Raw genomic sequence first — 57,671 nt, forward strand, 5'->3', positions numbered from 1 at the left:
GTTTTCGGAACTTCGAAAACTTCAAAAAACGGATTTTTATTGCTCTGAATATCAAAAAAGAAAGGACTAAATCTGTCCTTTCTCGAGCTTAGCTTTTCTTCAACCCACTACAGTTGACAAAGAGCCTCTTTTTACAAATTATTTTCCAAGGTAGTATTCAGAAACTACATTCAATTTTTCGTCGAATTCGAATACCAATGGTGGGAAGTTAGGGATTTCCACGTCCATGATTTCGTCATCTGACAAACCTTTGATGTGTTTTACAAGGGCACGGATTGAGTTACCGTGAGCTCCTACGAATACGTTTTTACCATCTTTAAGAGCTGGAGCGATTTTATCTTCCCAGAATGGAAGGGCACGTTCCAAAGTCACTTTCAAGTTTTCAGCATCTGGAATAACTGAATCGTCAAGTGAAGCGTAACGACGGTCAGTGTGAGCTGAGTGCTCATCATCACGGTCCATGTTTGGAGGCAATACATCGTATGAACGACGCCAGATGTGAACTTGCTCATCACCAAATTGTTCAGCAGCTTCAGCTTTGTTTTTACCAGTCAAACCACCGTAGTGACGTTCGTTCAAACGCCATGATTTTTCAACTGGAACCCACAATTGGTCAGAAGCTTCAAGAGCCAAGTTAGTTGTTTTGATCGCACGTTTCAATACTGAAGTGTAAGCTTGGTCAAATTCGATACCAGCTTCTTTGATCAATTTACCAGCGTCAATCGCTTGTTGTGTACCTTTTTCAGACAAATCAACATCAGCCCAACCAGTGAAAAGGTTAGCTTTGTTCCATTCAGACTCACCGTGGCGAGCAAAAACCAATTTTACCATTAGATGGATTCTCCTTTAAATTTTCCGAGGTTTCCCCTCGTTTATCTATTCTATTTTACACAATTTTTCACAAAAAAGCTAGTTAAAATCGACAAGTTCTGACAGTCAGGAAGTAAAGTCCTCTCATCCTGATTAGGAACTTCTATAATTCATTACTTTTTATTTGCAAAAATAGAGGTTCTAAAATCATTTGTTTGGTCTAGGTAGGCTTTAAAGACTGCTCTCTTAAGTTTATGGACGGCACTGTCAGTCTCTGGATTATAAATAGTCCAACGAGGACCTGTAGCATCCTGTAAAACAGCTTGGTCCATGAGTTCTTGCAACTCTTTTACTCTTTGAATGGTTTTCGTGGCATTGCTCATCCATGATTGCGTCGGATCTTTAAAAGTAATTTTATTCAAATGATCAAACTGAGCAACGCGCTCTTGATACATAGCTTTTTTAAAGGCTGCCCAAGATGAATATTGACCACCAAATAGCTTTTCTAAAACAAGCTTATCTGTCACTAATCCTTGCTTTTTACCGTAGAGGTTGATTGTCTGACCATTTTGTTTAGCAATTTCTTCATATTGGTTGGAAATATATGGGACCATACCATCTTTAAATCCTTTAGCAGCTAAGAGTTCATAAGCTATCCTACGTCCCATAAGATCTCCAGGAGTACCTTTCTCACTGCTCAATGCTGAAAAGATTGGTGCAAAGAGTTTAATCGTAAAATAGCCATTTCTCTCATAAGTACCAGCCTGATACTCACGAGCCGAAAGAATATTATTGTCAATCAAACTCTCAAAGCTCGTCAATTTTTTAGCTTCATCTTCAGTCAAATTTTTCACAACATTAGTAGCATAGACATCATTGCCATCAGCAGGATCTGTTAGATAGTGGTTCTCGATTTTTCTGAGAGCTTCCATTTTCTGAGATACGTTCAGTTTCTTAACGATCGATTTCCCTTCAAGATATTCCAACAGATAGATGAGGTCAAACATATTATGAGCGTATTTCTGGAGATCGGATGCATCTTTGAATCGTTCCGTCGGATCTAAGACTTGTAGACGGGATCCTTCCATGCTATCTGATTTTGAATGTTTCAAGATTGAGTTAATGGTAATGGTTGCATCATTTGGATGATCTGGCGCTTGTAATAAGCCTTTAGCAAAGAATTCAGGACCAAGACCACTTCTTCTACCATAGCCACCAAGATAGATATCCTGATCTGAATCATGGGTCATCTCATGGGTATACGTAATAGCGCCATCCTTATCCAACATACGGTAAGACATATAATAGACACCATCTCCTGTTGCGTATGCACCGTGATGATTATGAACCACCTTGTTACCAACTGGTCCAAAGAAATGTTGCATTGCAGGATTTGAATTCTCAAAGTCTGCGATTGTTGCAGCCTTTCCTTCAGTATGATCATCACCAAACTTATAGGCATCATAAAGCAGGATCGTACGATAGAGTTTTTCACGTCCCTGATTATCTAAAATACGATACCAATAATCGTAGTGATCTCGCTGACGCTTGGCTGTTTCACGCGCATTATCTTCAACAAACTTATTGAGTTCATCTCCAGCTTTATAGTCACTGTTGCGGTAGCGATCGTAAGCGCCAAATCCTATACTAGACAAGGTTGAGATGACAAATACAGATCTTTCTGGCAAAGTAAGGAGAGGCAAGACCATATTGCGGTATTTCCAAGTACTACTAGTAATTCGGTCATAAACACCGATAGAGTACTTAGTTCCTGCTTGCTCTTGCTTGGTTTTGACCTCTGCAATAGTGGATTTTTCTTCGACAATGAAAGCTTTGGTCTGTTTTTTAAACCAGTCATTGTTGCTAGTGTTTGGTAAAAAGACTTTTCGGTAATTTTCTAGCGTGCTAAACAAATCTGTCGTTCCATGATGGCTGGCAAGACTGATACCATAAGTATCAACGTTGTTCTTAGCAAGCAGATTATTAAATCCTGATTTCCCTAACTCAATCAAAGTATCTAACGGAGATGCATTTCCTTTGCCAAAGAAATCAAGGTGATACAAGACCAAGTCTTTAATATTAACCTGACCATAGCTAAAGTTATACCAACGCTCTAAGTAGCTCATACCAAGAAGCAAGGCTTCCTTGTTGCGCTTGATTTTATCTACGATGTAACCTGTCATTACTTGATTATTTTCCACTAGACCAGCATCCGCTGACAAGAGTTTTCGCAGACTGTCCTCTAGATGCTCCTTCGTTTTAGCAAACTGCTCTTCTAAATAGAGCTCGGTTTGCTTCACTTTTGGTGAAATATCAAGTATGTTTCTAATAGCGTCTGAATGATAATTTACCTTCTTCAATTCTGGTAAGACTTGCTGGATAATCGTTTCTTGATTATACAAGAATTGGTTTGGCGTATAGAGAAGCCCCGTATCTCCTAGACTATATTCTGCTAACTTAGCAAAATCAGTCTGGTACTTGAGCTGGAATGTTTCAGAGGAATGATCCTGGTAATGGAGCAAGAGTTTGTTTGCAGTCTGTTTGTTGGAAACAATATCTGTGATGACTTGGTCATCCTTCATCATGACTGCTGACAAGAGTTCTTTTTGATATAAAAGACTGTTCTCATTAACTAGGTTTCCGTATTTGACGATGGTTGCCTTATTGTAGAAAGGTAGCAATTTTTCAATATTTTTATAAGCCAAGGCGCGCTGAGATTGATAATGTTTCACCTTAGAAAAATCACTTTCTTTACTACCACTTGTTGAAAGGGGCTCCACTGTTGGAGGGGTGAGAGGATTGATTTCTGCTTTTTTATTAGTCACTTCAAAAGCATCTAAAATTGTTCCTCTTTCTACAAAGGATTCCTTGCTGACGACTTCTTCCCTGACCAAGGTGACATTGTAGACTCTATTAGCTTTGTTGCTGAATGTATTAGCCACCTTCATTTCATTATAGTGGTAACCGGTAATAGCATTTCCGTTGGTTACATTGACATCACTTAGTACATTGGTTAATCTTCCTGCATGCTGTTCCTCATTCGTCTTTCGATCCCACAAATATCCAGCCACACCCGCAACTCTACCAAAGTGCTTGACATTGTTGATATCACCTTCAGCATAGCTATCCTGTATATGCGCATCTTGGTCTACTAAACCTGCTAGCCCACCAACAGTCTGATCTGAACTATTGGTGTTGGATGAAATGGCTACTGTCGCTTTTGACTTAGTCAATGAAGCTCTGCCTCCTGTCAAATGACCGACCAGACCACCAATATTGTATGCCGCAGTCGTTTCGTAAGTATTAACAATTCTTCCCTTAAAACTGCTCTCTGTGATGCTTGATTGGTCTGCCTTAGCCAACAAACCACCGATACCACGTTCCCCAGCCAGAACACCATCGACATGAACTTGCTTAATCTTTGTGTTATCCGTAGCTTCATTGGCCAGTGAACCGATATCATCTTTACCTGAAATAGAGACATTTTTTAGGCTCAACTTTTCTACTGTGGCCCCTCTCAAGCTTTCAAAAAGAGGCTTTTTCAAGTTGTAAATAGCATACCGCTTACCATCTTTTTCACCAATCAACTGACCAGTAAAGGTGCCCTTGATGTAAGATCTGTCATCAGGTCCCAACTCCACTTCGTTGGCATTCAAGCTAGCCGCTAAATGATAGGTTCCAGAGAGATTCTTGTTGATAGCTTTAACCAGGTTGCTAAAGGAAGTGAAGGTTGTTGTTTCTTCTGTGGCCTTTTTTGCGAGATAGAAGGTGAAATTATCGACATATTTATTTTCTAGCTCTTGCTGGAGTTTCTCAGCTTTGGCTATGATTTTATAAACTGATTGTCCATTTTTTATTTCTGCAGTTATTGAAGCGACAGGTAGATAGACATCTTTGAATGACGACGATTTGATCTTAACAAAGTAAGTGTCTGGATTACTTGGAACACTGTCTAAAGAAACATGTTGTTTGTAAGTACCATTGGTCTGACTATATAACTCCAGATCAGAAACATTTCTTAATTCGAGTGTTTTTTCTGGATCTTTTTCTTTTGGTTTTTCAGCCGGATTTTCTGGTTTTTCTTGCTCAATATTGCCAGTATATTCTGGAAGAGGGGCAATTTGTTCGGGTTCAACTATTGCTCCGGATTGGGTACCTGTATAAGATGGTTGCGATGGTACCTGTTCTGGTTCGACTATTGCTCCAGATTGGATGCCAGTATATTCTGGTTTTTTATTTGTCTCAGGGGCTACAACAGCTCCTGATTGCTCACCTTTATATTCTGGTAAGGAAGCATGGGTCTCTGGTTCGACGATGGTACCAGCTTGAGTTCCCTTGTACTCTGGTTGTGGAGTTACTTGCTCTGGTTCAATAACCGCTCCGGATTGGGTGCCTGCATAAGATGGTTTCGATGGTATCTGTTCTGGTTCGACGATGGCTCCAGATTGGGTGCCTGTATATTCTGGTTTGTCGGCCGTCTCAGGAGCTACAACAGCTCCTGATTGCTCACCTTTATATTCTGGTTTGTCGGCTGTCTCTGGGGTTACAATCGCTCCCGCTTGAGTTCCTGTATACTCTGGTGTTGGTAGCACCTGTTCAGGATCTACGATTGCTCCAGACTGCTCGCCTGTATAGGCTGGTTTGTCAGTCGTTTCTGGTTCCACCAAAGCCCCTGACTGGACACCCCCAACCTCTGGATCAACTTTTTCCGGTTCGACGATAGCACCAGCTTGGGTTCCCTGATACTCAGGTGATGGAGCGACTTGCTCGGGTTCAACGACTGCTCCTGCTTGGGTGCCTGTATAGGCTAGTTTTTCAGCTGTCTCTGGGGCTACAACAGCTCCTGATTGCTCATCTTTATATTCTGGTAAGGAAGCATGGGTCTCTGGTTCAACAATCGCACCTGATTGAGTTCCCTTGTACTCTGGTTGTGGAGCTACTTGTTCTGGTTCAACAATCGCTCCGGATTGGGTGCCTGTATAAGATGGTTTCGATGGTATCTGTTCTGGTTCGACGATGGCACCAGCTTGAGTTCCCTTGTACTCTGGTTGTGGAGTTACTTGCTCTGGTTCAACAATCGCTCCGGACTGGGCACCTCCAACCTCTGGTTCCTGCTTTTCAGGTTCAACAATGGCACCAGATTGAATTCCCTTGTACTCTGGTTGTGGAATTACTTGCTCAGGTTCGACAATAGCACCTGATTGAGTTCCTCTATATTCTGATTTTTCAGCTGTCTCTGGAGCTACAATAGCTCCCGATTGCTCACCTCTATATTCTGGCAAGGAAGCCTGAGACTCTGGCTCTCCTTTTCTTGCAGAGAATGGTGTTTCACTCGGAGCGACTGCCTTCTTTGTTCCCTTTTCTACTACACGTGGCAAGGCTTCTTCTACTTTAGTTGAGAGAACTTCTCGGGAAATTTCTTGGTTATCAACAGTGAAAATACGAACAAGTTCAATCTTCTTCCCAGCACGACCTTCTTGTTTGACATGGATGGTTCCCTCTGCTAGTTCTGGATTTTCTTGAACCACTTCAGCAAAGTCTAGTTTGGTTACAATCTCTTGGTCTTTGTATAGGAGCTCTGGTTTGTTCACTCGACCAGTCAAGAGTTCATCCTGAGGAGCCACACTAGCAATACCAGACGGTTTTGGATTGGATGAATCTTGAGAAGGGATTGGCTTCTCAGCAGGGCTTGTTGGAGACTGAGCTTTCTGCTCATTTCCTGACTTTTGTCCATCATTATTGGTCTGGACATGAGGGTGAACCGTATCCTCTAGTTTCTGATCCCTAGTAGCAGTTTCTTGCTGATTAAGCTCTTTGTCTTGCTTAATATAGCCTAGGTAGGTATAACCCGATAAGGCGCGTGGCAAAGGCAAACTATCTCCTTGGGATAATTGGTATTCTTGATTATATTGGAGTAAGAGTTGATTTTCAATAGCCTGAACCGAAGAAACCAAACCGCTCCCCATGCCTGTTATCAAAACAACCTTCAACAGTGCTTTCTTCTTGCCTTTCTTTCTCGAAACAGCAAAAATAAGGAATCCAATCGAAGCGAGGGCTCCACCCGAAAGGACGGTAACCAGATTACTGTGCTCACCGGTATTAGGCAACTGACCTAGTTGGGCTTTCTCATCCATACGGTAGACTAGATAATAAGTACTCTCACTATCTTTAACCACTTTAGGAATATCCTTTACAATCAAGTCCTTCTCTTGCTTACTTAACTCTGTATCTGTCACATATTTGTAGTGAATAGATACATTTTCTTGAGCAAATACAGTCCCACTACTAGCAATGGAGACAAAAAATAAGCTCGAAATTGAAGCAGACACAAGACCAATCGCCAACTTTCGTAAGGAAAAACGATGCTGCTTCTCTCCAAAAAATTTTTTCATTCTATATCCTCTCTATTATTTTATCCATTTCAAAATAGAAGAAGCATTTTGCTTCCTCACTATGATAAACTTACAAGAAACAAAAATACTTCTATATATATTTTGATATATTTAATCTACAACCATCATTATACTATAAATTCTCTAACTTGTCCCAAAATAGTACCAGCATTCTTCAATTCATTTGAACCATTTTTCTTCTCATTTATGAATATACAAAAACCACAAGGAAATCCTTGTGGTTACACAACTTATTTCTCTTCAAATCCTTCTGCGACTGCTTCCGCAAAATTTTCTTCTACGATGCTTGCACAGTGGTCACAGATGACTGCGTGGTAGCTACGTTCTGCTGTTGTTGGGTCGATACGACGGCAACGGTCACATACATCACCTGCAGCGCGTTCAACAGTGAAGGCTACATCTTCGAAGCTAACGGCAGCTTCTGGAGCTGATCCTTCTGCGATGGTCAAGTCTGACACGATCAAAAGTTGAGCCACATTGCTGTTTACTGCTTCGAGTAGAGTTTTCACCACTTCATTTGGGTAAACTGTCAAGTGGGCTTCAAGTGATTTACCGATAACTTTGGCATTACGAGCCTCTTCCAAGGCTTTTTGAGCTTGTCCACGGAAGTCCATAAAGGCAGCCCATGTATCCAAGATTTCTTCTTGATTAGCAAAAGTTTCAGCTTCTGGCAATTCTGACAATTGAACGAAGTCTTCTGCTTCAAACTCAAGGTATGACCAGATTTCTTCCGCAGTGTGAGGAAGGATTGGTGTCAAGAGTTTGGTGATTTTCACAAGAATGTCATAGAAGACAGTTTGCATTTGACGGCGTTCCAATGATTTGGCACCTTCAATGTAAACAACATCTTTGGCAAAATCAAGGTAGAAGGCTGACAAGTCAACGTTGATAAAGTTCACCAAGGCCTTATAGATTGTCAAGAATTCAAAGTTTGCGTAAGCATCACGAATGGTCTTGACAAGCTGGTTAAAGCGAATCGTCATGTACTTATCAACTGAACGAAGCTCATCGTAAGCTACTGCATCTTGAGCTGGGTTAAAGTCAGATGTATTAGCAATCAAGAAACGAAGGGTGTTACGGATTTTACGGTAAGTTTCAGAGACTTGGCTCAAGATATCCATAGAGATACGTACGTCATTGCTTGAGTCAACACTTGTTACCCAGAGACGCAAGATTTCAGCACCAAATTGTTTTTCAACATCACTTGGAGCAATGGTATTTCCAAGAGATTTAGACATCTTCTCACCTTTACCATCAAGGGCAAAGCCTTGTGACAAGATTTGTTTGTAAGGTGCTACGCCATGGTTGGCAACAGATGTAATAAGTGATGAGTTAAACCAACCACGGTATTGGTCAGAACCTTCAAGATAAAGGTCTGCTGGGTAAGTCAACTCAGGACGGTTTACTACAACCCCATTCCATGATGAACCTGAGTCAAACCAAACGTCCATGATATCTGTTTCTTTCTTGAACTCGCCATTTGGTGAACCTGGATGAGTAAATCCTTCTGGCAAGAGGTCCTTAGCATCACGTTCCCACCAGATAATAGAACCGTGTTCTTCAAAAAGTTGAGCCACGTGTTCAATAGTCTCAGCTGTCATGATCGCTGTACCGTCTTCAGCGTAGAAGATTGGAAGTGGAACACCCCAAGCACGTTGACGAGAGATAACCCAGTCGCCACGGTCACGAATCATATTGTAAAGACGGACTTTACCCCATTCTGAGTGGAATTTCACTTTTTCAATTTCGTCCAAGATTTCTTGGCGGAATTTAGAAACTGAGGCAAACCATTGTGGTACTGCACGCCAGATGATTGGTTTCTTCGTACGCCAGTCAAATGGGTATGAGTGAGAGATTTCTTCTTGGGCAAGAAGGAGGTTACCAAGTTTTTCAATAACAGTTGGAACTACCTTTTCATAGAATTGACCTTCAAACTCAGGACCAGCATTCTTCATCATGATACCACGTTCGTCAACAGTCACTGCGACTTCAAGACCATTAGCAATACCAACATTGTAGTCGTCCTCACCGAAACCTGGGGCTGTATGGACAATACCTGTACCAGAGTCAGTCGTAACGTGGTCACCAAGGATAACCAATTCATCTACAGCTGTATCCCATGGATGTTCTGTTACGATATGGTTCAATTCTTGACCACGGTAAGTTGCTAAAACTTGAACATCAGCCCAGCCAAATTTCTCAGACAAGCTAGTCAACAATTCTGCAGCAACCACAAACTTACGAGCTTCACCAGCAGGTTGAACCAAAACGTAATCAATATCTGCACCGACAGTCAAACCACGAGAAGCTGTGATAGTAAATGGAGTAGTTGTCCAGACAACGATGTAAGTATTTGTATCTAGAACATCTTTACCATCTTTTACCTTATTGGCATAGTAAAGGGAAGTTGAAACCAAATCATGGTATTCAATCTCTGCTTCAGCAAGGGCAGACTCAGATGACCAAGACCAGTAAACTGGTTTGGCACCACGGTAGATATAACCTTTATTAGCCATCTCACCAAATACACGGATTTGGGCTGCTTCATAGTCAGGAGTCAACGTCACATATGGATTTTCCCAATCACCAGAAACACCCAAACGCTTAAAGTCTTCACGTTGTTTATCTACTTGAGAAAGAGCGTATTCACGGCAAAGTTTCAAGTACTCAACCAAGTCCATTTCTTTACGTTTGACACCTTGTTTTGCCAAAACTTGCTCGATTGGCAGACCATGAGTGTCCCAACCAGGGATAAATGGTGCGTAAAAACCTGACATGGATTTTGAACGAACAATGATATCTTTTGAAATCTTGTTCATAGCATGTCCAACGTGGATATTTCCGTTCGCGTATGGAGGGCCATCATGCAAGGTGAAATGAGGTTTTCCTTGGTTCAATTCTTGACGACGTTGGTAAAGTTTTGCATCTTCCCATTCCTTTTGCCAAACTGGCTCTTTGGTAGGAAGTCCTGCACGCATTGGGAAAGCTGTTTTCCCAAGGTTAAGGGTATCTTTGAGTTTCATGGTATCTCCTTTATAAATAATAACAAATTAAAAACCACGACTGCCAAAAAGGACGAAAATCGTGGTACCACCTTTATTCGGAAAAAGATCTAGTCTTTCTCCCTCTTTTCCCGTAACGTGGGGAACGTCAAATCTTACTAGCTTCAGACTTGAGTTTTTGAGAGGATAATCTTATCAATAGGGATTACAGGACTCACACCATCTCCTGCTCGCTGGAAATATAAGGATAAGATATTGTTCTCACATATCACTATTCATTATAAGATAAGGACAGATTCTTTATTTGTATCTTCCTCATTCGATGAAGGACCTTCGACTTCAACTGGCTCTAAATGTTCTTCCACATAATGATGTTGTTGAGCTTCAAATTCAGCTAATTCTCTATTACCAGCCTCAATTCGAGCTTGTAACTCAGCCATTTCTTCAGGTGTAAATTGACGAGTCATATCGATTGGTTCTTCTTCTGGCTGTGAATATACTGACTCACCAAGAACTTCACCAACAACTTCTTTAAATGCTTCATCACTTGTCTGAAGATAAGTTGCTGTTGGGCGAAGAATATCTTCCCAATCTGATGATTCAACAATTGCTAACTGGCTCTCAATTGTAGATTTGAGACGTTGGTGGAAGACACGGCTCTTGTTCTTCAATTCTTCAGTCTCAACAGCAACTTTTTTAGCATTATCAGTAGCTTGACGCAAAATCTCATTAGCCTTATATTTTGCTTCTTCAAGCAAACGCTGTGAATCTTGTTCTGCCTGTTGGATAATATTATTTGAACGATCTTTAGCAGCTTGTTTTACACGCTCTGCCGTATCTTGAGCAATCAATACTGATTGACTCAAAGAATCTTTCATCTCATCAAAGTAAGACAAACGTTCTTCCAAACTCTTGATATGCAACTCTTTATCATGATTGCTTCGAACTAAATCTTCATAATCACGAACAACAATTTCAAGAAATTCTTCAACTTCTTCTGGATCAAAACCTCTAAATCTTGTACCAAAGGTTTTATCTTTAATTTCTAATGATGTAATTGGCATATTATTCCTCACTTACTTAATAATAATTGAATGCTTAATTTTATCTTATCCTTCTTAGTCTGACCATTGTCTCTAACAACTTTCAGACGTCCAAACTTTCTCACACTAATCAAATCTCCAACTGAAATCTGGTAGTCACTTTTTTCAACCAGATGATAGTTTACTTGGACAGATTTTTTATCTATCAGTTGACAAGCTTGATTTCTAGATAATTTCAAGGCACTTGATAAGAGGGCATCCAATCGAAAACTCGAAACTAAAATTTCTTGTTCTCTATAGTCAATTTTAGATATAATCCTATCGGTAAAAGGACGTTCCTCCAGCGATACAGGAAGTTTGCCAATCTTTTTTATCCCGTCTATAAAGAGGGGAATGAAATGACGATTAACAAAAATCTGTGCTCTCTTTTCATCTACCAAGATATCACCAAATAATTTACGGTCAATTCCTAACTGATTGATGATTGTTCCTAATATTTTACCATGACTTAGTTTCTCAAACTTACTCGGATAATCAATTTCCAATAAGGCTATCTCAAAATCTGCTAGTTCTGGTTTAAAGTAGTCTGGATACAGAATAAGACGAATGGACTCTGTTTGAAGTATGTCACCACTACTTTGACACCCTAACCCATGAGTTCTAGCTAAAACCTTTAGTATCTGTTCCTGATGAGGATTGATAAATGGGGTGAGAATAGGAGCATAAGTGTCCTCCACCCTCTTAATCCATTCCAATCCTTTATCAATAAACGGAATATCAGCATGCGAAAAATGTTGATAGATTTCCTGATCTACTTTCATAGAAACAACAAGATCCGAATTAGAAAACTTCCAATAAATTGGATTAGAATAATGGCTACCCAGACAGTAAAATCGAGACCACCAAATTGTAAATTCAGTTTACGAAGAGGTTCTATAACTGGACGAACAAGGCTGATGATGAGACGACCTAACGAACTATCATAGGCGTTTGGAAACCATGAAAGAAGAGCAAATGCTATTAGAATGAATGAGTAAATTCTCACTCCATTTTGGATTAAGTGGATTAAAAAAATCATTATCTTGCTCTATTTCGTTTAATATCAAAACCAAACTCAGCACTTTGTGAATCATCAGAAAGTTTGATGTCTTCAATATTCACAACGACATTGACAGGAGTCAATAGATACATTGTGCTAGCAACTTTCTTCATATTACCTGCTAAAACATGACGAGCACCATCTAAGTAATCTAGACAACGTCGAGCTTGAACTTCTGTCATGTATTGGAAATCAATCAAAATACTTTCATTTCCAGCTAGTAAATCAACAATTTCAGTTGCATCCTCATATTTTCTAGGATAGCGAACATCAATTGTCACCTTCTCTTCTGTACGTTGACTCTGCATAGCTAACTCCTGCTGACGTGCATGTAAACGAGTAATATTAGTGTCTTTCACTGGTGTTGACTGAGTAGGGGTTGGTATTTCTTTTGAAGCTGAAATTGATGGGCTAGCCATCTCTTTTTGTTGAGGTTGATAACTAGTCGTTTCTTCTCCATCTTCTGTAAAATAATCTATAAATCTATCAAATCTATCTTTTAAAGACATAGCTCTCTCCTATTTAAAAAATGCTGTACCAATTCGAACAAAAGTAGAGCCAAACTGAATCGCTTCTTTAAAATCACGACTCATTCCCATACTCATCTCTGTCATCGGCATATTAGAGATTTGTTTTTCTCTAATTTCTGCTTGCAAAGTCTGTGTTTCCTTGAAAATCCGTTTCAACTCATCACTATCTGCATCAAAAGGAGCCATGGTCATTAAACCAACATACTCAATCTGATCTAACTCAGCCAAAGTAGGCAAAAGTTCTAGTAATTCATCTTTTGAAAATCCGTGCTTACTCTCTTCTCCAGATATATTAACTTGCAAGAAACACTTAACAACATGATCTGTTCTTTTTTGAATTTCCTGAGCTAATTTTAAAGAATCTAAAGCATGAAAGTAATCCACAAAAGGGATTACTTCTTTCACTTTCCGTCTCTGCAGTGTCCCTATTAAATGCCAAGTGACTGGGAAATCTTTTAAAGCATGATATTTTTCTAAAAATTTATCAACTCTATTTTCACCGATATGTTGGACGCCAAGCGGAAGCAATGCCGCCGCTGTTTGGACATCTACATATTTTGTCACTGCAATAACTGAAACAGAATCTAGATTACGGTCGGCTTCTTGACTCACATCAGCAATTTGCTGAAAAATCAATTCAGTATTTTTTTCTAAATTCATTGATTAACGATTTTTGAAGAATGGAGGAGTTTCTAACTCATCCTCATCTTGTGAAACTGGAACTTCAAAACGTTCAACTGGTGAAACGATTGAGTCAGTCTGACGGACAATTGACTCCCTACGTAAATCCCAGTTACCAAATGCAGAAGTTTGGTTTGTTTCAAAACGACGAGAACTAGTTTTTGGCAACTCAGCTGTCTCTTCCATGTCAAAATGACGTTCAACATGTTGAACATGTGAAGATTCACGATGTACAGGTTTATTAGAAGTTTTCACTCCAACTACTTTTTCAACATTTTCTTGACGAACACCAGTCGCTACAACTGTAACACGGATTTCATCTTTCATATTTTCATCGATTGATGTTCCGAGCCAGATGTTCACTCCTTGACCAGCCGCTTGATTAACAATTTCTGATGCTTCTTCAGCCTCAATCAAGGTTAAATCAAGACCACCAGTAACGTTGACGATGACATCCTCAGCACCGTCAATAGTTGTTTCAAGAAGTGGTGAGTAGATTGCCTTACGAGCTGCTTCTACCACACGTTCTTCACCACTACCGATACCGATACCCATTAGGGCGTTCCCTTTATTTGCCATAACTGTTTTCACATCGGCAAAGTCAAGATTAATCAAACCAGGATTTGTAATCAAGTCAGTAATCCCTTGAACACCTTGGCGAAGTACGTTATCTGCTTCGCTAAGAGCTTCAAGAAGCGGAGTTTTCTTATCAACAATTTCAAGCAAGTTGTTGTTTGAAATAATCAATAGAGTATCTACATGCTCACGAAGTTGATTGATTCCTTCTACAGCATACTGACCGCGTTTGCTTCCTTCAAAACCGAAAGGACGTGTCACAACACCAACTGTAAGCGCACCTAAATCTTTAGCAATGCGGGCAATAACAGGAGCTGCACCAGTACCAGAGCCACCTCCCATACCTGCAGTAATGAAGACCATATCTGCTCCAGTAATAGCTTGAGTCAAGGCTTCTTCGCTTTCTTCAGCTGCCTTCTGACCAACTTCAGGTCGACCGCCAGCACCCAAACCACGAGTCAATTTAGGGCCTAACTGAATTACAGTCTCAGCTTTTGTACTACTTAAAGCTTGTACATCTGTGTTTGCTGCGATAAATTCTACGCCTGCAACACCTTCGTCAACCATGCGGTTAATGGCGTTACCACCACCTCCACCAACACCGATTACTTTAATAACTGCACCTTGAGCAGCCGCTGTATCAAATGAAAATGTCATAGTTTATTTTTCCTCTTTTATTCATCAAACATACTTCCAATTAAACCACGGAAGCGATCTGCAATTTTTGGTTTATTTTGAGAAGATACTTTATCTTCTTTCGGAGCAACTACGTTCGTAGAAGCTGATTGCTCTACCTCAGTATTTTGAACTGGCTGAATAGGGGTCGGTTGTGCTACCTGCGTAACACGTTGAATCATCCCACCAAAATTAATAGGTTGGTGACGCAAAGTATCTTCACCCTTGACTGCTCGTTGCGCTAACAAATTCACTTCAGTCAATTGACCAGCAAATTCAGACAAGCTAATCACATGAGCAAAGGCAGGGTTACGAATTCCAACTTGATTTGGAACGTAAAGTTTGACACCAACGCCAAATACCTCCTGCGCAAGTTCTACAATACCTGGTAAAATAGCATTTCCACCAATCAGAACAATCCCACCAGGAAGATCCAACAAATGTCTTCTTTCCAACTCTTGTTTAATCTGTTCAAAAATGTGTTTAATGCGAGCTGAAATAATCTCTGCTAGGTAGCTTTCTGTAACTTCTACAGGCTCTACTTCACCAATCACTTCAACTTGGAAGGTTTCATTGCTAGCAAGTGATGGGTAGGCTTCACCATAGTTCAATTTCAATCCTTCAGCTAGTTTTTGTGAAGTCTTCAAGACTTTAGAGATATCTTTTGTGACATAATCTCCACCTTCTTGAAGAATATTTGTAAACTGGAGTTCTTGGTTACGGATTGTAGCAACAGTTGTTTGACCCGCTCCCATATCAATCACAGTAGCTCCAAATTCACGCTCTCCTTCGTTCAAGACTGAACGAACCAAAGCCAATGGTGAAATAATAATATTTTCAACTTGAACACCTGAGCGCTCAACAGTCTTGCGTAAATTGTGAAGAATAGTACGTGGACCTGTGTAAAGTAAGCCACGCATTTCAAGACGAACACCCATCATGCCACGCGGGTCACGAATCCCTTGGAAACCATCTACGATAAATTCTTCTGGAATAAAAGTAATGACTTCACGATCTGGTGTCATACTCTTTGTCAAAGCTGATTTGACAACATTTTCAACATCTTGATCTGTAATTTCTTTTGTATCAGATGTAACTGGAATCATACCTTGAGTTGGTTCTACTTGCAAAAGATTTCCAGGCAAACCAACATTCACTGATTTGATTGAAATGCCAGCTTTCTCTTCTGCTTGGGAAATAGCTGACTTGATAGCAGTTGCTGCTGCTTCAATATCAACGATAATCCCATCCTTTACACCTTTACTCTTGGCATTGCTTACACCAATTACATTAAGTTCACCATTTCTAAGCTCAGCAACCAATACCTTAATCGAATTAGTTCCGATATCTAAGCCTGTAAAAAAACCATCTCTAGCCATTACATCGCATCCTCTCTCTTCCAAGTTTCAAACTTCTATTCAATATAGCTAAAATAGGGCATAGCTATTCACAGAATATTATAACACAAAAAATCCAATCGTGCTTAGTTTTTCCTAAATTTACTTACCATTTTTTCACATTCGCTCATCAAATTTTTTTATTTTCCAAACAAGTTATAAAAAATCAGATTCATGAAAAAAAGAAAGCTTAAAATCAAGCTTTCTTTGCAATCATTTTTTCTGCTTCTTGTTCTAAAAATAGTTCCAAGATTTTCTTTGTCAACGTAATCGCTGCTGATAAGGCCATGGAAACGATTAAATAATTGGCTACTAAGCCATGGTCTCCAACCAATGGTGGTTTAGTCAAGAATCCATAATCTCCACCTGTCACCAAATTGACCACAAAAATTAAGGCATTTAGTGCAAAGGTCATGAGAAAAATTCCCTTCACATCCAGCAATCGCGCGTTATACTGTCTCAATAAATAAACTAGAGAGTTCCCCAAGAGAGCTAAGTGCCCAAAGATAAAGGATAAAATCGCAATATGTGGGAAAGGATAGGCATCTGGCACTGGATAAACAAAGGCTGCTAGTGTCCCAAATGTCCCCAACAATGCAAAATACTGCCTATATTTAGACTGACCAGGAAGCAAAAGCACCACAAACATAGCCATACGGCAATGGTAAAAAGGTAAACTTTCTGATAGCGGCATATGATTGATCCAGTACCAACCATAAAGGAGGATCAACTGAACTGCCTGTAAACTCTGGAAAAATCGTTGGTAAGCCTTCTTTTCACGATATCGATAGGCTGTAAAAAATGTTAAGGCTAAAAGTGTAAATATACTGACATACCAAAAAAGGTCAAATTTGGGTGGTTCTGTTGCTTGGGTCGTAAAGAAAATATCCCATAAATTCATCTAGTCTTCCTCATGATTCAAAATTTTCCTGCATTTTATTATACCATGCTATTTGTCAAAAATGGATTTAGAAATACGATAATCATCTTCTTAATCAAGATATTGCTCCCTCTGACCTTGATAAACCTGCCAAAGAATCTCTATTTGCTCCTTGGTAATGCGTTTTTCAGATAAGGCTGGCAGTTGGTCAATGGCAAAAAATTGAAGGTCAGCAATTTCTTGATTTTTTTGGAATTGTCCATCAAGAAGCTTACATTCAAAAACAAACTTTGCATATTGCTTGCTCTGTAGTTGGAAACGATTTGTATCAAAAACAGCTAGTAGTCTTTCTACTTTAGCTTCAAAACCGGTTTCTTCTTCAATTTCCTTGAGAATATTTTCTGTTGGAGAATAGCCGACTTCACCAAAGCCACCTGGCAAAGCCCAATCATTCTCTCCTTGTCCCCTAACCAGACAAATTTTTTCATCCTCAACTATCCAAGCACGGACGTCCATTAAAGGAGTCGCATAAGCGGAGGTCGGTTTCAAGAGTTCTGCCACTTCGTCTGCATCAAGGTCTGATACCTGATTCAACATTTCAGATAACAGACTTCGCAAGTCTTCGTAGCGCTCACGGTCAAAAGGATCCTTTGTAAAGGTTAGTCCAGTATCTGTAAGAGCAATCATTCTTTGAAGATACTTAGCAAAATCACTTGTCTTCATTTTCTAAACTTTCTACCAACTTAGCTAGATTCATAGAGTTAGAGCCTTTGAGCAAGATTTGGTCATTAGCTCCAAGGCTTTCTTTGACCTGCTTAACTAGGTCTTCAAATTGGTCTTGGTCTTCTGTTTTCTTGAAGTAGTAAACGTGGCCGATTGGGAACATTTGACTGGCCAATTGGGCTAATTCAGCAATGTCTTCTCCATAGAAAATAAGGGTATCAAGCACATCTGGCGAAAGGCTCAAGATCATCTGATTATGAAGCTGAATTGACTGGTCGCCCAGTTCCTTCATATCCGCCAAGACAGCAATTTTCTTGCCATCTTCATTGGCTGGAATGGCTGAGAAAGTCTCTAAAATCAACTTCATAGCAGTTGGATTGGCATTGTATACGTCAGACAGAATATCTGCTCCATTGGCTGCTTTCTTCCACTCGGTACGGTTACGCGTCAATTCAAGATTTTGGAAGGCTTGACGAATTTTCTCCTCTGAAACTCCTTCTTGCAGGGCAACATAGGATGCAATCATAGCATTGGTGGCATTGTACTTACCAGTCACTGGCAAATCAAGGGCTTGTTCCAAGAAATTAGCCTTAAAGGTCAGACTATCCTTACGCTCAACCAAGTCGGTAATTTCCAACTCTGCTCCTTGGCCAAAACGAACCACCTTTTTATCAGTTGGCAAGTAGTCCTCTACAATCGGATCTGCTGGCGCTAGGAGCAAAGAACCTGAAGCCATACCGTCTGCAATTTGCATTTTTCCTTTAGCAATTTCAGAACGGTCTTTGAAAAAGGCCAAATGGGCTTCTCCAACCAAGGTCACGATGGCTGTTTTTGGATGAGCCAATTCTGACAAGAGATGAATATCTCCCAAGTGATCCTGTCCCATCTCCAAGACCAACTTTTCTGTTCCTTCAGGCATATGGAGAACTGTGTAAGGAAGACCAATCTCATTATTGTAGTTGCCTTGTGTCTTATAGGTTTTGTAGGTTGTTGATAGCAAGTGAGCTAACATATCCTTGGTCGTTGTTTTGCCATTTGAACCTGTGACAGCAAAGACATCAACTGCTGTTTTTTCAAGATAGTAGGCAGCTAGTCTTTGAAAGGCAGTCAAGACATCATCTACTAGAATGTAGGGATGATTTGCGATTTCTTTCTCAGACAGGGTTGCAGCAGCGCCATTTTCAAAAGCTGTTTCGATAAAGTCATGACCATCACGCGCACCTTTTAGGGGCACAAACAAGTCCCCTGTAGTAATCAAACGACTATCAAACTCTGCCTTTTCTAACTGGGTGTCCTCAAAAATGCTGATATCATTTTTAGCTCCTACAACTTGAGCCACTTCATGAATTGTTAATTTCATTTCTACTCCTTTAAAAAGGGTTGAAATCCGAGAACTAAAATCACCTTGCAGTGATGGTTCTGGTTTCTACCCTCTCTTTCATTTTTATAGCAAATGCGCTTCGCGCTTGTCAAAACTTTCTTTAGCAAGATCAACCAATCGCTCGATTAAGTCTGGATAGCTGATTCCCATATTGTCCCAAAGTAGTGGGTACATAGACCACTGGGTGAAACCTGGCATGGTATTAAGCTCGTTTAGGAAAACCTCTCCCTTATCTGTATAGAAGAAATCGCAACGAGAGAGACCGAGGCCACCAATCGCACGGAAGGCAGTTTCTGCATTTTGACGCATTACAGCTACCACATCATCACTGATTTTGGCTGGAATATCCATGGTAATCTTGTTGTCAATATACTTGGCATCGTAGTCATAAAAGGCAACATCCTTGACTACTTCTCCTGGTAGCGTACTCTTGACATCGTAGTTGCCCAAGAGACCAACCTCGATTTCACGGGCATTCACTCCTTGCTCTACCAAGACACGGCTGTCATATTGGAAGGCAAGTTTCAAGGCTTGACGAAGTTCTTCTTGATTTTCAGACTTAGAAATACCGACACTAGAACCCATGTTTGACGGTTTAGTGAATACTGGATAAGTCAATTTTTCTTCCACTTCGACAATTTTAGTAGTCACATCATCCCCTTCAACGATGGCCACATAGGGAACTTGGGCAATACCAGCAGATTCTAACACACGCTTGGTGGTGATTTTGTCCATGGCAAGGCTAGATGACAAGATGTTGCAACCAACGTAAGGCAGTTTCAAAACTTCCAAGAATCCTTGAACAGAGCCATCTTCTCCCATCGGACCGTGAAGGACTGGAAAGACCACTGCTCCTTCTTCGTAGATGGCACTTGGTGCAACTTTCTTATCCCATTCAATGGTTTCATTGGTCATGAGACGGTCCTCTTGACCAGGAGTCTGGCTAAATTCCTGCGTTTTGATAAAGTCACCAGACTGGCTAATAAAGAAAGTCTTGACTGTGAAACGATCATAGTTGACCGCACGCATGACACTTTCAGCTGAAAGAACAGAGACTTCACGCTCTGCACTCCGTCCACCGTATAAAAGAATAATCGTTTGTTTCATATTGCTTGTCCTAATTCTAATAGAATACTCGTTCTTTAGTATATCATATTTGCTTCTTTTTTGAAACTTGAACCTGATACTGGTCTTCAATATATTTAAAAAGAGAACGATAAAAATATCGGTCTCCTTGATTTTTTATATAAATGAATTAAGTTTGTTAATTTGTCTAGACTTACAGCTCTGTCCGATTTTCAATGGCTCGTAAGAGTGTAACTTCATCCGCATACTCAATGTCCGCTCCTACAGCAAGGCCTCGTGCCAGGCGCGTAACCTTGATCCCAGCTGGCTTAAGCAAACGTGAAAGATACATGGAAGTAGCTTCCCCATCTGCTGTGGCATTGGTTGCTACGATTACCTCTGAAACTTCACTATCCATCAGACGAGTCATAAGGCTCTTGAGATTGATATCGTCTGGACTGATACCATTCATGGGAGAAATGAGTCCATGCAAGACATGATAGAGTCCATGGTATTCTTGGATATTCTCCATAGCCGCCACATCTCGACTATCCTCGAGAACTAAAATCGTTGTCTGGTCACGAGTCGGATCGGTACAGATAGAGCAAGGATCGTCATCAGTCAAACGACCACAAATAGAACAATAGGTCAGCTCTCTCTTAGCAGAAAGGAGATTTTTAGCAAATTCATTGACATCGTCATCAGACATTCCAATAGTATAAAAGGCCAGACGGGTAGCCGTCTTAATCCCGATACCTGGTAACTTTGAATAGCTATCAATCAGCTTGGCAATAGGTGTTGGATACAGCATATGTTCCTTTCTAATTCATTGGATGATGTTGGTTATAGAGGTTGATAATATCGCGCGCAATGGAAGGTCCAACACCGTTTGTAAGGTTGGTGTTATGAGGAAAAACGACTGCGACCGCGATTTGAGGATTTTCGGTTGGTGCATAAGCAACTGCGTTAGTATTATTGGCTTTTTGACCGCCATTAACATAACTTTCGGCGGTACCTGTTTTTCCGCTGATTGATACGGCTGCGCCATTTGAAAAGGCACGACCAGTTGTCAAAGCACTACCACCATGTGAAACTTGATAAAATCCTTGTTGCAGAATAGACATATCTGACTCTGAGATATTAATCTTATTCATTTCTTTGCTAGTCGTCTCTTGAAGCAAATTGCCTAAGCCACCTTGCTCATTATTTTCATAAACCCCCTCCACAATGTGAGGAGCTAGACGAACTCCATTATTTGCAATGGTAGCGACATACTGAGCTAATTGCATCGGTGTGTAATTATCAAACTGGCCAAAAGCATTATTAATATAATTAGCCAAATCAAATTCTTTTGGTGTAAATCCTGTCGATTCATCTGGAAGATCAATTCCAGTCGAAGCTCCAAGTCCATATTCTCCAAAGGTCGAACGTAATTTACCCATAGCAGCCTCTAATTGCCCTGTTGCAACCGTCATATTTGGTTGATAGGTCTGGCCCATGATTCCAAGAGCGGTTTGAACCATGTAAGTATTAGATGAATACTCCAAGGCTTCCACAGCTGTAATAGGAAAAGACCCATATGCCAATGTATACCAAGAATTAATTGGAGCTGAACCTTGGAAAACAATAGGCTGATCTGTTAAGGTTTGGTTTCCTGATAAAACACCATTTTCCCAACCTGAGCTGATGGTAGCGGCCTTAACTACTGACCCTGGTACAAACACGTTGGTAACTGTCCCTAAGGAATCTGAACTCAATTTACCTGACTCAGTATCATGCTTGATCCCAGACATGGCAAGGACGGCTCCTGTTTTAGGATTAAGTGCTACTGCATACACTCCTTCAGAATATCTAGCTCCTCCGTTACCCAGCTCCGAATTAAAATAACTCTTAAGTAGATCATCAACCCCATTTTGGAAAGCTAGGTCAATCGTTAGTTTGATGTTGTTCCCTTTGCTTCCTTCCTCTACATTTTCAACACTTTCCATGTTGCCATGTTTATCAAGATGTACTTCTTTAACAGAACGTTTTCCCTGCAGTACTTCTTCGTACTGCTTTTCAAGATACGAAGTCCCCACTCGGTCATTCAGAGAGTAGCCTTTTTTCAAATAAGCATCCACTTCCTCTGCTGGAAGACCTGATTTTTCACTTGATACACTACCTACAATTGAAGACAAAGAAGTGTCTAGGACTTTTCTATCCCATGAAGTAGAAATGCTAATTCCTGGTAAATCCTTGGAAGCTGAAGCGACAAGAGCAACCTGTGTATCATCTAAAGAATCCGTTGCGATTGTTCCTGTAGCAAAATTTTCAACAGTATTTAGCTGACTAAATAAATAAATTTCTTTTTTCTGATCATCCGTATAGTTGAGCTGACTCACATCAACACTTTCCACCGCATTGTTGTAGAGAGTCGCTTCCGAAAGAAGATTTCCATCCGAATCCAAACGCTTATCACGTGGCAAAGCATCGACTATTTTTTTATAAATTTCTTGGTCAGCCAAGTAATAATCAGCAATCTGACGGTCTGTAAGATTAGGAGAGCTGACATTCACATAAGTAAGAAGTTTTTTTGCAGTCTCTTTGAGTTCAACTGCCGTCATCTTGTTAGTCCTTGTAAAAGACACAACTTGCTTGATGGTATTTTCAACAAGAGGTTTCCCCGTTGCATCGTAGATTTGTCCTCGAGCCGAACTAGTTGTCACTCTCGTTTGACTTGCTGATGCTAATTTCGTTTCGTAAAAGTCTTTATTTAATACCTGCATATAAAGTAGACGACCAATAATCGTCATGAAAAGCAAGATAACTATTCCAAATAGTAGGTTAAGTCGAATCGGAATCGAATGACTGTTAAATTTCCTCATACAGCTATGTCTCATTTCTAGAAAAATTTCCACCTTCTATCCCATTTTCACAAAAAATTACAAAATTTGAAAGAAGATTATTACTCTTCATTGTATCATATTTTAAGGAGAAACTCTTAGAAAAATCGATACCTTTTTTTGACTTTTAATTGAAAATGGCTTTTTATGTTTTTATCTATTCTTCTATGATATAATGATAATAACAGTTAGGGAATTGTCAACTTTTAAGCGGTTGACTCATGAAAAGGAGCCCCATGAATAAGCCAGACATTGCATCCATTATCGATCTTCATTTTGAAGAATTAACAGATTTAGAGCAAGAAATCGCTCGTTATTTTTTGCAAGCTGAAACCATTCAAGATGACCTTTCCTCCCAACAGGTCACTCAAAAATTACATATCTCTCAAGCTGCTCTGACCCGCTTTTCTAAAAAGTGTGGTTTTACAGGCTATCGAGAATTTATTTTCCAATACCTGCACCAAGCAAAGAAACAGGAGACTCATTCTCACAATCATAGTCCTTTAACCAACCGAGTTCTTCGAAGCTATAGTCACATGCGGGAACAAACACAGGACTTGATTGACGAAGAACAACTAGAACGAATCGCCCAGTTAATCGAAGATGCTGATCGTGTCTACTTCTTTGGAACAGGTAGTTCTGGCCTTGTCGCCCGTGAAATGAAACTGCGCTTTATGCGTCTAGGTGTGGTCTGCGAGTCTTTGACAGATCAAGATGGCTTTGCCTGGACAACCAGCATTATGGATGAAAATTGTCTAGTACTTGGTTTCTCACTTTCTGGCTCAACTCCTTCTATTTTAGATAGTCTATTAGACGCGAAAGAGATGGGGGCAAAGACTGTACTCTTTACAAGTGTTCCCAATAAAGATAGTCAGGCCTATACGGAGACTGTTCTTGTAGCCAGCCACAGCCAGCCTTCCTACATTCAACGAATATCCGCTCAACTTCCTATGCTCTTCTTTATCGATTTGATTTATGCCTACTTTTTGGAAATCAATCGTGAAAGCAAGGAGAAAATCTTTAATAGCTACTGGGAAAATAAAAAACTCAATGGTTATCGTAAACAAAAACGTGTAAGAAAATCCTAGTTTGGTCTAGCCAAACTAGGATTGTTTTGTCTTAATACTCTTCGAAAATCAAATTCAAACCACGTCAGCTTCGCCTTGTCGTACTCAAGTACTGCCTACGGCTAACTTCCTAGTTTGCTCTTTGATTTTCATTGAGTATAAAATGATAATAAGCACCCAACATACCTGCTGTATTTTGATGATGAGCAAATTCTAATCGTGTTTTTTCAGCTAGGCTTGGAACCAAGGCTTCTTTCAAGGCTGTACGGATTTTGGGTTTGAGGATTGCCTCTTGTCCCATAATACCGCCACCGAGAATGACTACTTCTGGATTGGCCACATAGCAAATATTTGCCAGACCTTTTCCTAGATAGTCTACCATACGGTCAATACCAGCCATACAAATCTTGTTACCTTCAGTGGCTTCCTTAAAGATGCGTCGGCCATTCCACTGATCAACATCTTCTCCATGTGCTTCAGCTACATATTTTACTAAAGCTGTGGTAGAAGCCAAATCTTGGAACGCTCCATCCTGCATATGCATATAACCAACTTCGCAGGCTGAATTGCTAAAACCATGGAAGACTTTCCCATCCATAATCAAGCAACCACCGATACCTGTTCCAATAGTCAAGCAAAGGGTGACACTCGCTCCCTTTCCTGAACCAGATACTGCCTCAGCCAGACCTGCACAGTTGACGTCATTCTCAATTTCACAAGGAATCGCAAAGCTAGTCTCGATTTCCTTTTTGAACTGGGTGCCTGCATAGTTAGGGATTTGAGGCCCAGCATAGAAAATCTCACCCTTATCAGGATCCACCATTCCTGCAGAAGAAATGGCAACACCTGCTACTGGGCCTTGTTCTAAATAACTGGCTACGATATCTTTGGTCTTTTGTAAGATATGAGGTCCACCTTTATGCGCCTCTGTTGGCATTTCATGCGATTCAACAAGTTGACCTTCTTCGTCGATCAAACCATATTTGATGTTGGTTCCACCGATATCAATTGCAACGTAGTGTGTCATAAATACCTCCTTATGGATTAGAGGAAGCGCTCCTTGGTTTCACGAATCAAGGCTGCAGCTGCTTCTACAACTGGACGATCTTCTTCAGTCACTGGTGTCAATGGTGAACGAACAGAACCAATGTTCAGTCCTTCATTGAGCTTCAAGACCTCTTTGATGACACCGTACATATTTCCATGTGCAGAAGTGAGTTTACCAATGATAGCGTTGATAGCATACTGCAATTCACGTGCTGTTTCCAAGTCTTTGTCAGCAATCAATTGGTTGAGTTTCAAGAAGAGTTCTGGCATAGCACCATATGTACCACCGATACCAGCTTTTGCTCCCATGAGACGACCACCTAAGAACTGCTCATCTGGACCGTTGAAGACGATATGGTCTTCGCCACCAAGGCTCACAAAAGTTTGGATATCTTGAACTGACATAGAAGAGTTCTTCACACCGATAACACGTGGATTCTTCAACATTTCAGTATAAAGACTTGGAGTCAAAGCAACTCCTGCCAATTGAGGAATGTTGTAAATCACGTAGTCTGTATTTGGAGCTGCAGAACTGATATCGTTCCAATATTTAGCAACTGAGTATTCTGGCAAGCGGAAATAAATCGGCGGAATCGTTGCAATAGCATCTACACCCAAGCTTTCAGCATGGCGAGCAAGTTCCATACTGTCTTTGGTATTGTTGCAAGCAACGTGAGCAATAATGGTCAATTTACCTTTGGCAACTGCCATCACTTCTTCCAAAATCAACTTGCGGTCTTCAACGCTTTGGTAGATACATTCACCAGAAGAACCATTGACATAAAGACCTTGAACACCTTTATCAATGAAGTATTGAACCAAGGCACGTGTGCGCTCTGGGCTTACTTCTCCTTGATCATCATAACATGCGTAGAAGGCTGGAATGACACCTTCGTATTTTTTTAAATCTGACATAGATTTTCTCCTAAGTTTTCTTTTTTTCTGCTAACAGCAGGATTTATTCTTTACGTGTTTAGTATACACCGTGTGAAAAACGCTTTCAATATCTTGTGTACACTTAGATTTTAGTTTCGATATGAATTTTGAAATGTTTATGGCTTGAAAGTAGTTTCAGAAACAAGCCATGCTATTGGTATTTTGCGAAAATTTTCTCCATCAATCCAGTCTGGATAAAGACCAAGAGTCCAAACCCAAAAAGCAGGAAGGCTGAGCCACCTAAAAGTAAACTGAAGGCGGACAGATAAAGAACCATCACAATGAGAAAGAGAATAACTAACATGAGAAAGAACCAAGGAAAGTTAAAACTTGCCAAGATAAGTCCTTTTTGTAGCACTTCTTTCCAAGTCAAATCATAGCGCGCAGCGATGGGATAGCTAGCCAACATCACGATAGTGAGGAAGATAAGAACGCCTAGACAGATAGCTTTCACCATTTGGAAAGGCATAGCTGTCTGACCCCAAAAGAGATAGAGGTCTAGAAGACTTAATGAGACAATGCCCAACTCAAGCAGACCTAACTGAAGACCTAGTTTCAGATTTTGCTTGAAAGCTCTTAGATAGATTTTAAAGACAGGCACGCGTCTACTCTTCTTAATCTCAAACATAGTCTCGTAGAGACTAATTTTAGCCACTCCAATCGTCACGATGGGCAAACAAGAGACGACAAAAAGAAGATTGGCTGTCACGATATCCAAGACCTTCTCACTAAAACGCATGAGAAAGTTATCCGTATCAAATGCTGCCTTGATAAGGCTTACTCCTTTTTGTGCCATGTTTGCTCCTCCTGATTTTTTAATCAATCAAAATTTTAAAGAGATATTTGCGAACCTTCTCTTCCATACCTGCATAGCCATTTGGCTGGTGAGGTTCTCCTGGGAAGAAAATCGCAAAATTGTGATAACCCAACAAGAGTGGGTAATGTTCATGACAATGGACAAAGCCAATGTCACTTGCTTCGTCGAATGCTACTGCCTCGTCTTTGATACGTGAACCGTAACTCGAATATTCATGTCCTTCTACCAGCAAATGCAAATCTGCATAATTCTGATGATGCTCAAATTGATCATTTTCAGCTTGATTGAGGACATTTTCCTGAACAACTAGAAAGACCTTGTCCCCATCAATCTCATACTTTCCTAATTCGAAAGAATCCTTACGATGCTGGTAGAGATAGTCGATAGCCTTGTCTAAATTGGGATGAATTCCTTTGTAAAAGGTGATGTTTTTCAAATCGTCAAAAATCATACTCTTTCCTTCGTTTCTGATAGTTAACTAAAATCATTCTTAAGTTTATAAGTGTCTAACAAAATCTCTAAGGTAAGCAAATACCCAACATTTTGTAGACACTTATAACTCTGTATTCTATTATACTCAATGAAAATTGAAGAGCAAACTAGGAAGCTAACCGCAGGCAATACTTAAGTATGGCAAGGTGACGCTGACATAGTTTGAATTCGATTTTCGCAGAGTATTATCCTTTGACCGCTCCCATAGTAATACCCTGAGTGAAGGATTTTTGGAAGACAAGGAAGACTGTTACGATTGGCACAGCTGCAAGGGCAGCTCCTGCCATGATCAAACCATAGTTGGTTGCCATTTCAGCCTGCATAGTCGCAACACCGAGTGAAATGGTCAAATTGTTACGTGAAGTCAACATAACCAACTGCATGAAGTAGTCGTTCCATGTATTGATGAAGGTGAAGATTGCAAGGGCTGCAAATCCTGGTTTCACAATTGGGAAGGCTACGCTCCAGAAAGTACGAATCTCACCACAACCGTCGATTTTAGCTGATTCAAGCAATTCTGTTGGGATGTTTTCACTGAATTGTTTCATGAGGAAGACACCAAATGGCCATCCAATCAAAGGCAAGATAACTGCCCAAAGAGTATCATGGATTCCCATGAAGTTGACGATACGTACCAATGGTACAAGGACAACTTGTTTTGGAAGCGCCATGGCTGCAATGAAGATAGCAAAGAGAATGCGTTGGCCGTAGAAACGTTTTTTAGCCAATACATAACCTGCTAGAGATGAAGTCGCACAAACTAAGAACATGGTTACCAATGAGATAAACACAGAGTTCCACATCCACTGCATAGCAGGGTTTTGCACCATGAGTTGTTGGAAGTTTTCCATGGTGGGCATTTTAGGGAACCATTGTGGCGGAATCATAATGGTATCAGGCTGTGATTTGAAGGCCCCTGTCAAAATCCAGTAGAATGGAAAGATGAACAGCACGGTCAACAAGAGCAAGATAATCGTTGAAATAACAGTGAAAGCTGTTAAAGGTTTCTTTTGTGTAGATTGCATAGCTGTCTCCTTTCTTTAGTATTCTACGTCGTTTCCGAGTGCTTTAAATTGAACAAAGCTTACGATAGCAATCATAACTGCCAAGAATACACCGATGGTGTTGGCATAACCATATTCTGTCAATTGGAAGGCTTTTTCGTAAAGGTAGTACATAAGTGTACTTGTTGAGTAGTTTGGACCACCTGAAGTCAAAAGCTGAATCAAGGCGAAAACTTGGAATGAGTTGATTGTTGTGATGATTGCGATATAAAGAGTTGTTGGAAGAAGGCTTGGCCATTTAATCTTCCAGAACACTTGCAATTCAGTTGCACCGTCTACACGAGCCGCTTCAACCAGTGAATTATCAATATTACCCATGGCAGCGATGTAGAGGATAATTGGTTGACCAACTGAAGTTGTCAAGAGGATAATCATAATTGCCAGCAATGCCCAGTGTTTGTCTCCCAACCAAGAAATGTTTTGGCTGATGATGTGGCTTGACTTAAGGACAAAGTTTAGAATCCCTGATAGTGGATCATAGATCCATTTCCAAACAACTGTTACGGCAACACTACCTGTTACAACAGGAAGGAAAAAGACAAAACGGTAGAAGGATCTAGCAATGGCATTTTGATGATAGGTTTGCGACGCCACAAAGAGCGAAAAGAGAACAACAATCGGTACAGATCCAACAACCAAAATAACTGTGTTAATCAGAGATTTTGTAAAGACAGGATCTTTAAACATACGGATATAGTTATCTAAGCCCACAAATTCAAAACTAGTCATAGAGTAGTTAAAGAAACTTGTGATGAAGCCCATAATCATTGGTACTAAAACGAAGACAACGAAGAAGAATAAAACTGGCGCTAGGAAAGCATAAGAAATAATAGTTTCTCTCATACGAATTTTATTAACTTTCACTGTCGGCACCTCTCTTTCCTTTTCTTTTATTGATAATCTCCTATGAGAATGATGAAATACCTTTTAAATAAAAGCCCCTTTTCTTACACAAGTGTGCAAAGGGAAAAGGGGCTACAAAATCTGTTTAGGGTTTATTGTTTAGTAGCTTTTTTGATAGTTTCATTTGCTTTTTCGGTAAATGATTTCAATGCATCAGCTGGTTTTTGATCGCCATTTGAAACTGATTGCAACATTGGGAACCAAAGTGTTCTCATTTCAGCAAAACCATTGATAGTGTTGTAGTATGGTGAGTAGTATTGAGTCCAACCACTGATTGTTTCCATACGTTTGTCTTCATAAACTTTGCCAAATGAAGTACGAACTGGGAAAGCACCTGTACGAACAACGTCTTTTGGACCCCATTCTTTGTCATCTGCGATGAATTGAACGAATTTCTTAGATGCTGCAACTTTCTTGTCGTCCTTGTTGTTGAATACTGCAAATCCGTTTACAAGGTATTCAAGAGCTGGTTTACCTGAATCTGATGGGAATGGTACTTCTACCACTTCTACTTTACTTGCTTCCAAGAGTTTAGCTTGGATACCGTTTTGAGATGGTGCCCAAAGAATTGTGTAAGATGTTTGACCGTTGGCAAAGTTTTGGATATCTGCTCCACCGTCAAATTGTGAACCGTTATTCAACAAACCGTCTTTAATCCAGCTAGCTGCTTTTTCAAGACCTTTGACGAATTTAAGATCATCAGTTGTATATTTTGTTACATCTTTATCTGTTACAGAAGCTCCATAAAGGTTTGCAATGAAGGCACGTGTTCCTTGGTCTCCCCCTTGACCAGAACTGAACAATGAACCTGGTGTGTAGCCTTTATCTTTAAGCGCTTTCAAAACTTTTTCAAAATCATCAGTAGTCCAACCTTCTTTTACAAGGTTTGCAACTCCAGCATCTTCCAACATTTTCTTGTTCATGACCATGTAGAATGGTGCTGAACTGATTGGATACATATAAGCTTTGTCTCCAGCTTTACTTGCTTGTACAATGTTTTCATTGTTCACGTCTTTGACGAATTCGTCTGTGAAGAGGTCGTTCAGCTCAGCCAATTTACCGTTTTTACCGTATTGGATGATACGTCCTGGTGCGTCAAAAAGTACGTCTGGAGCTGTTCCTGCTTCGATAGCTGTTGTGATTTTTTCAGGACCTGACTTGAAGTCGATGGTTTCCAATTTCACTTTTACATCTGGATTTGCTTTTTCAAAAGCTTCGATGATTGATTTTTCATATGTTCCAACACCGTCACCAGTTTTTTCTTGAGTGAAGACTGGGAATGCCCACCAAGTGATTTCTGTTTTTCCGCTATCGCTACCAGATTTTGCAGCATCTTTACTTCCGCCAGAATTACCACATGCAGCAAGGCCAAGAACCGCAGCACCCGCAAGTACTGTACAAGCTAGTTTTCTAAATTTCATTTGTATTCTCCTAATTGATAAGCGTATCCATATTGGATAATGAGTTCTTTGTGTTTGTATACGTTTTCATTTTATCCGACGCATCCACCACTCTCCTCTGTTTTGAGATTGTGTTATTTGAGACCCGCAACAAAGCGTTCTGTGATCTCTTTTGGTCTAGTAATAGCGCCACCAACAACAATACCTCGCACTCCATATCCTAGGATTTGTTTGGCTTGTTCTGGTGTATGAATTTTTCCTTCTGCAATGACATCCACACCAGCATCACAGAGTTTTTTGATTAATTCAAAATCGGGACCATCCACCTTTGGACTGTAAGATGTGTATCCTGATAAGGTTGTTCCGACAAAGTCAATTCCTGCTTCAACGGCTGCCAATCCTTCCTCGAAAGTACTTGTATCAGCCATCAAGAGCTGGTTAGGATATTTTTCCTTAACCTGACGAATGAACTCTTGAATCTCCAAACCATCATAGCGTTCACGCTTGGTACAATCCAGAGCAATGACCTCGATGTCGAGTTCTGCTAATTCATCAACTTCTTTCATAGTAGCCGTGATGAAGGGTTCTTGTGGTGGATAATCTCGTTTTATTATCCCAATGATTGGAAGGTTTGTAACCTCCTTGATTTCCTTGATATCGCGAACACTATTTGCTCGGATACCGACTGCTCCACCTTGCTCAGCCGCTTTGACCAGCAAGGGAATGACTCCTCCCGCTTCTGTATAGAGCGGTTCGTGAGGAAGGGCCTGACAAGAAACGATGATTCCATCTTTGATTTGTGCAATCAAGGCTTCTTTAGTAATCTGTGGCATCCTCTTTCCTCCTTTTCTTTGTTCTTATGAGTTCATTATATATTATTTTTAAAGCGCTTTCAATACTTTGTAGTAGAATAGATTTCAGTTTCAAAAGTATTTTATAGAACAGCTGTTTCTGAAAGTAGTTTCAGCTCGGCCTTATTTTCAATTCACTTAGTACCTAAAATGATAAAAAGAGATAGCCATCTTTCAAATGGGCCATCTCTTTTATCATTAACGATGAGCAAAATTCATTTTATTCAAGACCTAGTCTAGTCTTCTTTTCGTTTCTTTCCTAATGTCAAGACAGATAAGAGACCTGCCACCAATCCTAGAGAAATAATGGTTGTATTTTCTTTACTTCCAGTATTTGGTAGCTCGTTTTGTTTAGCCGCTGGTGCTTGATAAGTAGCATCTTTTCCAAAAGATAACTTCTTAGCTGGACCTTCGTTTGCAGCTACTAAGACTGGTTTGGCTTCTCCCTTGTACTCTGGCACTTCATGGACTGCTGCCTCAGCGCCGTTGACACCTCCTTTATATTCAGGAAGGTCATTTGAAGCTGCCAAGACAAAATTAGCACCTCCGGTATATTCAGGAACCTCATTTGAAGCCGCCAAGACAAAATTAGCACCTCCGGTATATTCAGGAACCTCATTTGAAGCTGCCAAGACAAAATTAGCACCTCTGGTATATTCAGGAACCTCATTTGAAGCTGCTAGAACTGCATTTACGCCTCCTGTGAATTCTGGAAGTTCATGGACCGCTGCTTCAACCGCATTAACCCCTCCTGTGAATTCCGTTTCTTCTACTGTTGGAGCTGGATCTTTTCCTACTGTTGGTACGGGAACAATGTATTTAGGAGTTTCTTCAGTTACTGTAGCCTCCTCGTCACTAACTCCACCTGTAAATTCTGGCTTTTCTACTGTTGGTGCTGGATCTTTTCCTACTGTTGCTAGGGAGCCAGTGTATTCAGGAGTTTCTTCAGTTACTGTAGCCTCCTCGCCACTAACTCCACCTGTAAATTCTGGCTTTTCTACTGTTGGTGCTTCTTCTACTTCTGTCGCTAATGGGCCTGTATATTCAGGAACTTCTGACGCAACTGCTCCTTCTTCGCCATTAACTCCACCCGTAAATTCTGATTTTTCTACTGTTGGCGCTTCTTCTCCTGCTGTCGCTAATGGGCCTGTGTATTCAGGAACTTCTTCAGTTACTGCTCCTTCTTCACCATTAACTCCACCTATAAATTCTGGAACTTCATTTGTCGCAGCTTCGCTTCCATTTACACCATGAGTAATCTTAGAACCAACTACTGAAACAGGCAAATTATGCATACTTTCGATAGCTCCTTCTGCTAAGCCTGTAACTTTTTGACCAATATCCTCAGGATCTACTGTAAACAATAGAGTCTTTGTGTCATACTGCGTCATAAACGTAGCCGTCTTCCCATTTGCAAGCTGTAATGCTGGTGCTTGATTGACCAATACTTCTGAATCAAATTCCATGGCAATAATGCCTTGCCCCATATGAACTGCATGTGTAACTTTTGCTTCGGTTGGAGAAACCATATCCTTACTTAAGAAATCCCAATTGAATTTCTTATAAGACAAGGTATATTCGTTTTGGTTGTTATCTGCATGCTCATAAAGCAAACCAAATTCACCATTTCCAAGATCTTGCAAGGAGTTATAAGCAAATTTACCACTTTGAATTGGATTGTGCTTGAGCCAAGTTAGATCCCCATTCGCTTCCACTTGTGCGACGTGCACCAAACCATTATAACGTCCTGGACCACCTGCATTGCTGAGGACGATATACTCCTTACCTTCTTGCACAGTATGAATAGCTGACATTTGAACGTAGACATCTTTGACATCTGCATAGCGCTTCACATCTTTTTCCCAAGTTGCTCCACCATCTTTACTTGTAGCAACTTGAAGATCGCCTGTCAATCCACGCATGAAAAGTTTGAGATCTCCATTATTTAACTGAACTACGGTTGACTCCGTATTTTGAGCACCTGGATTATTCATGGTTGAAGAGTGAATTGTTTGGTTACCTACTGGACGGTTATCATTAACAGCTTCCCCTGCATGCCAAGTTTCACCATGGTCATCTGAGTAAATGACGCGTGAAGACTGAGAACCACTTAGATAGGATACGTTATTTGTCGTGTAGGCAGGGATAACAAGACGCCCTTTGTGAGGCCCTGAATGCAAGGCAATACCTGTACCAGGGCCAGTACCTAAGAAGTGCATCCAATCCTTACGAATGCCGTATGTTATATCTTTTGGTGCAGACCAAGTTTTACCATCATCGTCACTGTAAGACATCCAGAGATAGTTGGTATTTGAAACCCTAAAGATATTCTTGTCACTATACTCAAAGTAGATATTACCGATAAGTTCTTCGCCTTTGTAAAGGTCACCCTTATCACTGTATGCTGGCTTCTTAGGATCCACTACAACTCGGTATTCTGTTTTTCTATTTTCAGGATCGAAAACTTCACCATTTTCACGAATTGTATAACGTCCTGCATCACCTTGTTTGTACAAGATTTGGTAAACCTTGTCACCAATTTGCTCATAAGCTTGTGGTGCTTTTCCTGGAAGAGAAAATACAGCCTTACCTTCAAGGAACATATCATAGATGGCAAAGATTCGCTTCGTCTTTGGATCTTGAACTAGGGCCATGTCAATGTTGACTGGTGATGGCCATTCTGGATTCCTAGCCTTCTCATTATCACGAGGATTTGAGATAACAATTCTATTTCCCCAAGTTTTCCCCTTATCATCACTACGACGAACAACCATACCGATGTCACCCCAGTCAGAGTGATGCAAGCGTCTTTCATCAGTTCCAGCAATCAGAGTTCCCTTATCAGTTTTAAGTAGGGCTGGAATACGGTAGCTTGCAATACCATCTTTATTCGGTTTGCGGTTCTCCCCACCTTCAAAAACATCCAGTTTAGCAGTTACTTCTGCTCCTTCAGGAAGTTTCTTTTCCAACTCTCCTCTTTCAAAAAGTTGGCTACGTTTTTTAACTTCTTCTGGAGAAAGGGCACGATCATAAACAGTTAGATTACGGACTTTAAGATTAGCGCCCCAGAAGTTTTTTCCTGTACGCTTTGTTGTACCGATTTGCACATGGTTGACATCTGGCATATCTTGAATAAAACGACCAGACTGAGGACTTGTGCGCGACAAAACACCATTTACATAGACGCGAACCTGACCTTTTGGTTGGTCTGCATTTGGTCTTTCAACTGTAAAGGTTACAGAGTTCCACTGACCTGGCTTAATCTTCAAAGGAGCAGTTTTATAATCACCATAGAATTGGTTTCCATTTGCATCACGACCTTCAACGATAGCTGTGTTATCAAGGATGGCCATGGTGAAGTACTCATTTACTTTGGTATCACTAGAAACTGAAAAGAGGTTGTAAAAACGTGGAGCAGACGCATCTGGCTTAAATTCCATATGGATGGTCGCATTTTGAAGTTTTTGAAGCTTGTCGAGTTCCTCTTTCATGTCAACTCTTTGCCCATTTGAAGGATTGGTTTCTACATCTTCTTTTTCTACTACAGTGTTGACATTTTTTAACTCTCTAGCATAATAATCTCGAGGAATAACTCCCTCTTCTTCTTTATCTTGGTCCTTGTTACTTGCCTCTGTAGTTGCAGAATCTGTTTCTGGTTTATCAGCAGGAGCTGGTGTATTTTCAGCTGCAGGTTTATTTGTTGGAGTTGTCGCATTTGTTGGAGTTGTCGTCTCTGATTCAGTAGTCTCATTTTTCTTTAACTTATCCTGATCAACTTCCACACCATTGTCTTTCGCTGTTGCCAATTTTCCAGCTAATTCACTATCTAAATTTGCAAGACTGCCTGAAGAAGCTTCTTTTGGTAATTCTGATAAACCTTGATTATTATTTTCAGCAGCAGTTACAGTTGAATTTCCTTGTTCATTTGCCAATACAGGATTTACTCCAAACACTACTGCACCAATAGTTACAGAGGCTACACCCACTGTAAATTTACGAATGCCATATCTTTGTTTTCTATCAAAATTCTTTTGATTCATCTTTCTACCTTTCAATTTCACAAAAAATAAAGCGCTTTCTTTTTGCTTTAAAATTTTTACTCCCCATCATAGGAAAACACAAGAAAGCAATTAATAAACGAGAGTTGCTCTCCTTCTCTCTTTCAACATTTAGCTAGCTGCAATCCAAACAGTAGCTCTTTCACTCCTTTCCTAGACACTTTTTCTTTATTATACAATAAAGTCATAGGTTTATCTCGAGCTTGCCATAGAATAGATTTTACTTTCAGTAATATTTTAATATTTTAATATTTTTAAAAGTACTTTCAACATTTATAACAAAAAGAGAGCTACTGGGCTCTCTCATTCATCACTTTATATACTTAAAAGGAATCTCACTACCACAAAGCCAGTTGTAGACTTGGTCATTGACAAAGACATTCATGGCTTCGTGGGCATACTCAGGCATGATGCGATAGGCCTTATCGCAGGTGAGACGGTTGTAAATCGCAAACTGGGTAATAGGATAGCAAACATCGTCGTCCAAACCCGTAATCATCTTAACCTCACCCTTGATACGATGAGCAAGATTTTTCACATCGATATAGGCCAGGGTCGCCATGATCTCCTCCTCAGTTTCGTGGAAGGGATCGTGAAACTTGAAATAACGGAAAAGTTCGTCATAGGCTTCACTTGTATTACCAATCTCAAGCACTCGTCTAAAGTCTGACAAGAAGGGATAGATGGCAACTGTTTTCTGAATCCGAGGACTGAGCGCTGCTGCAACTAGGGCTAGAGCCCCTCCTTGCGAGGCACCATAGCTAGAAAGACGCTTCTCATCAACCTGAGGCAGACTAGCAATAATTTCAACCAACTGGTAAATATCCAGATAGACATCTTTATAAAAGAGATGCTCCCGACCTTCCACAGCCCCACGGATGATATGTCCTTTAACTGTATTTCCTATAGGAGAACGCAAGCCGTCTTGTGAATAGCCCGACTGGCCTCGAACGTCCATGGAAACAACACCGTAACCAGCCACAGTATAGGCTAGCATGTCAGCCCAGTCCCAGCCACGTCCCATATAACCATGGAAATGGAAGATTAGCGGAACCTTCTCCTCAGTCTTTGGAAAAACGACACGCGCATAGACCTTACCTTCATTGGTTCCTTTAAAGGTTAATTCATAGCACTTAACTTGAGGAATGTGGAAATCTCTTTCCTCCAACTGATAGGCTGGAAGATTGGAAACTTTTTTCACTTCTTCATCCCAGAAAGCATCAAAGTCTTCTGGAATCTCGTCCCGTCCTCTATAAGTCTTGATTTCTTCTAACAAAGCTGGATTTTTCATAATATGCTCCTTTTATTTTGTAATCGCTACCACAACTGTAGCATATCTAAGAAATCAATGCAAGAAAGAAGGGTAAATAGAAAGAGATTTTAGATTCTTTACTTTTAGGATAATGGGCTGAAAGTAGTTTTAGAAACGAAAAAAGAGCATTTCGCTCTTTCTTCTTCTGCTTAATCTTAATTTTTTGCTTCTTTATTTTGGAAAGTGGTTTGGTAATTTACTTTAATCGTTACTGTCATGTGAGAGTCCTCGTTTCTTTTTGATGACTCTAGTATAAAGGGCAAACCTGAAAGCTAGCTTAATACTCTTCGAAAATCAAATTCAAACCACGTCAGCGTCGCCTTACCGTACTCAAGTACAGCTTGCGGCTAGCTTCCTAGTTTGCTCTTTGATTTTCATTGAGTATAAGATTTCCTTAGAGAAAGCTTAATCTAGATGTTCTTTTTTCTCCAAATGAAAGGCAATCATCCGCCACTCTGGATCCTCTTGCCAGCCTTCAATAGAACTAATGTAGCTAGCAACCTTTCTGGCTTCTTCTAAAATCGGAAAATCTTCAATAATATCAGCTACTTGGAACTCTGGAAGACCTGACTGTCTGGTTCCAAAAATCTCACCTGAACCCCGCATTTTCAAATCTTCCTCCGCAAGGACAAATCCATTGGTCGTTTCTGTCATGATGCGCATGCGATCTTTCCCAGAATCAGTCTTGGGATTAGCAACAAGAACAGCATAGGATTGCTTGTCCCCCCGACCGACACGACCTCTAAGCTGATGAAGCTGACTAAGACCGAAGCGATCGGCATCCATGATGATCATAACTGTCGCATTTGTAACATTAACCCCAACCTCGATAACCGTTGTCGAAACTAGAATATCCGTTTTTCGCTCTTTGAACTCCTGCATAATCTGGTCTTTTTCATCACTCTTCATCTTACCATGTAAAAGAGCCACCTCTGCCTTACCAGCAAAATGAGCCGTCAGCTCCTCTGATAAGGCAATGGCATTTTTCAAATCCAGAGCTTCTGATTCTTCAATCAAGGGAGAGATGACATAGGCTTGAGAACCTTTTTGGATTTCTCCCTCTAACCAAGTCAAGACCTGAGGTAGTTGCTCATGCTTGATCCAGCGTGTCACAATAGGCTTCCGTCCTGCTGGCATCTGGTCAATAATGGAAACATCCATATCTCCAAAGGCTGTGATAGCCAAGGTTCGTGGTATGGGAGTCGCCGTCATCATGAGGACATCTGGATTGTCGCCTTTTTCCCGTAAAATACGCCTTTGCCCTACACCAAATCGGTGCTGCTCATCGATGATAATCAATCCCAGACGAGCATAATCTACCCCATCCTGAATCAGAGCGTGGGTTCCGATAATCAAATCAGCCTTACCCCTGACAATAGTCTCCAAGACTTCTCTCTTTTCTGCAACCTTCAAGGAACCTATCAAGAGAGCTAATTTCAAGTCTGGAAAAAGCCCCTTCAAACTCTCAAAATGCTGCTCTGCTAGAATCTCTGTTGGCACCATGAGGGCTGCCTGATAGCCAGCTGTCACCGCCGCAAACATGGCCAAACCAGCGACTACCGTTTTTCCGCTCCCCACATCCCCTTGCAAAAGACGATTCATGTGGTGGTCGGACTTCATGTCTATCAAAATTTCCTGCAAACTCTTTTCCTGAGCTGGAGTCAGGGCAAAAGGTAGATTTTCTTTAACAGTCGCCACTTTTTCCTGAGACCAATCAAGAACCAGGCCACTTCCCTGAACTCTATTTTCAGACTTGAGCGTCTGTAACTGCATTTGGAAGTAAAAGAGTTCCTCAAACTTGATACGGCGAAGGGCCTGCTTGTATTCTGCCAAATCTTTAGGAAAATGCATGGCACGAACGGCCTGACAACGGGATATGAGTTTGTATTTGTCCAGTAAAGACTGGGGAAGATTTTCCTCTATCAAGAGGTCCAGTCCCTGATCAAAAGCCGTCTTAATAACCTTGACCAGACTGGCCTGACTGATTCCCTGAGCCAGACGATAAACAGGTTGGAGGTCATCTTCCACCTGAGCCAAAACCTTCATCCCTGTCAGACTAGCCTTGGCGCGGTCCCATTTTCCAAATACTGCCAGGGTTGCTCCCAACTCTATCTTATCAGCCAGATAGGGCTGGTTAAAGAAATTCACTGCAAAAACGACTTCTCCCTGCTTGAGGCTAAAGCGCAGGCGATTGCGCTTGAAACCATAATACTGGACACTAGCAGGAGTCACGACTTGACCAGATAGGACCGCCTTCTCCCCGTCCTCTAGTTCCAATACTTGCTTGGTCTTGAAATCTTCATATCGGAAAGGAAAGTAGAGCAAGAGGTCTTGCAAATTTTCAATTCCTAGTTTGGCGTATTTTTCTGCTGACTTTGGTCCCACACCAGGTAAGACATGCAAGGGTTGATGTAGATTCATGCTCCACTCCTTTCTTTTTAATAATATTCTCTCGGAATACGGTCGCTAAGGAGACAAGCCACCTCATAGTTAATAGTGCCACGGTAGTCAGCTACCTGAGTTGCTGTGATTTCCTTGTCACCGTTGGAGCCAATCAAGGTTACCTTGGTTCCGAGTGGGTAAGGCTTAGGTAATCGAATAGTGATTTGGTCCATCGAAACCCTGCCGACGATTGGGCAAGCTTGGCCATCTACCAAGACAGAAAAATTCTGCATGTCTCGTGTCCATCCATCCGCATAGCCAATTGGTACCGTCGCGATGACTTGCTCGCTATCCGCTTGATAAGTTGCTCCATAGCCCATGCAAGCTCCAGCTGAAACTGTCTTGACATGAACCAGAGCAGATTCCAAGGTCAAGGCTGGTTTCAAGTCATAGGGTAAGTCCAAGACCTCTCCGCTAGGATTAAGACCATACATGGCATCTCCCATACGAACCGCATTGAAAATAGTCTCTGCATGCCAAAGAGTCGTTGCAGAATTGCTGGCATGAACCAGCTCTGGAAGACCTTTCATACTGGCCAAAATAGTTTTAAACCGTTCTAACTGGACATTAAAGTAGGCATCTGATTCCTCGTCTGCAGTAGCAAAGTGGGTAAAAATCCCTTCAACACGAGCACCATGTTGTTGAAGCAAAGCTTGAGCCTGCTCAGCTTCGCTAGCCTCTATAAAACCAATACGTCCCATTCCTGAATCAATCTTGAGGTGGACTGTCAATCCAGTTAGGTTCGCTTCCTTATCTAAGAGCGCTTGAATCCACTCCAGCCCAGCCACTGTCAAGGTGATGTCGTATTCTTTAGCAAGAGAAACAGCTTCGATTTCAGAAACTCCTAAAATGAGGATTTTCTTGCTGAGTCCAGCCTGTCTGAGTTCAATAGCCTCATCAATATTGGAAACGCAAAAACCATCTACATCATCTTGAATAGCCGTCGCAACGGCAACAGCTCCATGACCATAGGCATTGGCCTTGACCACAGCCCACTTGAGCGTTCCTTCAGGGATATGAGCCCCCATTTGCTGAATATTTTGTCGAATAGCTCCCAGATGAATCAGAGCCTTGGTTGGTCTATGTGGACTAGCTTTCATGATTTTCCTCCAAAATGACACTGGCTGTCACAAACTGATCTGTGTGGCTGATAGACAGCCAAATCTTTCCTGAAAATGGTGACCGACTAAAATAAGGCGCCCCGCGTTCATTGTTCAAGACTTCCAAATCATGAAAAGCGAGTTTCCCAATACCAGTTCCCATAGCCTTGGAAAAGGCCTCCTTAGCCGACCAGCGACCTGCCAAATATTCGATTTGTCTGCGCCTTTTAAGACTGTTAAACCGTTCCATTTCCTTAGCGGTCAGCACGCGCTTAGCAAATCCTTCATGTCGTGTAACTGCGCTTTCTATCGAAGCTAATTCTTCGATGTCAATTCCGTGTCCAACTATCATTCTCATCAAAAGGAGTTGAGATCCCCCAACTCCATCCTTTTCACTTATTTTGTCAAGGTAGCGTAAATCTCTTCTACCAAGGCCTCTGTATTCTCCCAACCTAGGCAAGGATCGGTAATAGAGCAACCAAAGACCTCTGGTTGGTTTTGACGACCATCTGCTAGGTAAGATTCAATCATAAAGCCTCGAACTATCTTTTTAATCTTCTCATTCCAATCACGATTCTGCAAAGTCTGGCGAACAATTCGAATCTGTTCCATATATTGCTTGCCAGAATTATCATGGTTGGTGTCAATGAGGATAAAGGGATTTTCAAGTCCCATGGCTTCATAGCGCTCAATGGCATTTAGCAAAGTTTCATAGTAAAAGTTAGGCTCATTTTTCCCATATTCATTGACTGCGCCACGAAGGATGACGTGGGCCAAGGGATTTCCTGAAGTTTCAACTTCTTGACCATGAAAGAGGAAGGTTTGTTTGTTCTGAGCGGCATAGATACCGTTAAACATGACCCCAAGGTTTCCAGAAGTTGGATTTTTCATCCCGACTGGTGCATCAATCCCTGAAGCCACAAAGCGGTGCTCTTGGTCTTCCACAGAACGAGCCCCAACAGCATGGTAGCTGACCAAATCATCTACCAAAACCAGATTTGATGGATAAAGCATCTCATCTGCCGTTGTCAAACCTGTCTCTGTAATCACGCGGTAGTGCAACTGGCGCACAGCCTGCAAACCGTTAATCAGACTTGGAGCCTTAGAAGTATCTGGTTGGTGAACCAAACCTTTATAGCCGTCTCCGTTAGTACGAGGTTTGGCAGTATAAACACGCATAACCATGAAAATCTTGTCCGCCACCTTCTTCTGCAAGGCAGATAAACGGCGGGCATATTCCAAGACAGCCTCTTCATTATCAGAAGAGCAAGGACCAATCACCAAAAGGATACGGTCATCTTCTCCTGAAATAATGTCTGCCAATTCTCTATCACGACGCTCTTTTAGACGCAAGGCTTCCGCAGACAATTGGGTTTCTGCCTTGATTGCTTCAATATCGATTTCTTGACCTTTTTCAATAAATGCCATCTTATTCTCCTAGCGTTTGGTAGATTTCTCTGACAAGGGCTTCTGTATTTTCCCAGCCTAGGCAAGGGTCCGTGATAGACTTGCCAAATACTTCTGGTTCGTTTTGACGGCCGTCTTCTAGATAAGACTCAATCATAAAGCCACGAACGTACTGCTTAATTTTTTCATTCCAATCACGGTTAATCAAGGTCTGGCGGACAATTCGAATCTGGTCCATATATTGCTTACCAGAGTTGTCATGATTGGTATCCACAATGATAAAAGGATTTTCCAAGCCCATTTTCTCATACTGGGCAATGGTATCCATCAAATTATCATAGTAGTAGTTGGGAATATTCTTACCATACTCATTGGTCGCTCCACGAAGAATGGCGTGCGAAAGCGGGTTCCCAGTTGTTTCCACCTCTTTTCCTAGGAAAAGGAAACTTTGTTTGTTTTGAGCAGCATAAATCCCATTAAACATGACATTGAGATTTCCAGAGGTTGGATTTTTAAAACCAGTCGCGAAATCTGCTCCACTGGCCACAAAGCGGTGTTGCTGGTCTTCAACTGAACGAGCACCAACCGCCATGTAAGAAATCAAATCATCCACAAGCGGAAGATTTTCAGGATAAAGCATTTCATCAGCAGTCGTCATACCTGTTTCCGTGATGACACGATAATGAAGATGGCGCACGGCTTTGATTCCATTGATAAGACTAGGCGCTTCTGTCGCGTTAGGCTGGTGAATCAAGCCCTTGTAACCATCTCCGTTGGTACGGGGTTTGGCAGTATAAACACGCATAACCATAAAGATACGGTCTGCTACTTCTTCTTGTAGGACTGACAAACGCCTAGCGTATTCAAGAACAGCTTCTTCATTGTCAGATGAGCATGGCCCGATTACCAATAGAATCCGCTGGTCTTCTCCACGTATAATGGCTTCTAGCTCTTGATCGCGCTGTGATTTTCTCTCCAAAGCTTGGCCTTCTAATTTTGATAAGGCACGAACTTCTTCAATATTAATTTTAGGACTTTTTGCTGTAAATACCATAACTCATCTCCTTATAAAGCAAACGGATACCAAGTAAAAATTTACTTTTCACAAGGTATCCGCCTCTAAACTATCTCATTTTATTGTCTTTTCCCGTGACAGTTTTTAAACTTCTTACCAGAACCACATGGGCAAAGTTCATTCCGTCCAATCTGGCTCAAATCCAGATTTTCTGGCATATTTGCTTGGTGGGCAGCGATATTGCGAGTCGCTGTTGTACTGATATGGTGTTCTGCTTGTGGTCTTTCTTGTTCATGAATTTGTGCTTTCATCATCAAGCGTGTCACATCAAACTCAATCGAACCAATCATGTCATTAAACATACGGAAACCTTCCGCCTGATACTCAACAACAGGGTTGTTCTGAGCATAGCCACGAAGTCCAACTGCGTTACGCAATTGATCAAGGGCATCGATATGATCTGTCCACTTGTTATCTACCACTCGTAGAATCAAAACTTTTTGGAATTCTTTCACTGCTTCTTCATCGCGTAGTTTTGAAACCTGACTATCGTAAACTTGCAAGGCACGTTGGAAGAGCTCTTCTTTAATTGCCTTGTCAGACAAGCCCGACAAGTCTTCCATCGTAATCGAATCTTCTGGAAGCAAGTTGTACTTAGCAAAGTTCAAAATTGCTTCTAATTTTTCATCTTGTTTGGCACGCGCATGACCATCAACGACACGACCAATCGTGCGTTTGATCATTGCCTGAATTTCAGGTGCCAAATCACGATCTGCAGTGATGACATCGTAACGTTGAGCATAGATAATTTCACGTTGTTCACGCATGACATCATCATATTGAAGGACTTGTTTACGGGTATCGTAGTTATTTCCTTCGACACGTTTTTGAGCCGCTTCAACCTGACGTGTCAACATGCGAGATTCAATCGCTTCATCAGACATATTGAGACGTTCGAAGACACCTTTCAGACGCTCAGAACCAAAACGTTTCATCAAATCATCTTCAAGAGATAGGTAGAATTGTGACTCACCTGGATCTCCTTGACGACCTGAACGTCCACGAAGCTGGTTATCAATACGACGGCTTTCATGACGTTCTGTACCAATAACACAAAGTCCCCCAAGTTCACGAACTCCTTCACCAAGCTTGATGTCGGTACCACGACCAGCCATGTTGGTTGCGATGGTAACAGCACCACGTTGACCAGCATTCATAATGATTTGGGCTTCTTTATAGTGATTTTTAGCGTTCAAGACTTCGTGAGGAACACCAGCTGCGACCAATTTCTTAGAAATGTAGTCACTGGTTTCAACCGCAACTGTACCAACCAAGACAGGCTGACCTTTTTGGTAACGAGCCTTAACGTCTTCGACAACCGCCTTAAACTTAGCTTCAATACTAGCAAAAAGTAAGTCTGGATGGTCAATACGCTGAACAGGACGGTTTGTTGGGATTGGAATAACACGAATGTTGTAAATTTCACGGAATTCTTCTTCCTCAGTCTTACCTGTACCCGTCATACCAGACAATTTCTTGTACATACGGAAGAGGTTTTGGTAAGTGATTGAGGCAGATGTCTTGGTTTCATCCTGGATTGGCACACCTTCTTTGGCTTCAATGGCTTGGTGCAAGCCATCAGAATAACGACGACCTTCCATGGTACGACCTGTAAATTGGTCGACAATCAAAATTTCTTGTTCTTCGCTCACCACATAGTCAATATCGAGAAGCATGATGTAGTTGGCACGAAGGGCGTTATCGATAAAGTGAGTCAAAGCTACGTTTTCGATGTCATAGAGGTTTTCAAGTTTGAAGTAGCTTTCAGCCTTGTCAATCCCTGAATCAGACAAACCAATAGTCTTAGACTGCACATCGATGATGTAGTCGTCTTTGTCCAAAGATTTTACATAGTGGTCTGCCATGTGATACAACTGACTGGTTTCAACAGCGTTAGCACCTGATACGATCAAAGGTGTACGGGCCTCGTCAATCAAGATAGAGTCAACCTCATCGACCAAGGCATAGTTAAGCGGGCGTTGTACCATGTTTTCAGCGCGAACGACCATGTTGTCACGAAGGTAGTCAAATCCGATTTCTGAGTTGGTTGAGTAGGTAATGTCACACTCATAGGCTTCTTTTTTCTCCATTGGAGATTTGGCAGCCAAGTTAATCCCTACTGACAAACCAAGCCATGAGTACAATTCACCCATCTCAGTCGCGTCACGTTCGGATAGATATTCATTGACCGTAACTACGTGAACCCCTTTACCTGAAAGGGCATTGAGGTATACGGGCATGGTCGCAGTCAAGGTTTTCCCTTCCCCTGTACGCATTTCTGGCACGTCACCATGGTGAAGAACGATTCCCCCCATGACCTGAACCTTATATGGGAAGAGACCTAGGACACGTTTGGCACCTTCACGGACAACCGCAAATGCTTCATAAAGCAACGAATCCAGTGATTCTCCATTTTGATAACGTTCTTTAAATTCAACTGTTTTTGCTTTTAGTTGGTCATCTGTCAAAGCAGCCATTTGGTCTTCGTATTTGAAAACCTTGTCAGCCATCTTTTCCAGACGACGGATTTCTCCTTTATCATTTTCGATAATTGTTTTTAAAATATTAGCCATGTTTTTCCTTACTTTAAATTCCGAATATTTTAGAATGTTCTTTTAATTTTAGCACAATTACTGATTATTTTCAAGGAAGAATCCCCATTTTGAAAAGGAAAAAGAGGCTAGTTTCCAAGCTAACCTCTCTGACTTTTATGATGCTTTAATTGCCAAAAATCGGCAAAAGAGCAAATAGAATAAATAGATTAATCCAAAGAGAAAGACAACAGATAAGTCCAAAAACAAAGAGACTGACTTTCTTGGACAGCAAGGCCATCAAAATGGACAGAATTCCAAAAACTAGCAAGACTTTCTGCATAATGAAGATGTCAATCGTTATCCCCAGAACCGGACTACCCTAAGGAATAAAGAAGAAAGAAAGCAAGCCAGATCAGCAGAACTAAACCAATATAAACCTTGGAATAGCGTGTAATAAATGATTTTAGATGCGCCATAAGCCACCTCCTATCAATAAAAACCATATAAATCAATGCTTTTCACCTTTAGACTTCCCGAGTTCCCGTCTCAAGCGAAGCATTTTTTTAAAACAGGAATAAGTTAACCAATTCATACCAATAGCTAGCATAATAAAAAGAAACCAAATGCCCCAAAACTTGATATCTGTCACATTTCTCAAGACGATATTGAAAAACAGAACTGAAACAACTGTCCAAGCAAGGCTAAAAAGAGAATAGAGGGGGATGTAAACCCAGTAAAAATAGTAAAAAATTGGGAAAAATTTACTATTTCTGTTGGCCTTTTCAATCCAGTTATCAAAATAAAAGTAAGGTGCTAAAAGTAAGAATTTAAACAAATGTTCCATCATCGACACCTCTTTTTGATAGCGTTTTCTTCAACTTCATTCTATCAAAAAAATCTGGAAATGTCATTCCAGATTCTGCTTTTTTATTTGCGTTTTCTTGCGATGAGATGAATCGGAGTCCCCTCAAAGACAAAGGCCTTGCGGATTTGATTTTCCAAGAAACGCAGGTAAGAAAAGTGCATGAGTTCTTCTTCGTTGACAAAGATAACAAAGGTTGGTGGTTTGGTTGCCACTTGGGTCGCGTAGAAAATCTTGAGGCGTTTTCCTTTGTCTGTCGGTGTTGGGTTGATGGCAATGGCATCCATGATGACATCGTTCAAGACAGCTGATGGGATACGTGTATTTTGACTTTCACTAATTTGCTTAATCATCTCAGGAAGTTTGTGGAGGCGTTGCTTGGTCAAAGCGGATACAAAGATAATCGGTGCGTAAGGCAGGTATTGGAACTGCTCACGGATATCTTCTTCCCAGTTTTTCATAGTGTGGTTGTCTTTTTCAAGTGTATCCCACTTGTTGACCACGATAATCATCCCTTTACCAGCTTCATGAGCAAATCCTGCGATACGCTTATCGTATTCACGAATACCCTCTTCCGCATTGATGACCATCAAGACCACATCTGAGCGGTCAATAGCACGCATGGCGCGCATGACAGAGTATTTCTCGGTATTTTCATAAACCTTACCAGACTTACGCATACCAGCCGTATCAATCATGGTAAACTCTTGACCATCTGTATCTGTAAAGTGGGTATCAATAGCGTCACGCGTTGTTCCAGCAACGGGACTGGCAATGACACGGTCTTCTCCCAAAATAGCGTTAATCAAACTTGATTTTCCAACGTTGGGACGACCAATCAAGCTAAACTTAATCACATCTGGATTTTCTTCCTCATATTCATTTGGAAGATTTTCTACGATAGCATCTAGCACATCCCCTGTACCAATCCCATGGACAGATGAGATAGGCAGTGGTTCACCCAAACCGAGGGCATAGAAATCATAGATATCATTTCGCATCTCAGGGTTGTCCACCTTGTTAACTGCGAGGATGACTGGTTTGTGGGTTTTATAAAGCTTACGGGCTACGTATTCGTCTGCATCGGTAATTCCTTCCTTACCAGACACGACAAAGACGATAACATCGGCTTCTTCCATAGCAATTTCTGCCTGGTGCTTGATTTGTTCCATGAAAGGAGCATCGACATCATCGATTCCTCCTGTATCAATCATGCTAAAAGAACGATTGAGCCACTCACCCGTCGCATAGATACGGTCACGTGTCACTCCTTCGACATCTTCTACAATGGAGATTCGCTCACCAGCGATCCGATTAAATAGGGTTGATTTCCCAACATTGGGACGTCCTACAATGGCAATAGTTGGTAGGGCCATAATTTCTCACTTTCTACAATAACTTTTTCTGTTCAAGATTTTTTCTAGTTGAGCTTGGTTCAGCTTGACCAAACTGTTCTGCTAGGCGCTGACTCCAACTTGTGGTCGCACGCGCCCCAGCATAGTCAGCCTGTACACGGTCATAAGCTTCTATTGCCTCAGTTGACTGTTCTTGGTATTCTTCCTCAAAGACAACATTCTCTAGTGGCAGTCTTGGTTTCACATCATGATGTTGATTTGGCACACCTAGTGCCATCCCAAAGACAGGATAGGTGTAGTCAGGCAGGTTAAAAAGCTCTGCCACTTCTTCGGACTTGTATCGAACCAAGCCAATAATGACACCACCATATCCCAAGCTTTCAGCTGCCAACAGGGCATTTTGACCAGCAAGAGCCGCATCGACCGAACTAATCAAGAGACCTTCTACACCTTGAGGTTGGAAGGTATCAGTATGAAGCTGGGCTCCCTTTTCTGCTCTGTTCAAATCTCCGACAAAGAGAAGGAAAACAGCTGACTGGCGAATGGCTTCTTGAGGTACCAATTCATACAAGGCATCTTTCTTCTTTTGACTCCGTACCACAATCACAGAGTAGGATTGGAAATTCTTCCAAAACGAAGCCATCTGGGCTGCTGTCAAGATTTCAGTCAAGTCTTCTTGAGGAAGGGCTTGCTCCTTAAATCTGCGCACTGAAGTATGAGCCTTCATTAATTTGATTGTTTCTGTCATCGACGGTTTACTCCTTCTAAACGAGTCTCCTCAGCTAAATAACGGATGCGTTCCATGACGCGTCTGGCTTCCCAGGTTTCGTCATTTCCATGCTTCCCTTTAGCGAAATGCAACTCCAAATCTTCAAAGTTGAAGTTGGATGTAAAAAAGGTCGGTAAATTTTCCTGCATCCGATATTGGAGAATGACCTGCAAGATTTCATCACGCACCCAAGCTGTTGATTGCTCGGCACCAATGTCATCTAAAATCAGGACTTCAGAAAGCTTAATCTCATCCACCAAGGTCTTAACATTCCCATCACCGATAGCATTTTTGACATCGATGACAAAGCTTGGATAATGGAGGAGAGTGGATGAAACACCTCGTTTTTCTGATAAATCATGAGCCAAGGCAGCCACCATGAAACTTTTTCCCACACCAAAGTCTCCATATAAGTAAAGACCTTTTCGAATAGCTGGATATTGCTCCACGAAGGCTAATAGCTTTTCAAAAACTGGCAAGCGCCCCAAATCATCCAAGTCAACTTGAGCTAAACTAGCTTGCTTTAGACTGGCTGGTAGATTGATTAACTTGAGACGGTTCTTAATAGCCGCTTCTTTTTCCGCCGCGATTAGTTCAGGAGTTTCTTCATAAGAAACGTCCGCATAACCATGGTTCATAACCAAAATCGGCTTGTAGCCTTTGGCAATATAATCCGTATCCCCACGGAGAAATTTGTCACGCTCGGTAATATACTGATTAAACTTGGAGATACTACGATTCAATTCCTCTGGAGTAAGGGATTCTTGCTGGATAAAGGCCGCAACATCAGGGTCCTTCATGATCTTCTGGACCAAATCTTGATAATGAAAACGGCTAGGTTGACGCTTGAGTACGTCTCCGACACTTTCCATCTAATCTCCTCCTTTTTCTAATCGAGCTAATAGTTCTTGTTTCTTACGTTCTAGTTCCAGACGAGTTTCCTCGCTGGTTTCATTCTTATAATCTGGATTGCTCCACTTGGGTACATTGGACTTGGCAGGACTGGGGTTACTGCTTTTTTGAGTCTGACTCTTCTGCCCTCGCTCACGGATTCGTAAGACTGCCTCTTCTGCCGAATGAATCTTTTGATAGGCGTAATCATTGGCTACCTTCATGGCATATTTCTCGTTGATGTTTGCCGAATCCACCTTATTAAAGGTCAATAAGAGAATGATATTAATGACTTCGTCCAGCAAGCCCAAGCCAGCCATCTGTTGCAAGAGTTCTCTTTCTGTTTGGGTGATGGTTCCCTTGCGCGTTTGCTTGATTTCTGCCAAGAACTGCAGGGCAGTTTTACTTTTGGCTTCCTTGATAATGGTTGCTTCCTTAGAATTAAAGTCAGAAGAAATCGGTTTTTGAGCGATTTTTTCCCGCATTCGTTTGGTTGAAATAACCTGAGAAACAGCTGTTGACTTGGCCAATTGATAAGTTTCAAACCAAGTCCATTTCTTCTCCTCGGCGATGGCAAAGAGGTTCAAGACATCGGACTGCTCATCCGCAAAGCGAAGGCCATCTCGAGCCATAAGCTGACGAAAATGGTCCAAGTCAAAATCGTTGGCCACTTTCTTCTTGAGACCAAGGTCTTCTTGATTTCCTAGTTCTGCCAAGTCTGGAAAGACTTGATTGAGTGAGACAGGTCTTTCTTCTCCCTCAGCACTCTCAACTTTCAAATCCTCCACAGCTGCATCACCAATCTTTTTCTCTAAAAGTCTGCGATAAACAGGATGTTCCAAGAAGTCTTGACTAGATAGAGGAACCTGAATGGCTAGCTGATAAACATCACCCTTTTGATAGAGGGTCAAGAGATTGAAAGCAGATAGGATTTTCAGGGCTTTTATCAATCTATCCATTCCAAAGTTAAGATGGTTAAGAATGCTTGAAAAAAGATATTCCTTTCTACCATTATCCCAAAAATTAATCGTATAAAGATAAAGGCTCAGTGCCTCCTGACCGATAATCGGGAGGTAGCACTGTACCAGAGATGAGGTATCTTGCGACACCCGATTATTCTTTAGATAAGAAAAACGGTCAATTGGCTTCATTTATCTTTCCTTTTTCTTTTTAGAGGACTGGGTGATTTGTTGGAGCAAGCTCTCTAACTCACTGACATCCTTAAAACTACGATAGACACTGGCAAAACGTACATAGGTAATCTCATCTAACTCAGCCAACTCCTCCATGACGAGTGAACCAATGTCCTCACTTTGAATTTCATTTTCATTTCGACCACGGAGTTTCTGTTCGATACGATTGACTACCATGTTGATTTCATCACTTGACACAGGACGTTTCTGGGCTGAGCGGATAATCCCATTAAAGATTTTATCTCTGGAGAATTGTTCCCGTGTGCCATCTTTTTTAACAACCACTAAGGTTCTTTCTTCTACTCGTTCGTAGGTTGTAAAACGGTGTTGGCATTCGTCGCACTCACGTCTTCTACGAATAGTGTTCCCTTCTTCTGCTTGGCGACTATCGATAACACTTGACTTGGTAGCCCCACATTTTGGACAACGCATCCTTTCCCTCCTTATCGTTTTCTTTTCATTATACCATTTTTTAAACGATTCCCAAAACAATTCTTCTTTTTGCTTGACAAGTTTTTTGTTTTGTTGTATTATTTAATTAAGACAAAAGGATAGGAGAAAGGAGACCAAGATGTCCTGGACATTTGACAACAAAAAACCCATCTATTTACAGATTATGGAGAAAATCAAGCTTCAGATTGTTTCCCATACACTGGAACCCAATCAACAACTTCCAACCGTGAGAGAGCTGGCTAGCGAGGCAGGTGTCAATCCAAACACCATCCAAAGAGCCTTGTCAGACCTCGAACGAGAAGGATTTGTCTACAGCAAGCGAACAACTGGACGATTTGTAACGGAGGATAAGGAGCTAATCGCCCAATCACGCAAACAATTATCGGAAGAAGAATTGGAACACTTCGTTTCCTCCATGACCCATTTTGGCTATGAAAAAGAAGAACTACCAGGCGTAGTCGGCGATTATATTAAAGGAGTTTAAGCCTATGTCATTACTAGCATTTGAAAATGTATCCAAATCTTATGGAGCAACCCCAGCCCTTGAAAATGTTTCTCTTGACATCCCAGCTGGAAAAATTGTTGGTCTCCTTGGCCCAAACGGCTCAGGAAAAACAACCTTGATTAAACTAATCAATGGCCTCTTGCAACCAGATCAAGGACGTGTCCTTATCAACGATATGGACCCAAGCCCAGCAACCAAGGCCATCGTAGCTTATTTACCTGATACCACCTATCTCAATGAGCAAATGAAGGTCAAAGAAGCCCTAACCTACTTCAAGACCTTCTATAAAGATTTCAATCTGGAACGCGCCCATCATCTACTTGCTGACCTTGGCATTGATGAAAATAGTCGTCTCAAGAAACTATCAAAAGGTAACAAAGAAAAGGTACAATTAATTTTGGTTATGAGCCGTGATGCTCGTCTTTACGTTCTGGACGAACCCATTGGTGGAGTAGACCCAGCAGCCCGTGAGTATATCCTCAATACCATTATCAACAACTACTCCCCAACTTCTACCGTTTTGATTTCTACCCACTTGATTTCTGATATCGAGCCAATCTTGGATGAAATTGTCTTCCTCAAAGATGGAAAAGTCGTCCGTCAAGGAAATGTAGATGACATTCGCTATGAGTCAGGTGAATCCATTGACCAACTCTTCCGTCAGGAATTTAAGGCCTAAGCAAAGGAGATTATTATGTTTTGGAATTTAGTTCGCTACGAATTTAAAAATGTTAACAAGTGGTATTTAGCCCTCTACGCAGCCGTGCTAGTCCTTTCAGTCCCCCTAGGAATGCAAGGACACTACTATTCTTATATATCTTTCAAAGATAGCCAACCTTTCCTATTTATCTTTCTGGCTCTCGTCTTTGGCGGCTTGATAATTACACTTTGGATTTCAACCATTTTCTTGATTATCAAACGCTTCAAAGGTAGTGTCTATGACCGCCAAGGCTATCTGACTTTGACCTTGCCAGTTTCTGAGCACTATATCATCACAGCTAAATTAGTCGGAGCCTTCATCTGGTCTATACTTAGCTCGGCTGTACTGGCTCTAAGTGCTTTTCTTATTGTGACTATAACGGTTCCAGATTGGATGTCACATTATGACTGGTTTCCACTTGTAGAAACATACCTTCCTAAACTCTCTCTTGTGGGGTTATCCTTCCTACTAAATACTATTTCTGGAATCCTCTGCATTTACTTGGCCATTTCCATTGGACAACTGTTCAATGAATACCGTACCGCACTTGCTGTTGCAGCCTACATTGGTATCCAAATCGTCATAGGATTTATTGGAGTTTTCTTCAATACCAGTACTAACTTCTATGTCAATTCACTTGCAGGATTTAATGATAATTTCTATATGGGAGCAAGTACATCCATTATCGAGGAACTCATTTTCATAGCTATCTACTACCTCGGAATCTACTATATCTTGAAAAACAAGGTTAATTTGCAATAAAAAATGCCCAGCTAAAAAGCTGGGTTTTGATTTAACTCAATATCAAACTGGCTACGATAGGGCTGACAAAGACATAGAGAATACCTGTGACACCGATAGTCAAACCACCCATAGCTCCTGCTACAGAGCCGTATCGAAAGGCTGTGCCTGTTCCGACTGCATGGCCTGTTCCTCCAAGGGAAAGACCAACAGCTACTGGATCATCAATTTTCAACCACTTCAAAAGGGTTGGGCCGATGACACTGGTTAAAATCCCAGTTGCGACTACAACGACCAAGGTCACGGTCGTCAGACCTTGCAATTTTTCTGTGATTCCCACTGCCATAGCGGTTGTTACTGACTTAGGAAAGAGAGAAATGGCTAAGAAAAAGTCCATGCCAAAAATCTTAGCCACAAGGGCTGTGAAAGAGGTATTGACCACTACCGCTAGCAGACTACCAAAGAGAATACTCCGAGCATGGTGCTTCATCAGATGAAAACTCTTATAAAGCGGAATCCCTAGAGCCACGGTTGATGGGACAATCAAATTGTTCAGATAAACCCCACCTTGGTAGTAATCTTGGTAAGAAATACCCGTCACTTTTAGAAAGATGATAATAAAGATGGCTGACAAAAGCAAGGGCGTTGTCAATGGATGAGGAAACCGTCTGTAAATCAGCATTCCCACTAGATAAGCTAGGATTGATAGGGCCAGCCCAAATAGGGGATTGGAAACAAATTCACTCATTTGGCATCTCCTTTCTCATAATCTCCCTCAAACCGTCGTTTGATAAACTGAACTACCAAGGCTATGAGGATAATATTGATGACTGCTGCAAAAAAGATAATCAAAACAATGGGCAAAAGATAGGGAGCAATCACATCAAACTTCTCCATGATTCCCACTGCTGGCGGCAAAAAGAGAATGGTCATATTGGCCAGCAAGAAATTCCCCACCATGTTGACATGCCTGGTTCTCAGCCACTTGAATTGTAGGGCTAGAAAAAGAATAATCAAGCCGATAATACTGCCTGGGATGGGCAAATGAAAGAAACTGGAAATCCCCTCTCCGATTAGAGAAATCACAAAGAGAATCATTAATTGAACATATAATTTCATCCTAAACTCCACGAAATAGACTTCTTGCATACCAGTTTACTCTTTTTTCAGAAAATTTCAAGGAAATACACAAGGGATAATGAAAATTAGAGAGGAAAGGGGATACAGACAATTCTTGACTTGTAAAAACAGGCATGATTTAGGATAAAAGATGCCTGCGTCCTTATTGCCAGCTTGATTTAAAAGTAGTATAATTATTGCATGCGCAATCATCTTGTGATATAGAAAGCGTCCGTGAATGGACTTTCTTCTATTTATGAATCTAAAAAGAAAGGAGATACTATGACCTATTTGGAAAAATGGTTTGACTTCAATCGTCGTCAAAAAGAAATTGAAAGTCTCTTGGAAGAGACCGTTGCCCAGCAAAGCGAGCAAAGTCTGACCTTGAAAGAGTTCTACCTGCTCTACTATCTGGACTTGGCTCAAGAAAAATCTCTACGCCAGATTGATCTGCCAGATAAACTTCACCTGAGTCCGAGCGCTGTTTCTCGGATGGTGGCTCGCTTGGAAGCTAAAAATTGCGGTCTACTTAGTCGCATGTGTTGTGATCAAGATAGACGCTCTAGCTTTATCTGCCTGACAAGTGATGGGCAAAAAACACTAGCCTCTCTACAGAAGGCTGTCGAAGCAAGCTTGGAAACTGGTTTGGATTTCTTGATTTAAGATGATTTTTTAAAAAAGTTGCGTGCGCAATCATTTTTCTTGACATTCTCTTTTACAAGGAGTAAAATAAAGTCATCATTAAACAAAGGAGTTTTTAAAATGATTGAAATTACCTATCTAGACGCCAGCAAGAACGAAAGAACTGTAACGTTCGAATCTTATGAAGACTTTGATCGTTCACAACAAGCTTGCCTCATCGGCGTCGCAGACTACTACCCTGTTCAAAAATTGACTTACAACGGTCATGATTTGGACTACCATGGGACTTATGGAGATATCTTCTTCTATCTCAAGAAACAAGATTTAAGCCAATATAACTAAAAAAAGGAGAAATACAATGGCAAAAGCAATTACAGACGCAACATTCGAACAAGAAACTAAAGACGGTTTGGTCTTGGTAGACTTTTGGGCAACTTGGTGTGGTCCATGTCGTATGCAAGGTCCAATCTTGGATAAATTATCTGAAGAACTTTCAGAAGATGTCTTGAAAATCGTTAAAATGGACGTTGATGAAAATCCAAACACTGCTCGTGCTTTTGGAATCATGTCTATCCCAACTCTTCTCTTCAAAAAAGACGGCCAAGTTGTCAAACAAGTTGCTGGTGTTCACACAGCAGAACAAATCAAGGCCATCGTTGCTGAATTGAGCTAATCATATTAGAGACCAAGTCCTTTCTTTGGTCTCTTTTTTCTTGCCCTTTGCCATTTTTCAAAAAATATGCTAGACTATAGGTAGAATATTACGATGTTTGGGACATGCCATCGCTAAAAAAAACCTCTACTTGGTATTTTTTAGCTCCCTCATGGGAGCTTTTTGCGTGCTCTGAACATTTCCCATTTTGGAAGGAGTACTATGAAACGTCAATCAGCCTTGGTCGTCTTTAGTGGCGGTCAAGATTCCACAACCTGCCTCTTTTGGGCCAAAAAACACTATGAAACAGTCGAAGCTGTCACCTTTGCCTATGGCCAACGCCATCATCTCGAAATTCAAGTTGCCCAAGAAATCGCTAAGGAACAAGGCATTCGTCATCACATCTTAGATATGTCTCTGCTGGGGCAAATCACTGAAAATGCCTTGACCTCTGATATGGAGATTGAGCAAAAAGAGGGAGAAATCCCTAACACCTTCGTTGATGGTCGTAACCATCTCTTTCTATCCTTTGCGGCTGTTCTTGCTAAGCAACGTGGCATTAAAGATATCGTGACAGGTGTCTGCGAGACAGACTTCTCTGGCTACCCTGATTGCCGAGATGTCTTTGTCAAATCCCTTAATGTTACCCTCAACCTTGCCATGGATTATGACTTTGTTATCCAAACGCCTCTCATGTGGTTAGACAAGGCTGAAACTTGGGAATTAGCCGACCAACTCGGTGCCTTTGACTATGTTCGTGAAAAGACTTTGACCTGCTACAACGGTATTATTGGAAGTGGCTGTGGAGATTGCCCAGCCTGCCACCTACGTCAACATGGTTTAGATGTTTATCTCTCACAGAAAGGAGAGGCCTAATGTTTTTTGCACCCAAAGAAATCAAACAGGAAACTGGAGAGTCTCTGGTCTACAATCCTCACAGAACCTTGGTATCAAAAGAATTTACCTTTGATGCTGCCCACCACCTCTTTCACTATGAGGGGAAATGCAAATCCCTTCATGGCCACACCTATCATCTGCAGATTGCTGTTAGTGGATTTTTAGATGAGCGTGGCATGACCTACGATTTCGGAGACATCAAAGCTATCTATAAGAACTACTTAGAGCCCCACTTGGATCATCGCTATCTCAATGAAACTCTGCCTTATATGAACACGACTGCCGAAAATATGGTTTACTGGATTTTCCAAACCATGAGTCAAGAGTTACCTGATGAGCGTGGTCTTCGTTTGGAATACGTTCGCCTCTATGAGACTCCGACTGCCTTTGCGGAGTTTAGACGGGAGTGGTTAGATGACTAGGGAACGTGTCCTCAAACTACCAGTTCTAGAAATTTTTGGGCCAACCTTTCAAGGCGAAGGCCGTGCAATCGGGCAGAAAACCATGTTTGTCCGCACTGCTGGTTGCGACTACCACTGCGACTGGTGCGATTCTGCCTTTACTTGGGACGGCTCTGAAAAACCAACTCGCATGACAGCTGACGAGGTCATTGCTGCCTTGGATAAATTGGGGAGCTACGACTATGTCACCCTATCTGGGGGAAATCCTGCTATCCTAGCAGCCAACATGGCCGAATTGGTCACTAAACTCAAGGAACGTGGTGTCACTCTTGCTGTTGAGACCCAAGGCTCCCGCTGGCAAAATTGGTTAAAAGACATCGACCAGGTCACTCTGAGTCCCAAACCTCCTTCATCCAAGATGGAAGTCAACTTTGAGACCTTGGACTTTATCGTTTCCCAACTTGATCCAGACAAGCTCACCTTTAAAATTCCTGTCTTTGACGATGCCGATTTGGCCTTTGCCAGAGGCATACAAGAGCGCTATAAACCAGATGTCCTCTTCTTATCGGCTGGAAATCCTGAGCCCAAGGCCACAGGCAATATTGTCCAAGACCAACTGGACCGCCTCAAAGAACTCTGGGAACGTGTCGCTGCCGACGATAGCTGGGGCAATGTCCGCGTCCTTCCTCAACTGCATACCCTCCTCTACGATAATCAACGTGGTGTTTAAGATTAGAAAGAAAAAATCATGTCACAACAAGAAGAAATGAAAAACCTCAGCCTACTAGGCAACAAAGAAACCAACTACATTTTCGAATATCAACCAGAA

51 protein-coding genes, 1 pseudogene and 1 other annotated feature (1 of these 53 running past the window's edge) are annotated in these 57,671 nt (G+C 41.3%); of the genes and pseudogenes, 11 read left to right on the top strand and 41 right to left on the bottom strand.

All coding sequences use genetic code 11. The features are described from left to right. Window positions 1–138: 138 nt before the first annotated feature. The 16 genes from FBF73_RS06365 to pbp2b all read right to left on the bottom strand — a co-directional run bounded on the left by FBF73_RS06365 (window position 139) and on the right by pbp2b (window position 23,139). Window positions 139–831 carry a phosphoglycerate mutase gene (locus FBF73_RS06365; protein WP_000240129.1) on the bottom strand — a complete coding sequence of 231 codons (693 nt, stop codon included), beginning with the start codon at window positions 829–831 and terminating at the stop codon, window positions 139–141. A 152-nt stretch (window positions 832–983) separates the two neighbouring features. After that, window positions 984–7,202 (bottom strand): ZmpA/ZmpB/ZmpC family metallo-endopeptidase, encoded by a 6,219-nt coding sequence (locus tag FBF73_RS06370; RefSeq protein ID WP_136937290.1) that lies wholly within the window; start codon window positions 7,200–7,202, stop codon window positions 984–986. 251 nt (window positions 7,203–7,453) lie between these two features. Then, window positions 7,454–10,246, bottom strand: a complete 2,793-nt coding sequence (gene ileS / locus FBF73_RS06375) for an isoleucine--tRNA ligase (RefSeq protein WP_136937291.1) — start codon at window positions 10,244–10,246, stop codon at window positions 7,454–7,456. 45 nt (window positions 10,247–10,291) lie between these two features. Beyond that, window positions 10,292–10,503: a binding site (T-box leader), on the bottom strand. Then, window positions 10,504–11,289, bottom strand: coding sequence for a DivIVA domain-containing protein (locus FBF73_RS06380; RefSeq protein WP_124787194.1), 786 nt, complete (start codon window positions 11,287–11,289; stop codon window positions 10,504–10,506). An 8-nt stretch (window positions 11,290–11,297) separates the two neighbouring features. Continuing rightward, window positions 11,298–12,089: an RNA-binding protein gene (locus tag FBF73_RS06385; RefSeq protein WP_124787195.1), complete on the bottom strand. Its 792-nt coding sequence runs from the start codon at window positions 12,087–12,089 to the stop codon at window positions 11,298–11,300. Next, window positions 12,086–12,346 (bottom strand): YggT family protein, encoded by a 261-nt coding sequence (locus FBF73_RS06390; protein ID WP_124787196.1) that lies wholly within the window; start codon window positions 12,344–12,346, stop codon window positions 12,086–12,088. Before FBF73_RS06390 ends, FBF73_RS06385 begins: the two co-directional genes overlap by 4 nt. Continuing rightward, complete coding sequence (locus FBF73_RS06395; protein WP_124787197.1) at window positions 12,346–12,876, bottom strand: cell division protein SepF; 531 nt, start codon at window positions 12,874–12,876, stop codon at window positions 12,346–12,348. The genes FBF73_RS06390 and FBF73_RS06395 overlap by 1 nt, the downstream gene beginning before the upstream one ends. A gap of 9 nt (window positions 12,877–12,885) precedes the next feature. Beyond that, window positions 12,886–13,557, bottom strand: a complete 672-nt coding sequence (locus FBF73_RS06400; protein ID WP_124787198.1) for a YggS family pyridoxal phosphate-dependent enzyme — start codon at window positions 13,555–13,557, stop codon at window positions 12,886–12,888. 3 nt (window positions 13,558–13,560) lie between these two features. Then, window positions 13,561–14,811: a cell division protein FtsZ gene (gene ftsZ / locus FBF73_RS06405; RefSeq protein ID WP_124787199.1), complete on the bottom strand. Its 1,251-nt coding sequence runs from the start codon at window positions 14,809–14,811 to the stop codon at window positions 13,561–13,563. Window positions 14,812–14,828: 17 nt separating this feature from the next. After that, a complete protein-coding gene (gene ftsA / locus FBF73_RS06410) occupies window positions 14,829–16,208 on the bottom strand; it encodes a cell division protein FtsA (RefSeq protein ID WP_045611159.1) in 1,380 nt (459 codons plus the stop codon). A gap of 214 nt (window positions 16,209–16,422) precedes the next feature. Then, window positions 16,423–17,127: a TIGR02206 family membrane protein gene (locus tag FBF73_RS06415; protein ID WP_136937292.1), complete on the bottom strand. Its 705-nt coding sequence runs from the start codon at window positions 17,125–17,127 to the stop codon at window positions 16,423–16,425. Window positions 17,128–17,217: 90 nt separating this feature from the next. Beyond that, window positions 17,218–17,829, bottom strand: coding sequence for an NUDIX hydrolase N-terminal domain-containing protein (locus tag FBF73_RS06420; RefSeq protein WP_136937293.1), 612 nt, complete (start codon window positions 17,827–17,829; stop codon window positions 17,218–17,220). After that, window positions 17,816–19,189 (bottom strand): UDP-N-acetylmuramoyl-tripeptide--D-alanyl-D-alanine ligase, encoded by a 1,374-nt coding sequence (locus FBF73_RS06425; protein ID WP_136937294.1) that lies wholly within the window; start codon window positions 19,187–19,189, stop codon window positions 17,816–17,818. The genes FBF73_RS06420 and FBF73_RS06425 overlap by 14 nt, the downstream gene beginning before the upstream one ends. An 84-nt stretch (window positions 19,190–19,273) precedes the next feature. Further along, complete coding sequence (locus tag FBF73_RS06430; protein WP_136937295.1) at window positions 19,274–20,317, bottom strand: D-alanine--D-alanine ligase; 1,044 nt, start codon at window positions 20,315–20,317, stop codon at window positions 19,274–19,276. A gap of 172 nt (window positions 20,318–20,489) precedes the next feature. Next, entirely contained in the window at window positions 20,490–21,086 is a 597-nt protein-coding gene (gene recR, locus FBF73_RS06435) for a recombination mediator RecR (protein ID WP_000966754.1), read from the bottom strand. Between the two features lie 10 nt (window positions 21,087–21,096). Beyond that, window positions 21,097–23,139: a penicillin-binding protein PBP2B gene (gene pbp2b / locus FBF73_RS06440; RefSeq protein WP_169435187.1), complete on the bottom strand. Its 2,043-nt coding sequence runs from the start codon at window positions 23,137–23,139 to the stop codon at window positions 21,097–21,099. A 254-nt stretch (window positions 23,140–23,393) separates the two neighbouring features. On the opposite strand from pbp2b, the gene FBF73_RS06445 reads away from it, so the two are divergent. Further along, on the top strand, window positions 23,394–24,245 hold the full coding sequence (locus tag FBF73_RS06445; protein ID WP_136937297.1) for a MurR/RpiR family transcriptional regulator: 852 nt from the start codon (window positions 23,394–23,396) through the stop codon (window positions 24,243–24,245). A gap of 109 nt (window positions 24,246–24,354) precedes the next feature. On the opposite strand, the gene FBF73_RS06455 is transcribed toward FBF73_RS06445, so the two are convergent. The 23 genes and pseudogenes from FBF73_RS06455 to nrdR form a co-directional block, all read right to left on the bottom strand. Then, window positions 24,355–25,251: an ROK family protein gene (locus tag FBF73_RS06455; RefSeq protein ID WP_136937298.1), complete on the bottom strand. Its 897-nt coding sequence runs from the start codon at window positions 25,249–25,251 to the stop codon at window positions 24,355–24,357. A 17-nt stretch (window positions 25,252–25,268) separates the two neighbouring features. Further along, on the bottom strand, window positions 25,269–26,186 hold the full coding sequence (locus FBF73_RS06460) for a dihydrodipicolinate synthase family protein (protein WP_136937299.1): 918 nt from the start codon (window positions 26,184–26,186) through the stop codon (window positions 25,269–25,271). Between the two features lie 172 nt (window positions 26,187–26,358). After that, on the bottom strand, window positions 26,359–27,003 hold the full coding sequence (locus FBF73_RS06465; protein ID WP_084927190.1) for a YesL family protein: 645 nt from the start codon (window positions 27,001–27,003) through the stop codon (window positions 26,359–26,361). Between the two features lie 19 nt (window positions 27,004–27,022). Then, entirely contained in the window at window positions 27,023–27,475 is a 453-nt protein-coding gene (locus FBF73_RS06470; RefSeq protein ID WP_000575452.1) for a YhcH/YjgK/YiaL family protein, read from the bottom strand. Between the two features lie 226 nt (window positions 27,476–27,701). Beyond that, the gene (locus tag FBF73_RS06480) at window positions 27,702–28,541 is read right to left on the bottom strand and encodes a carbohydrate ABC transporter permease (RefSeq protein WP_001192119.1); all 840 of its coding nucleotides are present in this window, start codon (window positions 28,539–28,541) and stop codon (window positions 27,702–27,704) included. 15 nt (window positions 28,542–28,556) lie between these two features. Next, window positions 28,557–29,423: a carbohydrate ABC transporter permease gene (locus tag FBF73_RS06485; RefSeq protein ID WP_169435193.1), complete on the bottom strand. Its 867-nt coding sequence runs from the start codon at window positions 29,421–29,423 to the stop codon at window positions 28,557–28,559. Between the two features lie 152 nt (window positions 29,424–29,575). Further along, window positions 29,576–30,904: an ABC transporter substrate-binding protein gene (locus tag FBF73_RS06490; RefSeq protein ID WP_136937301.1), complete on the bottom strand. Its 1,329-nt coding sequence runs from the start codon at window positions 30,902–30,904 to the stop codon at window positions 29,576–29,578. A gap of 113 nt (window positions 30,905–31,017) precedes the next feature. Beyond that, on the bottom strand, window positions 31,018–31,716 hold the full coding sequence (locus tag FBF73_RS06495) for an N-acetylmannosamine-6-phosphate 2-epimerase (protein WP_001135679.1): 699 nt from the start codon (window positions 31,714–31,716) through the stop codon (window positions 31,018–31,020). 254 nt (window positions 31,717–31,970) lie between these two features. Next, complete coding sequence (locus FBF73_RS06500) at window positions 31,971–35,774, bottom strand: SIALI-17 repeat-containing surface protein (protein WP_136937302.1); 3,804 nt, start codon at window positions 35,772–35,774, stop codon at window positions 31,971–31,973. A 328-nt stretch (window positions 35,775–36,102) separates the two neighbouring features. Further along, a complete protein-coding gene (locus FBF73_RS06505) occupies window positions 36,103–37,083 on the bottom strand; it encodes an acetylxylan esterase (protein ID WP_136937303.1) in 981 nt (326 codons plus the stop codon). 426 nt (window positions 37,084–37,509) lie between these two features. Then, the gene (recG, locus tag FBF73_RS06515; protein ID WP_136937304.1) at window positions 37,510–39,525 is read right to left on the bottom strand and encodes an ATP-dependent DNA helicase RecG; all 2,016 of its coding nucleotides are present in this window, start codon (window positions 39,523–39,525) and stop codon (window positions 37,510–37,512) included. Window positions 39,526–39,542: 17 nt separating this feature from the next. Next, on the bottom strand, window positions 39,543–40,646 hold the full coding sequence (alr, locus tag FBF73_RS06520) for an alanine racemase (protein ID WP_136937305.1): 1,104 nt from the start codon (window positions 40,644–40,646) through the stop codon (window positions 39,543–39,545). Further along, the gene (gene acpS / locus FBF73_RS06525; protein WP_169435188.1) at window positions 40,636–40,998 is read right to left on the bottom strand and encodes a holo-ACP synthase; all 363 of its coding nucleotides are present in this window, start codon (window positions 40,996–40,998) and stop codon (window positions 40,636–40,638) included. Before acpS ends, alr begins: the two co-directional genes overlap by 11 nt. A 44-nt stretch (window positions 40,999–41,042) precedes the next feature. Beyond that, window positions 41,043–42,074: a 3-deoxy-7-phosphoheptulonate synthase gene (locus FBF73_RS06530; RefSeq protein ID WP_049502447.1), complete on the bottom strand. Its 1,032-nt coding sequence runs from the start codon at window positions 42,072–42,074 to the stop codon at window positions 41,043–41,045. 1 nt (window position 42,075) lies between these two features. Continuing rightward, window positions 42,076–43,107, bottom strand: coding sequence for a 3-deoxy-7-phosphoheptulonate synthase (locus tag FBF73_RS06535; protein ID WP_136937306.1), 1,032 nt, complete (start codon window positions 43,105–43,107; stop codon window positions 42,076–42,078). An 80-nt stretch (window positions 43,108–43,187) separates the two neighbouring features. Continuing rightward, on the bottom strand, window positions 43,188–45,701 hold the full coding sequence (secA, locus tag FBF73_RS06540; protein WP_042750638.1) for a preprotein translocase subunit SecA: 2,514 nt from the start codon (window positions 45,699–45,701) through the stop codon (window positions 43,188–43,190). A gap of 145 nt (window positions 45,702–45,846) precedes the next feature. Then, window positions 45,847–46,138, bottom strand: a pseudogene (locus FBF73_RS10130) (hypothetical protein). Between the two features lie 32 nt (window positions 46,139–46,170). Beyond that, entirely contained in the window at window positions 46,171–46,506 is a 336-nt protein-coding gene (locus FBF73_RS06545; protein WP_136937348.1) for a hypothetical protein, read from the bottom strand. An 83-nt stretch (window positions 46,507–46,589) separates the two neighbouring features. Next, complete coding sequence (der, locus tag FBF73_RS06550) at window positions 46,590–47,900, bottom strand: ribosome biogenesis GTPase Der (protein ID WP_001207696.1); 1,311 nt, start codon at window positions 47,898–47,900, stop codon at window positions 46,590–46,592. Window positions 47,901–47,913: 13 nt separating this feature from the next. Continuing rightward, window positions 47,914–48,627 carry an NADPH-dependent oxidoreductase gene (locus tag FBF73_RS06555; RefSeq protein WP_136937307.1) on the bottom strand — a complete coding sequence of 238 codons (714 nt, stop codon included), beginning with the start codon at window positions 48,625–48,627 and terminating at the stop codon, window positions 47,914–47,916. Beyond that, window positions 48,624–49,520, bottom strand: a complete 897-nt coding sequence (gene dnaI / locus FBF73_RS06560; RefSeq protein ID WP_000446507.1) for a primosomal protein DnaI — start codon at window positions 49,518–49,520, stop codon at window positions 48,624–48,626. The genes FBF73_RS06555 and dnaI overlap by 4 nt, the downstream gene beginning before the upstream one ends. Beyond that, the gene (locus FBF73_RS06565; protein ID WP_136937308.1) at window positions 49,521–50,690 is read right to left on the bottom strand and encodes a replication initiation and membrane attachment family protein; all 1,170 of its coding nucleotides are present in this window, start codon (window positions 50,688–50,690) and stop codon (window positions 49,521–49,523) included. It abuts the gene before it with no gap. Continuing rightward, a complete protein-coding gene (nrdR, locus tag FBF73_RS06570; RefSeq protein WP_001203672.1) occupies window positions 50,691–51,164 on the bottom strand; it encodes a transcriptional regulator NrdR in 474 nt (157 codons plus the stop codon). Between the two features lie 139 nt (window positions 51,165–51,303). Here nrdR and FBF73_RS06575 point away from each other — a divergent pair, with 139 nt between their 5' ends. Genes FBF73_RS06575 through FBF73_RS06585 form a run of 3 tightly spaced genes read left to right on the top strand, consistent with a single transcriptional unit; the run spans window position 51,304 to window position 53,152 of the window. Continuing rightward, complete coding sequence (locus FBF73_RS06575) at window positions 51,304–51,669, top strand: GntR family transcriptional regulator (RefSeq protein WP_000119149.1); 366 nt, start codon at window positions 51,304–51,306, stop codon at window positions 51,667–51,669. Window positions 51,670–51,673: 4 nt separating this feature from the next. After that, the gene (locus FBF73_RS06580; protein WP_000054197.1) at window positions 51,674–52,369 is read left to right on the top strand and encodes an ABC transporter ATP-binding protein; all 696 of its coding nucleotides are present in this window, start codon (window positions 51,674–51,676) and stop codon (window positions 52,367–52,369) included. A gap of 15 nt (window positions 52,370–52,384) precedes the next feature. Further along, window positions 52,385–53,152 (top strand): hypothetical protein, encoded by a 768-nt coding sequence (locus FBF73_RS06585; RefSeq protein ID WP_049535005.1) that lies wholly within the window; start codon window positions 52,385–52,387, stop codon window positions 53,150–53,152. A gap of 31 nt (window positions 53,153–53,183) precedes the next feature. On the opposite strand, the gene FBF73_RS06590 is transcribed toward FBF73_RS06585, so the two are convergent. Together FBF73_RS06590 and FBF73_RS06595 are read right to left on the bottom strand one after the other, a co-directional pair. Beyond that, entirely contained in the window at window positions 53,184–53,879 is a 696-nt protein-coding gene (locus FBF73_RS06590; RefSeq protein ID WP_136937309.1) for an LrgB family protein, read from the bottom strand. Continuing rightward, window positions 53,876–54,250: a CidA/LrgA family protein gene (locus tag FBF73_RS06595; RefSeq protein ID WP_000781322.1), complete on the bottom strand. Its 375-nt coding sequence runs from the start codon at window positions 54,248–54,250 to the stop codon at window positions 53,876–53,878. The genes FBF73_RS06590 and FBF73_RS06595 overlap by 4 nt, the downstream gene beginning before the upstream one ends. A gap of 282 nt (window positions 54,251–54,532) precedes the next feature. Here FBF73_RS06595 and FBF73_RS06600 point away from each other — a divergent pair, with 282 nt between their 5' ends. The 7 genes from FBF73_RS06600 to queF all read left to right on the top strand — a co-directional run. Next, a complete protein-coding gene (locus tag FBF73_RS06600; RefSeq protein ID WP_136937310.1) occupies window positions 54,533–54,913 on the top strand; it encodes a MarR family transcriptional regulator in 381 nt (126 codons plus the stop codon). 99 nt (window positions 54,914–55,012) lie between these two features. Next, window positions 55,013–55,234, top strand: a complete 222-nt coding sequence (locus FBF73_RS06605) for a DUF4649 family protein (RefSeq protein WP_000570255.1) — start codon at window positions 55,013–55,015, stop codon at window positions 55,232–55,234. A gap of 16 nt (window positions 55,235–55,250) precedes the next feature. After that, complete coding sequence (trxA, locus tag FBF73_RS06610; RefSeq protein ID WP_001029581.1) at window positions 55,251–55,565, top strand: thioredoxin; 315 nt, start codon at window positions 55,251–55,253, stop codon at window positions 55,563–55,565. A gap of 201 nt (window positions 55,566–55,766) precedes the next feature. Further along, the gene (gene queC / locus FBF73_RS06615) at window positions 55,767–56,420 is read left to right on the top strand and encodes a 7-cyano-7-deazaguanine synthase QueC (RefSeq protein WP_136937311.1); all 654 of its coding nucleotides are present in this window, start codon (window positions 55,767–55,769) and stop codon (window positions 56,418–56,420) included. Next, window positions 56,420–56,863, top strand: a complete 444-nt coding sequence (queD, locus tag FBF73_RS06620) for a 6-carboxytetrahydropterin synthase QueD (protein ID WP_000464575.1) — start codon at window positions 56,420–56,422, stop codon at window positions 56,861–56,863. Before queC ends, queD begins: the two co-directional genes overlap by 1 nt. Further along, window positions 56,856–57,572, top strand: a complete 717-nt coding sequence (gene queE / locus FBF73_RS06625) for a 7-carboxy-7-deazaguanine synthase QueE (RefSeq protein WP_136937312.1) — start codon at window positions 56,856–56,858, stop codon at window positions 57,570–57,572. The genes queD and queE overlap by 8 nt, the downstream gene beginning before the upstream one ends. Before the next feature lie 18 nt (window positions 57,573–57,590). Continuing rightward, window positions 57,591–57,671 carry the beginning of a preQ(1) synthase gene (queF, locus tag FBF73_RS06630; protein ID WP_000082587.1) on the top strand. The gene runs 411 nt beyond the window's last position, so the window shows 81 of its 492 coding nt (coding positions 1–81); it begins with the start codon at window positions 57,591–57,593; its stop codon lies off the right edge, out of view.

It is taken from the genome of Streptococcus mitis (assembly GCF_005144795.1).
GTDB classification, from domain to species: Bacteria; Bacillota; Bacilli; order Lactobacillales; family Streptococcaceae; genus Streptococcus; species Streptococcus mitis_BB.

What these genes read in the sequence shown, in the direction of transcription:
- FBF73_RS06415 (WP_136937292.1), bottom strand. Translation starts at nt 17,127, where the DNA reads ATGAATTTATGGGATATTTTCTTTACGACCCAAGCAACAGAACCACCC.
- FBF73_RS06480 (WP_001192119.1), bottom strand. Translation starts at nt 28,541, where the DNA reads ATGCAATCTACACAAAAGAAACCTTTAACAGCTTTCACTGTTATTTCA.
- nrdR (WP_001203672.1), bottom strand. Translation starts at nt 51,164, where the DNA reads ATGCGTTGTCCAAAATGTGGGGCTACCAAGTCAAGTGTTATCGATAGT.
- pbp2b (WP_169435187.1), bottom strand. Translation starts at nt 23,139, where the DNA reads ATGAGGAAATTTAACAGTCATTCGATTCCGATTCGACTTAACCTACTA.
- acpS (WP_169435188.1), bottom strand. Translation starts at nt 40,998, where the DNA reads ATGATAGTTGGACACGGAATTGACATCGAAGAATTAGCTTCGATAGAA.
- FBF73_RS06535 (WP_136937306.1), bottom strand. Translation starts at nt 43,107, where the DNA reads ATGGTATTTACAGCAAAAAGTCCTAAAATTAATATTGAAGAAGTTCGT.
- FBF73_RS06455 (WP_136937298.1), bottom strand. Translation starts at nt 25,251, where the DNA reads ATGACACACTACGTTGCAATTGATATCGGTGGAACCAACATCAAATAT.
- FBF73_RS06485 (WP_169435193.1), bottom strand. Translation starts at nt 29,423, where the DNA reads ATGAGAGAAACTATTATTTCTTATGCTTTCCTAGCGCCAGTTTTATTC.
- FBF73_RS06395 (WP_124787197.1), bottom strand. Translation starts at nt 12,876, where the DNA reads ATGTCTTTAAAAGATAGATTTGATAGATTTATAGATTATTTTACAGAA.
- trxA (WP_001029581.1), top strand. Translation starts at nt 55,251, where the DNA reads ATGGCAAAAGCAATTACAGACGCAACATTCGAACAAGAAACTAAAGAC.
- FBF73_RS06490 (WP_136937301.1), bottom strand. Translation starts at nt 30,904, where the DNA reads ATGAAATTTAGAAAACTAGCTTGTACAGTACTTGCGGGTGCTGCGGTT.
- FBF73_RS06390 (WP_124787196.1), bottom strand. Translation starts at nt 12,346, where the DNA reads ATGATTTTTTTAATCCACTTAATCCAAAATGGAGTGAGAATTTACTCA.
- ftsZ (WP_124787199.1), bottom strand. Translation starts at nt 14,811, where the DNA reads ATGACATTTTCATTTGATACAGCGGCTGCTCAAGGTGCAGTTATTAAA.
- recG (WP_136937304.1), bottom strand. Translation starts at nt 39,525, where the DNA reads ATGAATCTACATCAACCCTTGCATGTCTTACCTGGTGTGGGACCAAAG.
- alr (WP_136937305.1), bottom strand. Translation starts at nt 40,646, where the DNA reads ATGAAAGCTAGTCCACATAGACCAACCAAGGCTCTGATTCATCTGGGA.
- FBF73_RS06600 (WP_136937310.1), top strand. Translation starts at nt 54,533, where the DNA reads ATGACCTATTTGGAAAAATGGTTTGACTTCAATCGTCGTCAAAAAGAA.
- secA (WP_042750638.1), bottom strand. Translation starts at nt 45,701, where the DNA reads ATGGCTAATATTTTAAAAACAATTATCGAAAATGATAAAGGAGAAATC.
- recR (WP_000966754.1), bottom strand. Translation starts at nt 21,086, where the DNA reads ATGCTGTATCCAACACCTATTGCCAAGCTGATTGATAGCTATTCAAAG.
- FBF73_RS06495 (WP_001135679.1), bottom strand. Translation starts at nt 31,716, where the DNA reads ATGCCACAGATTACTAAAGAAGCCTTGATTGCACAAATCAAAGATGGA.
- FBF73_RS06505 (WP_136937303.1), bottom strand. Translation starts at nt 37,083, where the DNA reads ATGAAAAATCCAGCTTTGTTAGAAGAAATCAAGACTTATAGAGGACGG.
- FBF73_RS06470 (WP_000575452.1), bottom strand. Translation starts at nt 27,475, where the DNA reads ATGATTTTTGACGATTTGAAAAACATCACCTTTTACAAAGGAATTCAT.
- queC (WP_136937311.1), top strand. Translation starts at nt 55,767, where the DNA reads ATGAAACGTCAATCAGCCTTGGTCGTCTTTAGTGGCGGTCAAGATTCC.
- queD (WP_000464575.1), top strand. Translation starts at nt 56,420, where the DNA reads ATGTTTTTTGCACCCAAAGAAATCAAACAGGAAACTGGAGAGTCTCTG.
- dnaI (WP_000446507.1), bottom strand. Translation starts at nt 49,520, where the DNA reads ATGGAAAGTGTCGGAGACGTACTCAAGCGTCAACCTAGCCGTTTTCAT.
- FBF73_RS06420 (WP_136937293.1), bottom strand. Translation starts at nt 17,829, where the DNA reads ATGAAGACAAGTGATTTTGCTAAGTATCTTCAAAGAATGATTGCTCTT.
- FBF73_RS06575 (WP_000119149.1), top strand. Translation starts at nt 51,304, where the DNA reads ATGTCCTGGACATTTGACAACAAAAAACCCATCTATTTACAGATTATG.
- FBF73_RS06400 (WP_124787198.1), bottom strand. Translation starts at nt 13,557, where the DNA reads ATGAATTTAGAAAAAAATACTGAATTGATTTTTCAGCAAATTGCTGAT.
- ileS (WP_136937291.1), bottom strand. Translation starts at nt 10,246, where the DNA reads ATGAAACTCAAAGATACCCTTAACCTTGGGAAAACAGCTTTCCCAATG.
- FBF73_RS06460 (WP_136937299.1), bottom strand. Translation starts at nt 26,186, where the DNA reads ATGTCAGATTTAAAAAAATACGAAGGTGTCATTCCAGCCTTCTACGCA.
- FBF73_RS06365 (WP_000240129.1), bottom strand. Translation starts at nt 831, where the DNA reads ATGGTAAAATTGGTTTTTGCTCGCCACGGTGAGTCTGAATGGAACAAA.
- FBF73_RS06465 (WP_084927190.1), bottom strand. Translation starts at nt 27,003, where the DNA reads ATGGCACAAAAAGGAGTAAGCCTTATCAAGGCAGCATTTGATACGGAT.
- der (WP_001207696.1), bottom strand. Translation starts at nt 47,900, where the DNA reads ATGGCCCTACCAACTATTGCCATTGTAGGACGTCCCAATGTTGGGAAA.
- FBF73_RS06530 (WP_049502447.1), bottom strand. Translation starts at nt 42,074, where the DNA reads ATGGCATTTATTGAAAAAGGTCAAGAAATCGATATTGAAGCAATCAAG.
- FBF73_RS06565 (WP_136937308.1), bottom strand. Translation starts at nt 50,690, where the DNA reads ATGAAGCCAATTGACCGTTTTTCTTATCTAAAGAATAATCGGGTGTCG.
- FBF73_RS06585 (WP_049535005.1), top strand. Translation starts at nt 52,385, where the DNA reads ATGTTTTGGAATTTAGTTCGCTACGAATTTAAAAATGTTAACAAGTGG.
- FBF73_RS06605 (WP_000570255.1), top strand. Translation starts at nt 55,013, where the DNA reads ATGATTGAAATTACCTATCTAGACGCCAGCAAGAACGAAAGAACTGTA.
- FBF73_RS06430 (WP_136937295.1), bottom strand. Translation starts at nt 20,317, where the DNA reads ATGAAACAAACGATTATTCTTTTATACGGTGGACGGAGTGCAGAGCGT.
- FBF73_RS06555 (WP_136937307.1), bottom strand. Translation starts at nt 48,627, where the DNA reads ATGACAGAAACAATCAAATTAATGAAGGCTCATACTTCAGTGCGCAGA.
- FBF73_RS06545 (WP_136937348.1), bottom strand. Translation starts at nt 46,506, where the DNA reads ATGGAACATTTGTTTAAATTCTTACTTTTAGCACCTTACTTTTATTTT.
- ftsA (WP_045611159.1), bottom strand. Translation starts at nt 16,208, where the DNA reads ATGGCTAGAGATGGTTTTTTTACAGGCTTAGATATCGGAACTAATTCG.
- FBF73_RS06580 (WP_000054197.1), top strand. Translation starts at nt 51,674, where the DNA reads ATGTCATTACTAGCATTTGAAAATGTATCCAAATCTTATGGAGCAACC.
- FBF73_RS06370 (WP_136937290.1), bottom strand. Translation starts at nt 7,202, where the DNA reads ATGAAAAAATTTTTTGGAGAGAAGCAGCATCGTTTTTCCTTACGAAAG.
- FBF73_RS06500 (WP_136937302.1), bottom strand. Translation starts at nt 35,774, where the DNA reads ATGAATCAAAAGAATTTTGATAGAAAACAAAGATATGGCATTCGTAAA.
- queE (WP_136937312.1), top strand. Translation starts at nt 56,856, where the DNA reads ATGACTAGGGAACGTGTCCTCAAACTACCAGTTCTAGAAATTTTTGGG.
- FBF73_RS06590 (WP_136937309.1), bottom strand. Translation starts at nt 53,879, where the DNA reads ATGAGTGAATTTGTTTCCAATCCCCTATTTGGGCTGGCCCTATCAATC.
- FBF73_RS06385 (WP_124787195.1), bottom strand. Translation starts at nt 12,089, where the DNA reads ATGAAAGTAGATCAGGAAATCTATCAACATTTTTCGCATGCTGATATT.
- FBF73_RS06380 (WP_124787194.1), bottom strand. Translation starts at nt 11,289, where the DNA reads ATGCCAATTACATCATTAGAAATTAAAGATAAAACCTTTGGTACAAGA.
- FBF73_RS06425 (WP_136937294.1), bottom strand. Translation starts at nt 19,189, where the DNA reads ATGAAATTAACAATTCATGAAGTGGCTCAAGTTGTAGGAGCTAAAAAT.
- FBF73_RS06595 (WP_000781322.1), bottom strand. Translation starts at nt 54,250, where the DNA reads ATGAAATTATATGTTCAATTAATGATTCTCTTTGTGATTTCTCTAATC.
- FBF73_RS06445 (WP_136937297.1), top strand. Translation starts at nt 23,394, where the DNA reads ATGAATAAGCCAGACATTGCATCCATTATCGATCTTCATTTTGAAGAA.